The sequence below is a fragment of the Liquorilactobacillus capillatus DSM 19910 genome (assembly GCF_001434915.1).
Taxonomy (GTDB): domain Bacteria; phylum Bacillota; class Bacilli; order Lactobacillales; family Lactobacillaceae; genus Liquorilactobacillus; species Liquorilactobacillus capillatus.
On the sequence record NZ_AZEF01000006.1, the window covers coordinates 1 to 57671 of the forward strand.

General features: G+C 36.6%; 52 protein-coding genes, 2 tRNA genes, 1 riboswitch and 1 other annotated feature (1 of these 56 running past the window's edge). Of the genes, 44 read left to right on the forward strand and 10 right to left on the reverse strand.

The genetic code is table 11. The features are described from left to right. The first annotated feature begins 148 nt into the window (after positions 1-148). Positions 149-232: riboswitch (SMK box riboswitch) on the forward strand. The 5 genes from metK (at position 230) to FC81_RS00695 (ending at position 8480) form a co-directional block, all read left to right on the forward strand. Continuing rightward, the gene (metK, locus tag FC81_RS00675; RefSeq protein WP_057741953.1) at positions 230-1420 is read left to right on the forward strand and encodes a methionine adenosyltransferase; all 1191 of its coding nucleotides are present in this window, start codon (positions 230-232) and stop codon (positions 1418-1420) included. (Overlaps the previous riboswitch by 3 nt.) A gap of 65 nt (positions 1421-1485) precedes the next feature. Further along, positions 1486-1699: a binding site (T-box leader), on the forward strand. A gap of 68 nt (positions 1700-1767) precedes the next feature. After that, the gene (gene leuS, locus FC81_RS00680; RefSeq protein ID WP_057741956.1) at positions 1768-4182 is read left to right on the forward strand and encodes a leucine--tRNA ligase; all 2415 of its coding nucleotides are present in this window, start codon (positions 1768-1770) and stop codon (positions 4180-4182) included. Between the two features lie 175 nt (positions 4183-4357). Next, the gene (locus FC81_RS00685; RefSeq protein WP_057741960.1) at positions 4358-5716 is read left to right on the forward strand and encodes an amino acid permease; all 1359 of its coding nucleotides are present in this window, start codon (positions 4358-4360) and stop codon (positions 5714-5716) included. 426 nt (positions 5717-6142) lie between these two features. Further along, the gene (locus FC81_RS00690) at positions 6143-7729 is read left to right on the forward strand and encodes a putative polysaccharide biosynthesis protein (protein WP_235804609.1); all 1587 of its coding nucleotides are present in this window, start codon (positions 6143-6145) and stop codon (positions 7727-7729) included. Positions 7730-7739: 10 nt separating this feature from the next. Continuing rightward, positions 7740-8480, forward strand: a complete 741-nt coding sequence (locus tag FC81_RS00695) for a pseudouridine synthase (RefSeq protein WP_057741965.1) — start codon at positions 7740-7742, stop codon at positions 8478-8480. Between the two features lie 60 nt (positions 8481-8540). Here FC81_RS00695 and FC81_RS00700 read toward each other — a convergent pair whose 3' ends face one another. Further along, on the reverse strand, positions 8541-9398 hold the full coding sequence (locus FC81_RS00700; protein ID WP_057741968.1) for an NAD(P)H-hydrate dehydratase: 858 nt from the start codon (positions 9396-9398) through the stop codon (positions 8541-8543). Between the two features lie 137 nt (positions 9399-9535). Between FC81_RS00700 and pepV the strand changes: the two genes are divergently transcribed. Together pepV and FC81_RS00710 are read left to right on the forward strand one after the other, a co-directional pair. Further along, on the forward strand, positions 9536-10939 hold the full coding sequence (gene pepV, locus FC81_RS00705; RefSeq protein WP_057741971.1) for a dipeptidase PepV: 1404 nt from the start codon (positions 9536-9538) through the stop codon (positions 10937-10939). A 243-nt stretch (positions 10940-11182) separates the two neighbouring features. Next, the gene (locus FC81_RS00710; RefSeq protein ID WP_057741975.1) at positions 11183-11428 is read left to right on the forward strand and encodes a hypothetical protein; all 246 of its coding nucleotides are present in this window, start codon (positions 11183-11185) and stop codon (positions 11426-11428) included. A gap of 128 nt (positions 11429-11556) precedes the next feature. Here the strand turns inward: FC81_RS00710 and FC81_RS00715 are convergent, their stop codons facing one another. Continuing rightward, positions 11557-11847 (reverse strand): hypothetical protein, encoded by a 291-nt coding sequence (locus tag FC81_RS00715; RefSeq protein ID WP_057741979.1) that lies wholly within the window; start codon positions 11845-11847, stop codon positions 11557-11559. A gap of 180 nt (positions 11848-12027) precedes the next feature. Here FC81_RS00715 and FC81_RS00720 point away from each other — a divergent pair, with 180 nt between their 5' ends. Beyond that, entirely contained in the window at positions 12028-12309 is a 282-nt protein-coding gene (locus FC81_RS00720) for a hypothetical protein (RefSeq protein WP_057741982.1), read from the forward strand. Between the two features lie 124 nt (positions 12310-12433). Here FC81_RS00720 and FC81_RS00725 read toward each other — a convergent pair whose 3' ends face one another. After that, positions 12434-12712 (reverse strand): hypothetical protein, encoded by a 279-nt coding sequence (locus FC81_RS00725; protein WP_057741985.1) that lies wholly within the window; start codon positions 12710-12712, stop codon positions 12434-12436. Between the two features lie 238 nt (positions 12713-12950). Then, on the reverse strand, positions 12951-13682 hold the full coding sequence (locus FC81_RS00730) for a gamma-glutamyl-gamma-aminobutyrate hydrolase family protein (RefSeq protein WP_057741988.1): 732 nt from the start codon (positions 13680-13682) through the stop codon (positions 12951-12953). Positions 13683-14232: 550 nt separating this feature from the next. Between FC81_RS00730 and FC81_RS00735 the strand changes: the two genes are divergently transcribed. After that, the gene (locus FC81_RS00735) at positions 14233-14757 is read left to right on the forward strand and encodes a YagU family protein (protein ID WP_057741990.1); all 525 of its coding nucleotides are present in this window, start codon (positions 14233-14235) and stop codon (positions 14755-14757) included. 336 nt (positions 14758-15093) lie between these two features. On the opposite strand, the gene FC81_RS00740 is transcribed toward FC81_RS00735, so the two are convergent. Both FC81_RS00740 and FC81_RS00745 read right to left on the reverse strand, forming a co-directional pair. Next, positions 15094-15576, reverse strand: coding sequence for a TspO/MBR family protein (locus tag FC81_RS00740; protein ID WP_057741993.1), 483 nt, complete (start codon positions 15574-15576; stop codon positions 15094-15096). 702 nt (positions 15577-16278) lie between these two features. Further along, positions 16279-16362 (reverse strand) — tRNA-Leu (locus tag FC81_RS00745). Between the two features lie 175 nt (positions 16363-16537). On the opposite strand from FC81_RS00745, the gene FC81_RS00750 reads away from it, so the two are divergent. The 6 genes from FC81_RS00750 (at position 16538) to FC81_RS00775 (ending at position 21424) form a co-directional block, all read left to right on the forward strand. Beyond that, positions 16538-16834: a hypothetical protein gene (locus FC81_RS00750; RefSeq protein ID WP_057741996.1), complete on the forward strand. Its 297-nt coding sequence runs from the start codon at positions 16538-16540 to the stop codon at positions 16832-16834. 52 nt (positions 16835-16886) lie between these two features. Beyond that, complete coding sequence (locus FC81_RS00755) at positions 16887-17333, forward strand: universal stress protein (RefSeq protein WP_057741999.1); 447 nt, start codon at positions 16887-16889, stop codon at positions 17331-17333. Positions 17334-17382: 49 nt separating this feature from the next. Next, positions 17383-17715 (forward strand): hypothetical protein, encoded by a 333-nt coding sequence (locus FC81_RS00760; RefSeq protein ID WP_057742002.1) that lies wholly within the window; start codon positions 17383-17385, stop codon positions 17713-17715. A 152-nt stretch (positions 17716-17867) separates the two neighbouring features. Further along, positions 17868-18293 (forward strand): hypothetical protein, encoded by a 426-nt coding sequence (locus FC81_RS00765; protein ID WP_057742005.1) that lies wholly within the window; start codon positions 17868-17870, stop codon positions 18291-18293. 348 nt (positions 18294-18641) lie between these two features. Then, positions 18642-20090: an APC family permease gene (locus tag FC81_RS00770; RefSeq protein ID WP_057742008.1), complete on the forward strand. Its 1449-nt coding sequence runs from the start codon at positions 18642-18644 to the stop codon at positions 20088-20090. Continuing rightward, the gene (locus FC81_RS00775) at positions 20087-21424 is read left to right on the forward strand and encodes an aspartate aminotransferase family protein (protein ID WP_057742010.1); all 1338 of its coding nucleotides are present in this window, start codon (positions 20087-20089) and stop codon (positions 21422-21424) included. The genes FC81_RS00770 and FC81_RS00775 overlap by 4 nt, the downstream gene beginning before the upstream one ends. A 221-nt stretch (positions 21425-21645) precedes the next feature. Here FC81_RS00775 and FC81_RS00780 read toward each other — a convergent pair whose 3' ends face one another. Continuing rightward, entirely contained in the window at positions 21646-22203 is a 558-nt protein-coding gene (locus tag FC81_RS00780) for a nucleotidyltransferase family protein (protein ID WP_057742013.1), read from the reverse strand. A gap of 180 nt (positions 22204-22383) precedes the next feature. Here FC81_RS00780 and FC81_RS00785 point away from each other — a divergent pair, with 180 nt between their 5' ends. The 27 genes from FC81_RS00785 to FC81_RS00915 all read left to right on the forward strand — a co-directional run bounded on the left by FC81_RS00785 (position 22384) and on the right by FC81_RS00915 (position 53650). Continuing rightward, positions 22384-23610, forward strand: a complete 1227-nt coding sequence (locus FC81_RS00785) for an acetate/propionate family kinase (protein WP_057742015.1) — start codon at positions 22384-22386, stop codon at positions 23608-23610. Positions 23611-23773: 163 nt separating this feature from the next. After that, positions 23774-23977, forward strand: coding sequence for a hypothetical protein (locus tag FC81_RS00790; protein ID WP_057742017.1), 204 nt, complete (start codon positions 23774-23776; stop codon positions 23975-23977). 351 nt (positions 23978-24328) lie between these two features. Next, positions 24329-24817, forward strand: a complete 489-nt coding sequence (gene purE, locus FC81_RS00795) for a 5-(carboxyamino)imidazole ribonucleotide mutase (protein WP_157054666.1) — start codon at positions 24329-24331, stop codon at positions 24815-24817. After that, positions 24810-25931: a 5-(carboxyamino)imidazole ribonucleotide synthase gene (purK, locus tag FC81_RS00800; protein WP_057742020.1), complete on the forward strand. Its 1122-nt coding sequence runs from the start codon at positions 24810-24812 to the stop codon at positions 25929-25931. Before purE ends, purK begins: the two co-directional genes overlap by 8 nt. 14 nt (positions 25932-25945) lie before the next feature. Continuing rightward, positions 25946-27244: an adenylosuccinate lyase gene (purB, locus tag FC81_RS00805; RefSeq protein ID WP_057742023.1), complete on the forward strand. Its 1299-nt coding sequence runs from the start codon at positions 25946-25948 to the stop codon at positions 27242-27244. Positions 27245-27679: 435 nt separating this feature from the next. Continuing rightward, positions 27680-28405 (forward strand): phosphoribosylaminoimidazolesuccinocarboxamide synthase, encoded by a 726-nt coding sequence (gene purC, locus FC81_RS00810; RefSeq protein ID WP_057742026.1) that lies wholly within the window; start codon positions 27680-27682, stop codon positions 28403-28405. Next, entirely contained in the window at positions 28398-28646 is a 249-nt protein-coding gene (purS, locus tag FC81_RS00815) for a phosphoribosylformylglycinamidine synthase subunit PurS (RefSeq protein WP_057742028.1), read from the forward strand. The genes purC and purS overlap by 8 nt, the downstream gene beginning before the upstream one ends. Then, on the forward strand, positions 28646-29332 hold the full coding sequence (gene purQ, locus FC81_RS00820; protein WP_057742030.1) for a phosphoribosylformylglycinamidine synthase subunit PurQ: 687 nt from the start codon (positions 28646-28648) through the stop codon (positions 29330-29332). Before purS ends, purQ begins: the two co-directional genes overlap by 1 nt. Beyond that, a complete protein-coding gene (gene purL, locus FC81_RS00825) occupies positions 29332-31557 on the forward strand; it encodes a phosphoribosylformylglycinamidine synthase subunit PurL (RefSeq protein ID WP_162254804.1) in 2226 nt (741 codons plus the stop codon). The genes purQ and purL overlap by 1 nt, the downstream gene beginning before the upstream one ends. Continuing rightward, positions 31533-32987: an amidophosphoribosyltransferase gene (gene purF / locus FC81_RS00830; protein WP_057742033.1), complete on the forward strand. Its 1455-nt coding sequence runs from the start codon at positions 31533-31535 to the stop codon at positions 32985-32987. Before purL ends, purF begins: the two co-directional genes overlap by 25 nt. Then, a complete protein-coding gene (purM, locus tag FC81_RS00835; protein WP_057742036.1) occupies positions 32987-34024 on the forward strand; it encodes a phosphoribosylformylglycinamidine cyclo-ligase in 1038 nt (345 codons plus the stop codon). Before purF ends, purM begins: the two co-directional genes overlap by 1 nt. A gap of 11 nt (positions 34025-34035) precedes the next feature. Beyond that, positions 34036-34626: a phosphoribosylglycinamide formyltransferase gene (gene purN, locus FC81_RS00840; protein WP_057742039.1), complete on the forward strand. Its 591-nt coding sequence runs from the start codon at positions 34036-34038 to the stop codon at positions 34624-34626. Then, positions 34623-36161: a bifunctional phosphoribosylaminoimidazolecarboxamide formyltransferase/IMP cyclohydrolase gene (gene purH / locus FC81_RS00845; protein WP_057742041.1), complete on the forward strand. Its 1539-nt coding sequence runs from the start codon at positions 34623-34625 to the stop codon at positions 36159-36161. Before purN ends, purH begins: the two co-directional genes overlap by 4 nt. A 17-nt stretch (positions 36162-36178) precedes the next feature. Beyond that, positions 36179-37450 carry a phosphoribosylamine--glycine ligase gene (gene purD / locus FC81_RS00850; RefSeq protein WP_057742044.1) on the forward strand — a complete coding sequence of 424 codons (1272 nt, stop codon included), beginning with the start codon at positions 36179-36181 and terminating at the stop codon, positions 37448-37450. 111 nt (positions 37451-37561) lie between these two features. Beyond that, entirely contained in the window at positions 37562-39157 is a 1596-nt protein-coding gene (locus FC81_RS00855) for a putative polysaccharide biosynthesis protein (protein WP_057742046.1), read from the forward strand. 202 nt (positions 39158-39359) lie between these two features. After that, positions 39360-40268 carry a LysR family transcriptional regulator gene (locus FC81_RS00860; RefSeq protein ID WP_057742049.1) on the forward strand — a complete coding sequence of 303 codons (909 nt, stop codon included), beginning with the start codon at positions 39360-39362 and terminating at the stop codon, positions 40266-40268. A gap of 222 nt (positions 40269-40490) precedes the next feature. Continuing rightward, on the forward strand, positions 40491-41879 hold the full coding sequence (locus FC81_RS00865; RefSeq protein ID WP_057742051.1) for an MATE family efflux transporter: 1389 nt from the start codon (positions 40491-40493) through the stop codon (positions 41877-41879). Positions 41880-41975: 96 nt separating this feature from the next. After that, a complete protein-coding gene (locus FC81_RS00870) occupies positions 41976-42182 on the forward strand; it encodes a hypothetical protein (RefSeq protein ID WP_057742054.1) in 207 nt (68 codons plus the stop codon). Between the two features lie 49 nt (positions 42183-42231). Further along, a tRNA-Gly gene (locus FC81_RS00875) sits at positions 42232-42302 on the forward strand. A 293-nt stretch (positions 42303-42595) separates the two neighbouring features. Beyond that, the gene (argS, locus tag FC81_RS00880) at positions 42596-44296 is read left to right on the forward strand and encodes an arginine--tRNA ligase (RefSeq protein WP_057742056.1); all 1701 of its coding nucleotides are present in this window, start codon (positions 42596-42598) and stop codon (positions 44294-44296) included. 476 nt (positions 44297-44772) lie between these two features. Beyond that, positions 44773-45483, forward strand: a complete 711-nt coding sequence (locus tag FC81_RS00885; protein WP_057742059.1) for a Crp/Fnr family transcriptional regulator — start codon at positions 44773-44775, stop codon at positions 45481-45483. A 65-nt stretch (positions 45484-45548) separates the two neighbouring features. Further along, positions 45549-46019: an arginine repressor gene (locus FC81_RS00890; protein ID WP_057742062.1), complete on the forward strand. Its 471-nt coding sequence runs from the start codon at positions 45549-45551 to the stop codon at positions 46017-46019. A 98-nt stretch (positions 46020-46117) separates the two neighbouring features. Then, positions 46118-48247 (forward strand): PBP1A family penicillin-binding protein, encoded by a 2130-nt coding sequence (locus tag FC81_RS00895; protein WP_057742064.1) that lies wholly within the window; start codon positions 46118-46120, stop codon positions 48245-48247. A 76-nt stretch (positions 48248-48323) separates the two neighbouring features. Continuing rightward, complete coding sequence (locus FC81_RS00900; protein WP_057742067.1) at positions 48324-48662, forward strand: YlbF family regulator; 339 nt, start codon at positions 48324-48326, stop codon at positions 48660-48662. 193 nt (positions 48663-48855) lie between these two features. Next, positions 48856-50058 (forward strand): metallophosphoesterase family protein, encoded by a 1203-nt coding sequence (locus tag FC81_RS00905; protein ID WP_057742069.1) that lies wholly within the window; start codon positions 48856-48858, stop codon positions 50056-50058. Positions 50059-50061: 3 nt separating this feature from the next. Further along, positions 50062-52647, forward strand: coding sequence for an ATP-binding protein (locus FC81_RS00910; RefSeq protein ID WP_057742072.1), 2586 nt, complete (start codon positions 50062-50064; stop codon positions 52645-52647). A 22-nt stretch (positions 52648-52669) separates the two neighbouring features. Beyond that, positions 52670-53650, forward strand: a complete 981-nt coding sequence (locus FC81_RS00915; RefSeq protein WP_057742075.1) for a 3'-5' exoribonuclease YhaM family protein — start codon at positions 52670-52672, stop codon at positions 53648-53650. A 161-nt stretch (positions 53651-53811) separates the two neighbouring features. Here the strand turns inward: FC81_RS00915 and FC81_RS00920 are convergent, their stop codons facing one another. From FC81_RS00920 to FC81_RS00930, 3 genes are all read right to left on the reverse strand, one after another. Continuing rightward, positions 53812-54690, reverse strand: a complete 879-nt coding sequence (locus tag FC81_RS00920; protein WP_057742078.1) for a peptidylprolyl isomerase PrsA — start codon at positions 54688-54690, stop codon at positions 53812-53814. A gap of 177 nt (positions 54691-54867) precedes the next feature. Continuing rightward, positions 54868-55167, reverse strand: a complete 300-nt coding sequence (locus FC81_RS00925; protein WP_057742081.1) for a hypothetical protein — start codon at positions 55165-55167, stop codon at positions 54868-54870. Positions 55168-55174: 7 nt separating this feature from the next. Next, the gene (locus tag FC81_RS00930; RefSeq protein WP_057742084.1) at positions 55175-55603 is read right to left on the reverse strand and encodes an HIT family protein; all 429 of its coding nucleotides are present in this window, start codon (positions 55601-55603) and stop codon (positions 55175-55177) included. A gap of 137 nt (positions 55604-55740) precedes the next feature. Here FC81_RS00930 and FC81_RS00935 point away from each other — a divergent pair, with 137 nt between their 5' ends. Both FC81_RS00935 and FC81_RS00940 read left to right on the forward strand, forming a co-directional pair. After that, positions 55741-56481 carry an ABC transporter ATP-binding protein gene (locus FC81_RS00935; protein ID WP_057742087.1) on the forward strand — a complete coding sequence of 247 codons (741 nt, stop codon included), beginning with the start codon at positions 55741-55743 and terminating at the stop codon, positions 56479-56481. Then, on the forward strand, positions 56474-57671 hold the 5' portion of the coding sequence (locus FC81_RS00940) for an ABC transporter permease (protein ID WP_057742090.1). Its footprint extends 17 nt past the window's final position; the window shows 1198 of its 1215 coding nt (coding positions 1-1198); it begins with the start codon at positions 56474-56476; its stop codon lies off the right edge, out of view. Before FC81_RS00935 ends, FC81_RS00940 begins: the two co-directional genes overlap by 8 nt.

The window sequence follows — 57671 nt, forward strand, 5'->3', positions numbered from 1 at the left end:
TACAAAAAAATCTGGCATTGATGATTTCCATCAATACCAGAAAGTTTAGACCCATTTTTGTGAAACTGTCAGTTGATATGGGGCAGTTTTTTTGTTGGTCATACAAATAATCGCTGTTTTAACTGAAGATAAGATGTGATAGAATAAGTCATGTTACAGCACATTCCCGATAGGATTCATCTGTGTGAAGATGCCTTGTAACCAAATTATTGAATGGGGGAATTATATCGTGTCAGAAAGACATTTATTTACATCGGAATCTGTTTCCGAAGGGCATCCAGATAAAATTGCTGATCAAATTAGTGATGCTATTTTGGATGCGTTATTAGAGAAAGATCCTAATGCACGTGTGGCTTGTGAAACAACCGTTACGACTGGACTTGTAGTTGTAGTAGGAGAAGTCTCTACCAATGCATATATAGATATCCAAAAGGTTGTTAGAGATACAATTAAGGAAATTGGATATGTTAACAATAAATATGGTTTTGATGGTGATAATTGCGCCGTAATGACATCTATTGATGAACAATCGCCTGATATTGCTCAAGGAGTTGATCAATCGCTTGAACAGCGCGAAGGAGATGCTGATCCATTAGATCAGATCGGAGCTGGGGATCAAGGTATGATGTTTGGGTATGCAATTAATGAAACACCTGAGTTAATGCCGTTACCAATTTCGTTGAGCCATCAATTGATGCGTAAAATTGCTGAAATTAGGAAAACACATATCTTAGACTATCTAGGACCGGATGCCAAGGCACAGGTAACGGTTGAGTATGATGAAGTTAATAAACCAGCACGGGTAGATACAGTTGTTATTTCAACACAACACGATGCAGATGTTAGCTTAGAAAAAATTCGCAAAGATGTAATTGAAAAGGTTATAAAAGCAGTTATTCCAGCTAAGCTTTTGGATGAAAAGACAAAGTATTTCGTTAATCCAACTGGAAGATTCGTTGTCGGAGGACCACAAGGTGATGCTGGTTTAACAGGACGCAAAATCATTGTAGATACTTATGGCGGTTACGCGCATCATGGCGGTGGGGCTTTCTCAGGGAAAGATGCTACTAAAGTTGACCGATCTGCTAGTTATGCAGCTAGATACATAGCTAAAAATATTGTTGCAGCTAAAGTTGCTACTCAAGTGGAAGTTCAATTAGCTTATGCGATAGGAGTAGCACAGCCTGTTTCAATTTCAGTTAATTCATTTGGAACATCGAAGTTCTCTGAAAGTGATCTTCAAAAAGCAGTTCGTAAGATTTTTGATTTACGCCCAGCAGGAATTATTAAGATGCTTGACTTAAGAAGACCTATTTATAAGAAGACAGCAGCTTATGGTCATTTTGGAAGAACTGATATTGATTTACCGTGGGAAAAAACCGATAAGGTCGATGAATTGAGAAAGGCACTAGGTCTATAAAGCTTAGTAGATAAGTTTTTAGAGTACCTTGCTTTTCTTAACGCAATCTGCTACGATAATGTAAATAATTTACGTTGATGAGGATTAGTAAGAGAACTACTTATTGCAGAGAGTGTACAGATGGTGAAAGGTATACATAGTGAGTACTCTGAACTCGCCTTAGAGTTTCTTATTGAACTTTTGTAGATAAGAACGGGTATTTCCGTTAAAGAATGGAGTGTCAGCACCAGAATTGGGTGTTGGAAAATAGGTGGTACCGCGAGTCCTCTCGTCCTATAGGAAGTTTTAAAAGAGCTTCTATAGGGCTTTTTTATTTAGCTTTTACTACGAAGGGAATGAACAAAAAGATGGCTTATAACCATAAGTTAATTGAACAAAAATGGCAGCATTATTGGGAAACACATAAGACTTTTAAAACGACAGAAGATCCTAAGCGTAAAAACTTTTACTCATTAGATATGTTTCCATATCCATCAGGACAGGGGTTACATGTTGGACATCCAGAAGGTTATACGGCAACGGATATTATTGCACGGATGAAACGAATGCAAGGATTTAATGTCTTACATCCAATGGGCTGGGATGCATTTGGACTGCCAGCCGAGCAATATGCCTTAAACACAGGAAACTCTCCTCGTAAATTCACTAAGAAAAATATTAATAATTTTAGACGGCAGATTAAATCACTGGGATTATCGTATGATTGGGATCGTGAAATCAATACTACGGACCCATCTTATTATAAGTGGACCCAATGGATTTTTGAAAAACTGTACGAAAAGGGTCTAGCGTATGAGGATGAAGTAGCTGTTAACTGGAGTCCAGACCTAGGGACAGTTGTTGCTAATGAAGAAGTTATCGATGGTAAAACTGAACGCGGCGGTTTTCCTGTGATTCGAAAACCAATGCGGCAGTGGGTATTGAAAATAACAGCTTATGCTGATCGTTTAATCAAAGATTTAGATGATGTGGATTGGCCGGAAAACATCAAAGAACAACAACGTAATTGGATTGGGAAATCTGTTGGTGCAAGTATTAAATTTAAGGTTGCAGGACAAGAAGAAAAAGAAATAGAGGTCTTTTCTACTCGACCAGATACTATCTTTGGTGCAACAGCGCTTGTTTTGGCACCAGAACTAGAGATTGTTAAAGAATTAACAACTCCAGGGCAGAAGAAAGTCGTGGAGAGATATATTCAAGAAATCTCGCATAAGTCTGATCTAGAAAGAACAGATTTAGCTAAAGAAAAAACAGGGGTCTTTACAGGTAGTTATGTTCTAAATCCGGTTAACGGTGAAAAGATTCAATTATGGATAGCTGATTATGTTCTTGCAACATATGGTACTGGTGCAGTTATGGTCGTACCAGCACATGATAGCCGTGATTTTGAGTTTGCAACTAAATTTAATTTACCTATTATCCCAGTTATTGAAGGCGGCAACGTTACTAAAGAAGCATATACAGGTGATGGGCAGCATATCAATTCGGACTTTTTAAATGGAATGGATAAAGAAGAAGCAATTGCGACAATTATTGATTGGTTAAAGGAACACTGTGTTGGTAATGAGAAGGTGAATTATCGTTTGCGTGACTGGTTATTTTCACGTCAGCGTTATTGGGGTGAACCGATTCCAGTTATTCACTGGGAAGATGGGGAGACAACACTTGTACCTGAAGACCAGCTCCCATTACATCTTCCAATAACAGAAGATATCAAGCCTTCTGGAACTGGTGAAAGTCCTCTAGCTAATCTTGCTGATTGGGTAAATATAGTCGATCAAAATGGGCGTAAAGGTAAACGTGAGACCAACACAATGCCGCAATGGGCAGGAAGTTCTTGGTACTTCTTACGCTATGTTGATCCGCATAATCAAGGAGCGATTGCAGATTATAAGAAACTAGAAGAATGGTTGCCGGTCAATCTCTATGTTGGTGGAGCAGAACATGCGGTTCTCCATTTATTATATGCACGTTTTTGGCATAAATTTCTTTATGATATTGGTGTTGTTCCTACTAAAGAACCTTTCCAGAAATTAGTAAACCAAGGAATGATTTTAGGGGATAATCATGAAAAAATGTCGAAGTCAAAAGGAAATGTTGTCAATCCAGATGATATTGTAGAAAAGTATGGAGCAGACACATTACGTTTGTATGAAATGTTCATGGGTCCGTTAGATGCTTCAATTGCGTGGAGTGAAGATGGATTGAACGGGGCTAATCGTTTCGTTAAGCGGATATGGCGTCTGATCATTGATGATGATGACCAGTTACGTGATCGGATTACGACTTTAAATGATGGTAAAATTGACCGAATTTATAACCAAACAGTTAAGAAAGTTACAGAAGATTATACAGAGATGCATTTTAATACAGCTATTTCGCAATTAATGGTCTTTGTTAATGAAGCATATAAAGCAGCTGCTTTGCCGCTAGAGTATATTGAAGGATTTGTGAAAATGGTTGCCCCGATTATGCCGCATGTTGCTGAAGAACTATGGACTAAACTAGGACATTTAGGAACGATAACTTATGAAGAATGGCCATCTTTTGATGTAAGTAAGTTGGTTGAGGATAAAGTTGAGATCGTCGTGCAGGTAAATGGAAAGGTTAAACAGCATTTAGAAGTTTCTAAACAAGTTTCGAAAGAAGAGCTCGAACAAAGAGTACTAAGTGACGAAAAGGTTAAAAGTGATATCGGTGAAAAAGAGATTAAACGAGTTATTGCTGTTCCAGGTAAGTTAGTTAATATTGTTGTAAAGTAAGGTAAAGTTGAAATAAATAATGAAAAGACCAGTCTTTTTGATAGTGCTGGTCTTTTTTTGTTAATAAAAAGCCAACTTCTGTTTGCAACTGCTACATTAATTTTATACAATTAAAGGCATATATTATTAAGATAATAGTATTTTAATTTTTTTATTTAGGAGGAATGTTGGAGATATGAAAAATGAACTTTCGCGGGCTTTAACACATCGTCATGTGCAAATGATCGCTATCGGCGGCGCAATCGGAACTGGACTATTTCTTGGCTCAGGGACAGCAATTCAAAAAGCTGGTCCAGCAATCGTTTTAGCATATTTAATTGCTGGTATTATCTGCTTTTTTATGATGCGCGCAATCGGTGAACTTGTCTTATCTGATACAAAGTTAACATCTTTTATTGATTTTGTTCGTGTTTATCTAGGTGATAGGTGGGAGTTTGTTATTGGTTGGACATATTGGTTATGCTGGGAAAGTTTGGCAATGGCTGATCTAACAGCTAGCGGAATCTACATTGGATATTGGTTCCCTTTTATTCCTCAATGGGTGACACCCTTAGTTATTATTATTGTTCTATTAGGTTTTAATTTATTAAGTGTAGGTATTTATGGTGAACTTGAATCTTGGTTTGCAAGTATCAAGGTGTTGGCGATCATGGCCCTAATCGTAACAGGGATTGTTTTGATTATATTTCAAACCAATGTTAGCGGTCATCAAGTAAGTATCGGTAACCTCTTTAACTATGGCGGCTTTTTCCCTAAGGGCTGGTCTGGTTTCTTGGCGGCTTTTCCAATGGTAATTTTTGCCTTTACTGGTATTGAAATGGTAGGATTGACTTCCGGTGAAACTGAAGACCCTAAGAGAGATATTCCGCGGGCGATCAACAGTCTACCAATCAGAATAGGCCTGTTTTATTTGGGGTCAATGTTTGTTTTAATGTGTATTTATCCTTGGAATGAAATTGCCACAACTTCGAGTCCTTTTGTGCAGGTCTTCTCAGGTATTGGAATTAAAGTAGCTGCAGGTGTAATTAACTTTGTTGTTTTAACGGCAGCCTTGTCTGCATGTAATAGTGCAATTTTTAGTACGAGCCGAACATTATATGTTTTATCACATAGTAAAAAAGCACCGCAATTTTTTGGAAAAACAAGTAATCAAAGCGTCCCAGTGCAATCACTGATTTTTTCATCAGTTGTTTTATTTATAATTGTACTGCTGAATTACGTTGTTCCTAAAAGTGTTTTTGAAATTATCTCTGGTGTAGCTACTATTAGTTTTATTTTTGTCTGGGTCGTGCTCGTGGTCTGTCATTATAAATATAGGTTGCAAAATAAGAAGCAAAAATATCTTTTCCCAATGCCGTTATATCCATTTTCAAATATTGTTACAATTATCTTCTTCTTGGGGGTGCTGTGTCTATTGGCATTGAGCAGGAATACGCTACTCTCACTTGTCTTTTCAATCATCTGGTTTGCAGCCTTAGGTGTAGTCTATCAATTTATTTTTAAGAAGAATAAAAATGGCTTTAAAAAGAGGTAACTGAAAAAATAATAAAGTAACATAACCTCCAAATTTCTTTATAAAGAGAAGCTGATTTTCTTGAAACAGCTGGAGAAAAAAGAATGCAGAACAATAGATAGTCGTTTAAAATCAAATATTGACTTAAAATACGGATATGGTAGATTCTTTATATAGATAGCTAAAGATTAAGCAGAAAACATAATTTAGGCTTGTTGTTATATAAATGAGCAAAAAGACTAGTTCAAAAGTAATTTTTGAACTAGTCTTTTTGGGATGAATATGGGCTATGCGTTGCTTGTTATTATAAAACAGTTTAAACTTAACAAAGTTGAATAAGCAAAAAGGTAGGATAATAAAATGGGAAGATGGTCCATTAAAAAAAATAGTAAAGTTGATGAACTAGATAAAAGCAATATCGTAGTTAGTAAAACGGCAAAAGAAAAAATGCTACAGGGTTCTGCTTGGATGACGATCGGAAGTATTTTCTCGCGTATTTTAGGTGCAGTGTATATTATTCCCTGGTATGGCTGGTTCGGTGCAGATAAATTACAAGCTAATGCTCTTTATACGAAGGGCTATACAGTTTATAGTATGTTTTTAATGATTGCAATTTCAGGGATCCCATCAGCTGTTGCTAAACAGGTTGCACATTATAATGCACAAAATGAGTATGCTGTTGGGCGGAGATTATTTAAAAAGTCACTCTTATTAATGATAATCATAGGAATTCTTTGTGCTTTGTTAATGTGGATTAGTGCGCCGTTTATTTCGCAAGGGGATGCGAATCTAGTTCCAGTTTATCGCTCCTTGGCAGTTGCTTTGACGGTTATACCGGTTATGAGTTTGACACGGGGGTTTTTCCAAGGCTATCAGGATATGTTCCCGTCAGCAATGTCACAGCTACTTGAACAAATAGTACGTATTATATATATGCTAGCAGCAACTTTTTTTATAATGCGGGTATTAAAAGAAAACTATGTTATGGGTGTCGTTCATTCGACCTTTGCAGCGTTTATTGGAGCCTTAGGTGGATTGTTTATATTGGTAGCATACTATTTTCGCCAAAAGAGACAGATGGATCAGTTGGTACTTCAAAGTTCCAATCGTCTTCAGGTTTCTGATGGACATATTATTAAGGAGGTTTTATACGAGTCCATTCCGTTCATTATTATTGGTGTATCAACGACACTGTATAATTTAATCGATCAGTTTACATTTCAACCAGTGATGCAGCGCTTCTCGGTCTTAAATCTACGTCAGATAAATGACTGGTTTGCACTCTTTGCGGGGAACGCTAATAAGTTGATTATGATTACGATTTCATTGGCTTCAGCAATGGCAATAACAGTTATTCCTTTACTTTCTGAGGCGTATACAAAACGAGACAAAGAACAGATTGCAACACAGATCAACGATGCACTTGAATTATTTCTGATCGTTATGCTGCCGTGTTCGCTAGGGATGGCGGCTGTTGCTAAACCACTATATGTTATTTTTTATACATATGATCATACGGGAATCTTTATTCTAAGTTTCGCTTCTTATATTGCTTTGCCAATCGGCTTATTTATGGTTCTTTCATCATTATTACAAGGTGTCTACCAAAATAAAATAGCAATCAAGTATTTTGTTATTGGACTAATTGTAAAGATGATCGTACAGATTCCTTTAATTATCTTCCTGAAAGGATTTGGACCATTATTAGCTACCGGAATTGGAATGCTGGTCTCTAATTTACTAATGCTACGGTTTTTCTATTTGCATTTTGGAATAAACGCGGCTCGGATTATGCGTCGCTTCGACGGTTTACTGTTTTTTGCTTTGTTAATGTTTGGAGTGACTCTTGGAGTAGTCCAACTTAGTAATTTACTCTTCAATCCAAATAGTAGAATCCAATCTTTGATCGTTTTACTATTAGCGGCAGCAATTGGTGGATACGTGTATATTTACTTGTGTCTCAAGACTCGGATTGCAGATAAAATACTGGGAGCCAAAGTCGCGGGGCTGCGTCGTCGTTTAAGAATTAAATGAGGTGAAATAAATGCGGATCGATAAATATTTGGCTAAAGCAGGGCTCGGAACACGTTCACAAGTACGAAAATTGATAAAGGAAGGTAAGGTTACGCTAAATCAACAATACGTAAAAAGTGGTAAGGTTACGCTAGACGAGAAAAATGACAGAGTAGAAGTTGCAGGAAAAACAATTGTCTATCAGCCATTTTTTTATTATATGTTGAATAAACCACAGGGTGTAATCTGTGCAACAGTTGATGCCGAACAAAAAACAGTTCTTGATCTCTTAGATGAGGCTGCTCAAAATAGTTCACTCTTTCCAGTGGGACGACTTGATAAAGACACTACAGGGCTAGTTTTAATAACGAATGATGGAAAACTAGCACACCGACTCTTGTCGCCAGCACATCATATCAGTAAAGTTTATCAAGTTAAAGTCGCGGGACTTATTGATGAGGGTTCGAAAAGAAAGCTTAAAGAAGGAATGATTCTTAGAAATGGTGAACGGGTCAAAGGAGCGGAAGTTCAGATCCTACAAACTGATCAGAAGAATAGCTGGCTCAGGCTCACAATAACTGAAGGTAAATACCATCAAATCAAACGGATGATAGGATCACTTTCAATGCGAGTTTTAACTTTGAAGCGAATTAAGATGGGCTCATTAGTATTGGATAGTGGGCTTGATTTGGGGGAATACAGAGAGTTAACAGCAGCAGAGATAGCAAATCTGAAAGAGAAAAGAAGAGGTGAGACTAAAAAATACAGTTAACGTTATTTTGATACTGTTTGTTGGAGAGAACGTTAACTGTTTTATTAAAAAGTATGAATGTTATTTTTGAATAGTTGATTGGACATAATTGGACATGAAATGCTGAAGGTGATTAATAATATCTGTTGGTAAGACAACGTATTTTGAAGCAGCAAGCTCTTGCCCGAGCGCACTATGAGCGTAAACAGCAGCATCAACAACATGTTCGTAGTTTTTAAAATGAAATTGCCCAAGAAAAGCTGCGATGATACCAGTCAAGGTGTCTCCCATCCCGCCAGTACTCATATAAGGGCCACCTACTTCTAATTGTGAAGCAGAACCATCTGTGTGATAAATAGTTGTATGATACTTTTTTAGAACAACTGTTGCTTCTAGTTCTTGTTGCTTCAGTGCATTTTTAATATTATTTTGTTTAGAGATTTCAATACCGCTAAGTCGTTGCCACTCCATTTGATGGGGCGTGTAGATCGTCTTGCGTGTAGCCAATATTTCTAGAAGTGCTGGTTCCTGCGCAGCTAGGGTAATTGCTGATCCGTCAACGATAATGAATTGTTTTGTATTAGTATTTGAGATAACTTTTTGTAGAATCTTTAAGGCTGTAGCATCTGTACCTAGCCCGGGACCAATGACTAATACATTTGCAGCATCAACAGCGTTTACTAATTCGACATCGTTTTGGTAGTTAATGAACATTGCTTCAGGAACGATTGAATGTAATGCTGTTAGGTTCTTAGTATCTGTGGCGCAGCTTACCAAGCCAGCTCCAGCATGAACAGCTGCTGAAGAGGACATTAAGATAGCTCCACCGTAGTTCTCATTACCACCGATGGTTAGAACTCGTCCAAAATTCCCCTTATGGCTCTTAAACGGACGCGGTAGAATAACTTGTTTCAAGATACTTGCTTGTAATAGATGGATATGATCATCTCCTTAAAAGAATCAGCAACTGATTTACTATATTTTAACATAGTTGGATTTAAGGAGAGGTCCTTTTTAGTGGATAACGGCTGTATATGCTAAAATTAATGCATATGTGATATTGTGGAGGAAGAATAATGAAGATAGATTGGCAAAAAGAAATTAGAAAAAGAAAAGATAACTTATTGACGGATCTAGAGGAAATGCTGCGGATTGAGAGTGTACGTGATGAAAGTAGTGCAACAAAAGAAGCACCTTTTGGATCAGGACCTAGAAAAGCTTTAGATAAGTTTCTTCAAATCGCCTCAGAAGACGGCTTTACAACTTTAAATGTTGATGGTTTTGCTGGACATATTGAATATGGAACAGGTCAAGAGACTTTGGGCATCTTAGCACATGTAGATGTTATGCCGGCAGGAGCAGGCTGGGAGACCGCACCTTTTGAACCAGTCATTAAGAATGGACGGCTTTACGCACGGGGAGCTTCTGATGATAAAGGTCCTTCAATGGCAGCTTATTACGGGTTAAAATTACTTAAGGAGTTGGGGTTACCAGTCCATAAGAGAGTACGGTTTATTTTAGGGACGGACGAAGAAAGTCAGTGGCGCTGTGTGAAACATTATTTTACTAAAATGCCTAAACCGGATTTTGGTTTTTCACCGGATGCAGCTTTTCCATTAATCAATGGTGAAAAGGGAAATGTGACCTATAGTATACAATTTGATAACGAAAAACAGATAGGAAAAGTAGTTCTTCTTGATTTTAAAGCAGGGATGCGTGAAAATATGGTTCCACGTGAAGCAGTAGCACATGTGAGTGGTATTGCGTTTGAAAAACTAGAAAAGGTATTCACTCAATTTGTTGCACAAAATCCAATTCAAGGAAAAGTAATGCAAAAAGATGGAATAATTAAGCTCGTGGTAATTGGAAAAGCAGCTCATGCTCAAGAACCACGGAACGGGATAAATGCAGGAACCTACTTAGCACTCTTCTTGAGCGGTTTAAAACTAAGTGGAGTTGCTAAAAATTATGTTCTTTTTGCAGCTCAGTGTCTGCATCAGGATTCGCGGATGGATAATTTTGGAATACATTTTACTGATAATGTGATGGGTGATTTAACGATGAATGCAGGTATCTTTGAATATGACATTTTACAGGGTGGACAAATAATTTTGAATTTCCGTTTCCCCCGCGGGTTAAAAGCAGATTCGATCAAAGAAGCGCTTGATAAGAGAGCAGCTAATTTTAAAGCAGAGACAAAAATAGCTGGGAAACTGCAAGAACCGCATTATGTTTCCTTAGATGATCCATTAGTAAAAACGTTATTGGATGTATATGAAAAACAGACAGGCAAAGAAGGTTACGGGGTAGTTGTTGGTGGGGGAACTTATGCACGCTTAATGAGACGCGGAGTGGGCTTTGGAGCAATGTTCCCGGATGCCCCGGATACAATGCATCAAGCAAATGAATTTATACCAGTTGAAGATTTGTTAACAGCTGCAGCAATTTATGCTGAGTCGATCTATAGGTTAATTAAGTAATAATTATTGAAATAGTATTCTAACAAGGTTGTAAGAAAAGTAAAGATCAGGGGGTAAAAATGATCTTTGCTTTTTTATTTTCTAATGATAGTGTGAAGAAGGTATACTTTTCAATTAATAATAAGTTTTTTGTTTTGATACAATAATGAAAATATTGAAAAAAACAAGAAATAGCTCTTAACTTTTTGAAATGAGAAAAAATAAAGCGTACACTTAGGTTAGTGTGAATGAGGAGGCCGTGATATGCAAAAAGGATTTATGCACGAACTTGAGGCGAACATTTTATCAGAGGATGATAAGGCAACTGTATTCTTAGTCCCCAGCAAAAAAGAACATCTTGCTGTGAAAATAGATAAAGATATTCTAGGACATTTGAAAGATAATGAAAAATTGGAACGGATGCTGAAGAACTTATTGAAAATGAACTCTAAAAGAACTACAAAAGAGACCGTTAATATCAATAAAAGAAATTACCGGATTTTTTTGTAGTCAAAATAAGCCTTGATGGGAAAGAAAGCTTCTTAAAAAGCTTGGTTTTTTAGACTTCAATATATAAAAGACCTACGGTAAAGTTAACCTTACCGTAGGTCTTTTATATATTGTTGTGAGAAATTAATTTATAACTTGATGATGCTTTGGACACAGTTTGTGCTGAAAAGACTATGATTATCATCAACTGAACCAATTGAGAACCAGTCAATATGGGTTAGCATACAAGCTAAGTAACTCAACATCTCATCTTTATTCTGAGTGATGTGACCTTCTTCATGCCATTTGGCAAAAGATGTTGAAAAGACCTTCTTTAAATTTCCCTCACTAGGGGTTCCTGAAACACAGTAACCAGTTACTATTGTGTCAGGATCAATTTGGAGTTTAAGGTTATTTGTCAAATTGATATAAAAATGCATGTAACAACCGCCTTTCATTAACCATAATAGTATACCATATATAGTATTTAAGTGTGAATTATGATTTTAAATTATTATGATAGTTAAGTAAATGATCAGCGTTGATACTTGTCAATCCCAGCATCTTATTTTAGAATTGAAGAAAGTAGAGAGTAAATTTAAGGAAGAGTGGTGTAGGTTATGTTTTTAACAACACGAGACATCAATAGAACATATATGATTTTAGGGATTGTCAATGCAACGGTAAAACGAACATTAACAGCGGATAGGATTGATGAAGTAGACCAATATGATGAGATGTATAATCAAGTTAAGGAAAAATTAGTAGAACGTGCGGCTGCCAAAAATGGCGATGGAGTTATCGGAGTGAATTTCAATTCAGAGATTGTTCGCGTGGCTGTAGGTCCTAAATATATGTTGTTACATGGTTATGGCACAGTCGTTAGTTTCCCTAAGAAATAACTGATTAAAGAATTTCTTTAAAATTATTATTCCGTTTTCGAACAAAAAAAGAGCCTACTGTAATTAGCTAGGCAATCTTACTACTTAAATAATTCCTAAAGAATGAGAAGTCTGAGTATATGTACTAGTCAACTTCAAGTAATCTTTGGTTTAATAGTAAAGCGTTCTTACCCGCAGGAGTTAAAACACCTGGAGTTAAATTTACGAACCGGTTTTCAATACAAGATGGTTTATGTGTGATAAAAGCAGCTTCAAATAAAAGGACTTCAACATAACCGAGTTCGTGTTTACCGATACCGCAGCGAGTTGCAAAAATAAGTGTCTCCTTTTCAGTAGGCCCACTACTATTATGTGAATTATTTATAAAAAAGATGAATTCTCTAATAAAAGTATAATCAAGCATCCCGATCACTTCCCTTAGATAAATTATAACCTAAAAATGATAATAAAGTACACATTTATAAACTTTAAGCAAAAAAATGTTCCTATAATCATTGCTTGGTTTCATATAATACGCTTTTTTATTAAAAATTACTTTGTCTAAGGGAAATCTAATCAATACTTACTTAAATTAAGTTTACATAGTACTAGTATTCTCTAGTGTAATTAGGTGTTGAAAGAGATAATTACTTTTTATTACATCAATTTTTTCTAGCTGCGACAGCTTTTTGAATTAAATATGCAAAAATCTGACTAAATTCGGAATGTGCTTTAAATAAACATTCTGGATGGAATTGAACTGTAAAAATGTTACCATCGTTAGATTCAAGAGCTTCAATAATGTTGTCGTCACTTCGAGCAACAACTGAAAGACCACTCCCCAATTTATTTACTGCTTGGTGGTGAAATGAATTTACAAATAAACGTTGACCAAATAAATTACTTATCCAAGACTGCTGGTTAGTAGTAATATAATGAGTTTGAATATCAAAATCAGTTGGAAACTGATTATGCACAGTTGAGATTTGTTTTTGAGAAGAGAGATCCTGAAAGAGAGTACCTCCTAAGGCAACATTAACGAGTTGCTGACCACGGCATATTCCTAAAATAGGTTTTTGCTGTCTAATGGCTTCTTTAACTAAAGCAATTTCAAATTTATCACGAGCTAAATCAGTTTCACCTAATGCTTTAATTGGTTCAGTGCCGTATAACGCAGGTGAAACGTCTTGTCCTCCAGCGAGTAGTAAAGCATCTACCAGTTCAAGATAGCTTTTAGCTTCAGCAGAATAACCAAGCGGAAAGACAAGTGGAAGCCCGCCACTTTGGCGAACACCATCAACGTACGCTTTTTGGATATAGTCAACATAATTTGTTTTAAATCTTTCAGTAGGGTGAAGTAGATGATTACTTGCAATTCCAATTTTAGGGATCATTGTCGTTTCTCCTTTAGTAAATTAACTTACAAAAATTAAAAAGTAACTTTTGCTTCCTCTTGATAATGACTAATGAGAAGCTAAAAGCTACTTTTTTATTATCGTTATTTATGAGCAATAATATTAAAAGAAGCAGTGGGTAAAAACGATGAGAACTAAATTCAAATTAGATTTGAGTCTAAAACATGGTCACTTATTTTAGTATAGCAGCAAACCTAATTATTAGTTATAGTTATTAAGTTTAGACCCAGTTAAGGGTGGAGTCTAGGATAAATACTTAAAGATAAGCAGTTTTTATGATGAAGTCTTATTATTAATAAGGTTATTCTTTTATAATACTTTTAATATTGTTTTTAGACTACGCGATAATAAAATATTTGTCAATCTAATTAAAAAAATGATCGAGCTAATGGCTATTAGTGAGAAAAACTAATACTAAGTATAATATATCTAAGGGTTGAAGTAATAAGATTTTGATGTAAGATAGTCTTGTACAGTGTTGAATTATTAAAGCTAAAACACTGTAAATTTATAAGAGAGGTGTGTCACTATGCGAAGTGTCGCAAAAGAGTCTGCCGGAACTAAGTTTTGGCGTGCAGTATATTTAGGTTTAATTGGAGGGATTATTTCCGGTTTTGTAAAAATCGGTTGGGAAGGTTTGTTACCCCCACGGACAACTATTCGCAATCTAACTAATCCACCACAAGAACTGATGCAACAGATGGGAATTCCTTATAAAATTACACATGCTTACTTCACTTATTCTGGACAGCACGTTCCCTTTGTTAGCTTAATTTTACATTTTGGTTTTTCAATTGTTTTTGCTATTCTTTATTGCTGGATTGCAGAATACTGGCTCAAAGTTACCTTTCTTCAAGGTACCGTTTATGGTTTTGTAATTTGGATTGCTTTCCACATTATTATTTTGCCAGCATTAGGAACCGTCCCAGCACCATGGATGCAGCCTTTCGATGAACATTTTTCGGAGTTTTTAGGTCATTTGATTTGGGCGTGGACATTTGAGATCTGCCGTCATGACTTTAAGGCTAGAATGAAACATCTTGCTGTGGATTAGAGATAGTAAAGATAGAAATAGTATGAGTTAAAGCACGTAAAAGTTAATCTAAAGTAGTACATCGAAATAGCTTTTACGACAGGTAACATGAAGAGTGCGGGACAAAAGTCGCGCACTCTTTTTTCATGGTAATTTTTTCCAAACCTTTAGTGCTGAAACGTACGTTAAAAGATAGCTAACTACATGTTCGTAAATTAGTTGAAAGTCCGTCTTACGATGTTAATGCTTGGTGACTCGTTTGCTTCATGTTCAGACAAAACTCCGTAGGACTGGAGTAAGAGATAGGCTTTACACTAGTTCTTTTTAGATTGAAAAGACTTTCATCTGTCTGAAAAACTAGTTTAGCCAAGCAACGCCAAAAGTTAAATAAGTGGCAAACAAGAGCCAAATAAAGTATGGATACAATAAAAAACCAGCAACTTTATTTAACCTTGTGAATTGAATAATACAAATAAGCACCAATAAATCAAGTACAAGAATGAGCAGAAAACCAAGCCAGTAATATTCTAGATTGAAGAAAACAATGCTCCAGATAAAATTAATAAATAGCTGGACTCCATATATACTAAGAAGGCCAACTCTTCTGTGATCTGGAAAATGATGCCAAATAATAAAACCAGCAATACCGATTAGAAGGTAAAGAAAAGGCCAAACAATTCCAAAAAGAAAATCAGGTGGAGAAAATGGGGGAAGATGTAAATTGTTGTAAACATACTTAATATTGCCTGCAAAAAAGGCTGAAAATGAACCAATTAGTTCAACCGAGATAATAAACATTATTAATTTAAAAAAGTCTAATGGTTTTAACCGAGTACGCATAGAATCATCCCCTTTTAAGGAGTGTAACACAATTGTACTTTTTCATAATAAAGAAGGTTTTGTTTTCAGGCTGTAGATAGGGGATGTGTTTAATGTTTTTCGTTAAAACTCAGAATAAATCTAATTAAAAAGATCCAAGTAATGATTTGAAAAAAATCACTACTGGATCTAATAATTAAAAATATTATTTAGTTTTAGTACAGTTATAGTTTAGAGGTGCTTAAGTTTTATTTTAAGTCTTGTGTTGCTTTTTCTTGAGCTTCCGCTGGAGAAAAAGCCTGTACTAAAACATTAGTCATGTTTTTTCTGTCTTTAAGGTCAACTAAATACCATTTCAGCATAGTTTTTCCCCTCCTTTTTATTTAACTACAAGAGAGAATTATATACGTTTTCAATTTAAATTCAAGTAATATGTTCTGATAATAAAAATTTATTTAAAATATAGTTTTAAATGGATTTTTAATAAGTTTTATACACGTAGAGAAGTGTGCAGATATAAAACGCTAAAATCTAGGGATCAACGTAAAAACACTGATATATATAATAAGCAAAGTATAGACAATAGTAATTTGATTCGACATTTTATTTTAATAGATAAGCAAGAATAAAATTATATTAAATGTGATAATTTAGATAAGTTTACAAAAAAGCCTTGAAATCAACGTTTCAAGGCTTTCACATCTGACTAAATTGTATAAAAAATGCCCTCGGCAGGAGTCGAACCTGTACTTGGAAACCCAAACAGCGACCTGAACGCTGCGCGTCTGCCAATTCCGCCACGAGGGCAACTGAATAATACTTAAACAGTATACACCCTGGGTTAAAAAAATAAAAGAACTTATTTTGGTATGAGTTTGCTAAGTTTTTAAGAAATTTACTATTTTCTTGCATTAATAGTTTTGATAACTTAGAATAAATACTAATGTAAGCGAAAACATTATTGGCGAATGGAGTTTTAAGTATGCGTAAAGTAAATAAAAATTATTTAGTTGAAAGAGCTAGAATTTATCGAGAAGAATCACAAAGAGCGATTGAACTTTTTTTATCTGGTGATATCCATCGTGCAGAATTAGTAGAAAAGACGATTATTAAATCCTGCTGTTCGGAATTGGAAAATAAATCGCAAGATACCAGTAACTACTATGATTTATTAGAAAACATGGCTTTATTACTTGATAATGAAAAACCATTATTTGAAAATCTTGATTGGATACGAGTCAATTGTCGACTCTACCTTGATCGTGTAAACAGGTCTTAAGGACAATTTAACGTAATAATGTTATAATTAAAAAAAGAAAGAGGTGGGGGCCATGGTACAAAAATATCAAAGAATATTGATGCCAGTAGACGGTTCAGAAAATGCAGAGAAAGCCTTGGAACGAGCGATTACAATTGCTAAACGCAATGATGCGCATCTCGATATTTTAAACGTTATTGATGTAAAGTACTTTGCTAGCAATATTGGGGGAGTGATTGACCCAACCGGTGATATTATTTATTCGACCTTTGAAAATGTTCAATCCTATCTAAAGGAATTAGAGGATAAGGTCTTTAAGGCTGGACATAAAGATGTCTCTGTACATGCACGTTTTGGCTCGCCACGCATGATAATATCAAAGGAATTTCCAGATGAATATCATACTGATTTAATTATTATAAGTAAAACAGGAATGAGTCCAGTCGGGCGGATCTTAATGGGAGCAGTTACTGATTATGTTATCCGAATGGCACGTTGCGATGTAATGGTCGTTAGCTAGAGTAAAGAAGAAATTTGATTTGCCATCAGTACTGTAGGGGGATTGATTGATGACATGGCTTGAAATTATCGCTGTTGGCAGTCTTGTTTTTCTGATTGTCTACAATTTAAAAACAAGTTTAGCAGTCAAAAAATTGCGAAGTAAGGTTAATCTTGATAAGGCAGAGAAAGTAGAAGTAGCAGGAAGCCAAGAATTAATGAGAGTTGCAGCTGAGAAAAAACGTTGGACTCTTTTAGGACAGGTTCTTTTCTGGCTTTCTGTCGCAATGGCTTTTTTTGCTTCATTACTTGAAGTAGTTTATTTTTTAGATTTGTATACAATCACTTCAATCTACGTAAATTATTTAGATGAGAAAGTGATAAAAACGATTAATAAGGCATAACCAGCAGATAAGAGACCTCGCTGGATATAATATGTTTTAAAGTTACTTTTTTTTTAAACTAACAGAACTTGCTGAAAGCAGGTTTTTTTTTATGGTAAAATATTCCATGTGTCTGTTATGAATAATTATGTAAGAGAATTGGAGTTTTGCTAATGGATATTATGAAAGAATATGGGTTATCGCTTTTGAAAGGATTAGGGTCTTTCGTTATTTTAGTCGCGTTAGCTAACCTTGTTAAAAGCGCGGACTGGAGGCTACTTTTAAATTATTATCTACTCAGTAATTATATTATGCTTTACCCATTTAACCAACGTTCTTTTAAGGAAAAAAGGATCAAAGATAAGGAATTGACTGAATCTTTATCGCGGACACAGCGAAAGAAGGGGATGGTATCGGAAACCGGTACTATTGAGGAGGCAACCCCATTATCGCGTGTTGCAACAACGCGTATAAATAAAAATGATCCTCGGGAAGCCCTATTACGAATGGGTTTCAGCCTAATGAAGTATACTTTCTTGATTGTCTGTGCACCACTAATCTTTATGCAGGCTTACTTACTAGGAAAAAGTGAGATTTAAGTAAGCATTTCAGTCTTTTTGGGGCAAAGATAGTAGCTCTTTGTCAGGTGCGAATTTGATAATAATAGTTTCCTTATACATTACAATTTGAAATAAAAGTAGACACTCAAAATAAGTGTAATATGTCACTTATTTTAAGTGTCTTTTATAAGCCTCAATAAATAAAAATATTTTTTAATGAGACTCCTAAACTGCTTATCTAATCTTTAATTAATGTTGAAATGGTCAAGGGCTGTAAGTATACTGCTTATCTACTTTCTTAGTATTAGAAATGATTGACTTTTCTAATATATTTGTTATAATTTTTCTAACTTATTACAACTTTAATTACACCGTGGAGGAATTTATATGAAAAATCTTATGAGAAGGCTCTTTTTAAAAGAAGATCCCAATGTTTATCAAGATAAAGACTCACATTTAAAACGGGTTTTGACAGTCAAGGATTTTCTTGCTCTTGGAGTTGGGACAATCGTTTCGACGTCAATTTTTACTTTACCAGGAGTAGTTGCTGCATCATATGCAGGCCCTGCAGTGGCGTTATCATTCCTTGCGGCGGCTATTGTTGCCGGGTTAGTTGCGTTTGCGTATGCGGAGATGTCATCAGCAATGCCGTTTGCCGGTTCAGCTTACTCATGGATTAATGTTATTTTTGGTGAATTTTTTGGTTGGATTGCCGGTTGGGCTTTACTGGCGGAGTATTTTATCGCTGTTGCTTTTGTTGCTTCAGGATTATCAGCTAATTTTAGAGGGTTAATGGAGCCGCTGGGATTTGAGCTTCCCAAGTATTTAGCTAATGCATTCGGAACAGACGGTGGATTTGTCGACCTTGTTGCGGTTGTTGTTATTGCATTAATTGCTGTTTTGTTATCTAGAGGGGCATCAAGTGCAGCACGTGTTGAAAATGTTTTAGTTGTCTTAAAAGTTATTGCAATTCTAATTTTTATTTTTGTTGGTGCAACTGCCTTGCATAAGGCAAACTATATTCCTTTTGTTCCTGAACATCATGTTAATGCAGATGGCTCTTCATTTGGCGGTTGGCAAGGTATTTACGCAGGTGTTTCATCAATTTTCTTGTCGTATATTGGATTTGATTCAATTGCTGCAAATTCGGCCGAGGCGAAAAACCCACAAAAGACAATGCCACGTGGTATTCTGGGGTCACTTTTAATTGCCGTTATTCTCTTTGTCGCTGTTTCACTAGTTTTAGTCGGAATGTTTCACTATTCTAGCTACGCGAATAATGCTGAACCTGTTGGCTGGGCGTTACGTCAAAGCGGACACCCTGTCATCGCTTTAATTGTTCAAGCGGTTGCTGTTGTCGGTATGTTTACAGCTCTGATTGGAATGATGCTCGCCGGTTCACGTTTGTTATACTCATTTGGTCGTGATGGAATGTTACCAAAATGGCTGGGCGTTTTAAATGACAAAAAATTACCTAATCGTTCGTTATTAGTTTTAGGAGTAGTAGGTGTTTTGCTGGGAGCACTTTTCCCATTCGCGTTTCTAGCCCAATTAATTTCAGCGGGTACATTGATTGCTTTTATGTTCGTTTCATTAGGAATCTATGCTTTGCGTTCACGTGAAGGTAAGGATATTCCTGAACCAGCTTTCAAGATGCCGTTTTATCCAGTTTTACCAGCAGTAGCTTTCCTAGCTGCTTTAGGTGTTTTCTGGGGGTTGGATTATGATGCTAAAGTTTATGCTTTAATTTGGTTTATCTTAGGCCTGATTATTTACTTTGCATATGGGATGCGCCACTCTTACCTTAGCAAACGCGCAGATCGGTCAGAAAAATGATTAATAATAAAAGTTTACTTGACGATGAGAGCAATGTCCTTGCTGAAACAGCTAGAATTAAATACTTTAATATTGTGATTGATTCTGGGAAAGGTGCCATCATCAAAGATATCGAAGGAAACGAATATATTGATCTGTTAGCTAGTGCCTCTGCGGTGAATACAGGTCATGCGCACCCGCATGTTGTAGCTGCTATCCAAAAGCAAGCAGCTAAATTAATTCAGTATACACCCGCTTATTTTGCCAATACACCAGCAGCTAAGTTGGCTCAACGTTTATGCAAATTAGCACCTATAAGTGGGCCCAAAAAGATGTTCTGGGGTAATTCGGGGTCAGATGCTAATGATGGTATTATCAAGCTTGCGCGGGCATATACGAAACGCCCTTACCTTGTAAGCTTTATGGGTGCTTATCATGGAGCAACTTATGGTTCATTATCCTTATCAGCTGTGAGTCTGAATATGACACGGAAAATAGGACCCTTACTACCGGATGTAGTTAAGGTTCCTTACCCGGATCCGTGGCAACGTACAAAAAACGAGAGTGAAGAGGACTTTGTGGCGAGAATGTTTGCTGAATTTAAACGTCCTTTTGAAACTTTTCTCCCAGCTGAAGAGACAGCATTAATTATTATTGAACCAATTCAAGGTGACGGTGGAATCGTGAAAGCACCAGTTGAATTTATACGCAAGGTTGCTGACTTTGCGCATAAAAACGGTATTTTATTTGCAGTAGATGAAGTTAACCAAGGATTAGGTCGAACGGGTAAATGGTGGTCAATCCAACATTTTGGGGTCGAACCTGATTTGATGTCAGTCGGAAAATCACTTGCTTCCGGACTACCACTTAGTGCGGTAATAGGGCGTACTGAGATAATGGATTCTCTAGATGCACCAGCACATCTATTTACTACTTCAGGTAATCCTGTTACAACGGCGGCCGCGATGGCTACACTTGATGTTATTGAGAATGAAAAACTAGTTCAACGGTCAGCTTTACTAGGCACGGAGGTAGAAGCCTTTTTTAAAGCTGAACAGGCTAAGCATAGTTTTATCGGTCAGTGCCGTATCTATGGTCTTAATGGTGGAATAGATATCATTGATCCAGTAACGCACAAACCAGATGGATTGGCAGCAACTAAATTAATTTATCGTATTTTTAAGTTGGGAGCGATTATTATTAGTCTGAAGACTAATATTCTGAGATTTCAACCACCGTTAGTGATAACGGAAGAACAACTACATCAGGCTTTCAAAATAATCGCACAAGCCTTTTCAGAACTAGAAGAGGGAAGATTAGCGTTACCTGCTAATGCAGATGATATCGGCTGGTAGTTAGTAGTGTTGTAATTTGATGACAGTATAAGGATACTACCAATTATAGGAATCTTGTTTGGAGATATTATTGTTATAAGTGAACTAGTGTATAGCAGTACTAAAGTAAAACAACAAAGGACAGAACCAGTTCAAAAATTATTTTTTGAACTGGTTCTGTCCTTTTTACTAATAAAAACCAATTTATTTTTATTTCAGCTAGTACTACATGAGAAAGAATATTAATCATCAAAAATAAGGACTTCAGGCCATAGTGCTGGCCAGTTTTTTCTAAGCATCCGTCGACGATAAAATTGTAGCTTTTTAGGGTCCGCCATAAAAAGTGGTGAGGGATGAACTTCAAATTTAAAAAGGTCTTTAAGACCATAAGGTGCTATTATTTGCAGCTTGTTATTCTCAAGATAGACTCCAACTGCACTACAGTTTTCAGGGATTGTTGAAATAGCTGTTAGCAGATCTTTACCATGGGGTTCTCGTCCATTTGTAGAAGTTAAAGCTGTATTCTGTAGATTCCAAAGGTAGTTTGGGTATTTTTGAGTAATTAGTGCTCTAGTAGTTAGTAGATGTTCATAGGATTCCGATGAGTTGCTGTAAAGAATATCAATATTATTTTTGATAGCTGAATATGGGCGGTATGATAGCTGGCTCCAGATTAGGTTCCTAATTGTACCAGCACATAATGCCCAATTTGAGAGCTTAAAAGTACTGATAATCTCTAATAAGCTAGTTAGTTCGGGTGTTTCTTTAATTAAGCTGATTAAGTCCTGTTCGTATTCCATGAGGAGCCTCCAATAGTGTTATAACCATTATTGTAGGTTGTTTTTAGAGAAAATAAAAGTCTGTTTTTTGGTTAAAGTAATAAATAAAAACTTTGATTAGCTAGATATTAGTGAATTTTGTCTTGAAATTTGTTATATTGTATATGAAAACGTTTTAAGTAAGAGCTGGGAGGAATTGTTATGCAAAAGATTATTGCGATTAATGCTGGAAGTTCGAGTTTGAAATTTAAGTTATTTGAGATGCCGGAGGAAAAGGTTATTGCCAAAGGTCTTTTTGATCGAATCGGGTTGGATGAAGGAAAAATTAAAATTAAATATAATAAAACAAAGAGCTTTGAAAAAGCAGAACATATTGAAAATCATGCTACTGCTGTTAAGAAGTTACTCGATTTGTTGCTCGAACTTGATATTATCAAAGAATATGCTGAAATTACAGGAGTGGGTCACCGTGTGGTCGCGGGTGGTGAGTTTTTTAAAAAATCAGTTGTTATTAATACCAAAGTGATGCGGCAGATAAATGAACTGGCTGAATATGCGCCTATCCATAATCCCGCTAACTTAATGGGAATTAAGGCTTTTAAAAAAATCCTGCCTAAAGCAATTGCAGTTGCTGTTTTTGACACCTCATTTCATCAAACCATGCCTAAAACGAATTTTCTTTTCAGTGTCCCATATGAGTGGTATCACAACTATGGAGTAAGAAGGTATGGAGCGCATGGAACAAGTCATCGTTATGTTGCAAGGGTAGCTGCACGAATGATGGAACGACCACTTAAAGAGCTTAAGCTCATTACCTGTCATTTGGGTGCCGGGGCTTCGATCTGTGCCGTCAAAAACGGTAAATCTTTTGATACTTCGATGGGTTTCACTCCTCTTACTGGTATTACGATGGGGACACGTTCTGGTGATACTGATGTAGCGATGATATCGTTTATGATGCAAAAATTAAAAATGCACTCAATGCCAGAAATTATTTATGATCTAAATAAAAAGTCTGGTTTACTAGGTATCTCAGGCATTTCATCAGATATGCGCGATATAGAAGAAAAGAAAGCAACGAATGAAAGAGCACAGTTAGCAGAAGATATTTTTGTTAAAGATGTTGTTAAATATATCGGTGCTTATACAGCTGAGATGGGCGGCTTAGATGGAATTGTTTTTACCGCAGGAATCGGTGAAAATTCGGCTCGAGTTAGGGAACTAGTAATGAAACGTCTTGCCTATATGGGCATAACAATTGACCAAGAGAAGAATAAGCTGAGAGGACAAGCTGAATTTGTATCAAGTCTAGATTCAAAAGTAGCTGTGATGATGATCCCAACAGATGAGGAACTTATGATTGCACGAGATGTGCAGACGTTAGCGGATAAAAGTAAGGAAGTTTATTCTAAAATACATGCAGGCTAAAGATCTATGTAAGGGAACTCATAAGTCAGATTTAATTTTTTAATTAGTTATTTTTTTGATAATTAATTGTAAACTAATCGTAACATAAAAAGGTTCACAAACCTGCCAAAACATGTTAGATTATTCAAGTCAGATAATCAACTAATTTTTAGGGGGTTTTGTCATGGGCAATAAATTTGATATTTTAGCGGAGTATCAAGCTGCAGAAGCAAAAGTTGCTGAACTTAATGATGTTTGTGAAAAGATAAATCATAGCAGTCGTGGACGTCATCTTTTGAATGCTTACGATGAGAAACGACGCAATCTGCTAGCAGAGCGTGATCACCTAGAGATTATACTAGAAGCAATGTCTGCAGCTGAAGATTAGAAATTAAATACTTGATTTTAGGGAAATAGCACGATTTAATAGTTATTCGATTTTAAATAGTAACTTTAGTTTATTGTAAGAGTTGGTTTTAATAGTATCGATTTAGGTAAGATAAGACTTACTACTATAAACATGTTCTTCTTTTATATAAGCATAGAAGAGAGAGGTTGGATCATTTTTTGATCCAACCTCTTCGCTGTATATGTACTTTTTAATAACCTTAATACCTTTGAAAAATAAGTTCTTGAAAATAACACGTATGAATAATTGAATATACATAGAATAGTTCGATTTTTACTTTGACATTCATTTTTTGATTTGGTAAGCTAAATAAAAAGTGGAGGGATAGATGTGAGTAGCAAAATAAGTATAGTTATGGGCAGTATCTCAGATTGGGAAACAATGAAGGAAACAGCCTTAATCTTAGATCAATTTCAGGTTGAATATACTAAAGATGTTATTTCAGCACACCGCATGCCAGCCGAAATGTTCGCCTTTTCTGAGAATGCCGCTGCGGCAGGAGTTAAGGTTATTATTGCCGGTGCGGGAGGAGCAGCCCATTTACCTGGGATGATGGCTGCTAATACAATCTTACCAGTTGTTGGTGTACCTGTTCAAAGCCACGCGCTTAATGGGCTTGATTCGTTGTTATCAATTGTGCAGATGCCAGCAGGTGTACCAGTAGCAACAACCGCGATTGGTACAGCTGGGGCAAAGAATGCAGCCTTGTTAGCACTACAAATATTAGCTATAAATAATAAAGACTTACAGAATGAGTTACTTACTTTTCGCAAAAAACAACATGATGATTCAGTGAAAAGTGGTGAACAGCTTGACTAAGTTTATTGAACAAGGTAGGACGATCGGGATTATTGGCGGTGGACAATTAGGGCAAATGCTGGCCTTTTCAGCAAAAAAAGCCGGTTTTCGGGTACTTATTTTAGATCCTAATCCAGATTGTTCTGCTGGTCAGACGGCTGATGACCAGATTGTTGCGCCTTATGCTGACTTAAAAGCTATTGAAGAATTGGCTCGGCGTTCAGATGTTTTAACGTATGAATTCGAGAATGTCGATCTGCAAGCATTAGAAGATGCTAAAGAAATAGTTTCTATCCCTCAAGGCACAAAATTACTAGCGATTACGAAAGATCGGATACGAGAAAAAACATTTTTACAAGAACATGGTTTGGAAGTAGCCCCTTTTGCAGCAATCAATAATGTGGTAGATTTAGAAGAAGCTGTTAAAAAAATCGGGTACCCTGCTGTTTTAAAAACATGCCAGGGTGGCTATGATGGCAAGGCTCAGTTAGTATTGAAGAAAAAAGAAGATCTACCCGAAGCGGCAGAACTTCTTGAGAAGGGGCAATGTATTTTGGAAGGCTGGGTTCATTTTGATAAAGAATGCTCAGTCATGATTGGACGCAGCGCAAGTGGTGAAACCTCAGTTTTTCCTGTTAGTGAGAATATTCACCGTAATCAGATTCTGCATGAGAGTATTATTCCCGCACGTTTACCGTTAAACGTACAACAGAAAGCACAACAAATGGCTAAAAAAATTGCTGCAGGAATTAATTTATGTGGAATACTTGGAGTTGAAATGTTTGTTAATGCTGAAGGTAAGATCTTTATCAATGAACTGGCACCACGTCCACATAATTCTGGACATTATTCAATTGAAGCATGTAACTTTTCTCAATTTGATATTCATAACAGAGCGATTTGTGCTTGGCCAATGCCTAGAATCGAACTGCTCAAACCTGTTGTAATGGTAAATATTTTAGGACAGCATGTGGCTGGCTGTAGACAGCTGGTTAAGGAGAAGCCACAGTGGCAGTTCCATGATTATGGTAAAGGTGAGGTTCGACACGATCGTAAAATGGGACATGTAACAATTCTAACTGATCAGCTTACAGACACTTTAGACGAAATTGCTAGTACAAAAGTCTGGGATTAAAAGGAGAAAAAAGAATGATCACAAGATATTCACGGCCAGAGATGGCAGCAAATTGGACTGATGAGAAAAAATATGACTGTTGGCTTCAGGTTGAAATTGCAGCTGATGAAGCTTGGGCTAAACTAGGACATATTCCAACAGAAGATGTTGCTAAAATTCGTGAAAAAGCACGTTTTAAGGTTGATAGAATCCTTGAAATCGAACAAACAACACACCATGATGTAATCGCGTTTACACGGTGTGTCTCTGAATCTCTAGGTGATGAAAAAAAGTGGGTTCATTATGGTTTAACTAGTACAGATGTTGTTGATACTGCTTATGGTTATCAATTAAAGCAGGTCAACAAATTACTTCGTCAAGATTTAAAACAGTTTAAGGCAATTGTTGCAAAGAAAGCACAAGAATATAAATATACTGTGATGATGGGACGGACACATGGGGTTCATGCCGAACCAACAACTTTTGGATTAAAACTTGCACGATGGTATTCAGAGATAAACAGAGATATTGAACGTTTTGAACATGCGGCTGCAGGAGTTGAGGCTGGGAAAATCAGTGGTGCGGTCGGTACTTTCGCTAATATTGACCCATATGTTGAACAGTATGTTTGTCAAAAATTAGGAATCCGTGCACAAGAAATCTCAAGTCAAGTACTTCCACGTGACCTACACGCTGAATATATCTCAGTTTTAGCATTAATTGCAACAAGCTTGGAGAAGTTTGCGACTGAGGTTCGTGGGTTGCAAAAATCTGAAACACGAGAAGTTGAAGAACACTTTGCCAAAGGGCAAAAGGGTTCTTCAGCAATGCCACATAAGCGAAATCCGATTGGTTCAGAAAACATTTGCGGTTTAGCACGGGTAGTTCGTGGACATATGGTTACAGCTTATGAAGATGTTTCGTTATGGCATGAACGAGATATCTCACATTCGTCAGCGGAACGCATTATTTTACCAGATACAACAATTTTAGTTGACTATATGCTGCATCGCTTTGGAAAAATACTAGAAGAGCTAACGGTCTTTCCGGATAACATGAAGCGCAACATGAAACGGACTTTTGGATTGATTTACAGTGGTCGTGTTTTACTTAAGTTAATTGATAAAGGAATGAGTCGAGAAGATGCTTATGATTTGATCCAACCTAAGACAGCAGAATCATGGGACAAACAAGTTCAGTTTAGACCGTTATTAGAGGCTGACAAACAAATTATGTTACATCTAACTAAGGCTGATCTTGATGATGCGTTTGATTACCATTGGCATTTACGCCATGTTGATGATCTTTTTGAGCGTGTCGGTTTAGGTAAGTAAAACTAGCTTAGATAACTGTCCCTTAAATAATTAAGCATCAGAATTAAGCTTACACATAACTCTGACTAAAAGATCTTATAATTAAAAAAACTGGCTTAAATGAGGATTGCCTCGTTTAAGCCAGTTTTTTTGGCTTTAATTATTAGAACGGAGAAGTTATAACGTTCACTATCTTAAATTCAATTTTTGATAGCTGGTATAAGTTATTCTTGTTAAGATGTTCGGCTTTGATGCGCTTAAATGTTTATAAATAGATTGTATTGAACTCTTATTTACTTAATAATAACTTTTCTTAATAATTTTTGTTCAAAGTTCGGGTTTTTACTATTGACTATTAATCAAAAAATTGTTAATCTTTAACATAAATAGCGACTGTTTAAGTCTATCTACGCACTTATAATTCGTGTTTTATATTAAAGGAGACGATTTGAAATTATGGACGAGCTTATTTATTCTGGAAAAGCCAAACAAATGTGGACGACGACTGATAATGATGTAATTCGTGTTGTTTATATGGATCAAGCGACAGCATTAAATGGTAAAAAGAAAGATCAAATCGCTGGTAAAGGACAGTTGAATAATCAGATTTCAAGTCTGATCTTTAAGTTCTTAAAAGAGAATGGGATAGCAACACATTTTATTCGTAAGGTTTCAGCAACAGAAGAGCTAGTTAAAAAGGTCAAGATTATTCCGCTTGAAGTAGTAACACGGAATATTGCTGCTGGACATTTTTCATCTCGTTTTGGAATCGAAGAAGGTTTGGTTTTCAAAGCACCAGTTGAAGAAACTTATTTTAAGAGTGATGAATTAGATGATCCATTTATAAATGAATCACAGATTAGTGCACTAGAGATAGCATCGGTAACGGACCTTCAAACGATGTGGCAGATTTCACGAAAAGTAAACAAGTTGCTGACAGCATTGTTTAAGGAAATTGATCTTCAATTAGTGGACTTTAAACTTGAATTTGGGAAGACTAACCAAAATGAAATTATTTTAGCAGATGAATTTTCGCCCGATAATTGCCGTTTATGGGATTTGAAAAGTAAGAAACATATGGACAAAGATGTCTACCGGCGTGATTTAGGTGATTTAACTTCCGTCTATGAAGAAGTACTGACACGTTTAGAGAAAAAACTGGGAGGAACCTCTAATGACTAATGTCCGAATATTTGTGACTTATAAGGAATCAGTTTTTGATCCACAGGGTGAGACGATTACTGAAGCAATTCATAGTTTAGGATATCATGAAGTAAAGCAAGTCCATGTTGGTAAATTCTTTGACGTTGAAGTAGAAGGAAATATAGAAAAAGTTAAAGAAACAGTTGCTCAAATTTCAGAACAATTACTAGTTAACTTTAATCTAGAAACTTATCGTTATGAAATTATGGAGGAAGCTTAATGAAAATTGCTGTAGTCGTTTTTCCTGGCTCAAATTGTGATATTGACCTTTATGAAGCTCTGCATACCGTTTGCCATGCAGATGTTGCATACGTTTCACATACACAGAAAAGCTTGGCGGGATTTGACGCAGTTATGCTTCCCGGAGGTTTTTCATATGGTGATTACTTACGAAGTGGCGCAATTGCACGCTTTAGTAATATAATGCCTGCGATTATTGAGTTTGCGCAAGCTGGTAAATTTGTTTTTGGAACATGCAATGGCTTTCAGATCCTTACCGAAGCTGGGCTACTTCCAGGAGCATTAAAACGAAATAATGGACTAAAATTTATTTGTAAAACAGTTGAGCTTGAAGTTAGTAATAATCAAACTGCATTTACAACACAATATCAGGCTGGAGAACACATAAGTTTGCCAATTGCACATGCAGATGGCAGTTATTATGCAGATAAGGCGACTTTGGAGAAACTTGAACGAAATGGCCAGGTTGTTTTCCGGTATGCAGGTGAGAACCCCAATGGCAGTTTAAATAATATTGCGGGTATTACCAATGAGCAAGGAAATGTTTTAGGAATGATGCCTCATCCTGAAAGAGCGGTGGAAGCTTTACTTGGAAATGAAGATGGCTTACGTCTTTTTAAATCTATTCTTGAAAATGGCAAAATAAAAGAGGAGGCTGCACTTTGATTGCAACTGAAATGAGCCCGCAAGAAATAAAAAGTAATAAACCGTATCTCGACTGGGGATTGAGTGAAAAGGAATATAATTATATTTGTGAAAAATTGCTTAAACGTTTGCCTAATTATACTGAGACAGGGCTTTTTGCGGTTATGTGGAGCGAGCATTGTTCATACAAAAAATCTAAACCTGTCTTACGTGAATTTCCAAGCCAAAACGAGCGTGTATTACAAGGTCCCGGTGAAGGTGCTGGAATTGTTGATATTGGAGATAAACAAGCAGTTGTTTTTAAAGCTGAAAGTCATAATCATCCCTCAGCAATTGAACCTTATGAAGGAGCTGCCACGGGTGTTGGCGGTATTATTCGGGATATCTTCAGTATGGGTGCTCGTCCTATTGCAATGCTTGACTCACTCCATTTTGGTGAAATTAAGCAAGCTCGAACAAAATATTTAATAAATGAAGTTGTTGCCGGAATCGGTGGTTATGGTAATTGCATGGGAATTCCAACGGTTGGCGGAGAGATGACCTTTGATGACTGTTATACAGGGAATCCATTGGTTAATGCAATGTGTGTCGGATTGATGGAACAAAAGGATATGCAAGTTGGACGTGCACAAGGTATAGGTAACGCTGTGATGTACGTTGGGGCTAAAACTGGCCGCGATGGTATTCATGGAGCAACATTTGCCTCAGCTGATTTTAGTGATGAAAAAGAAACACAGCGTTCGGCTGTACAAGTAGGTGATCCTTTTATGGAAAAACTACTGATGGAAGCCTGCCTTGAATTAACTAATAAGCATGCTGATTGGTTAGTAGGTATTCAAGACATGGGTGCTGCTGGATTGGTTTCTTCAAGTTGTGAAATGGCGTCTAAAGCTGGGAGCGGACTTGAGCTGGTGCTAGATGATGTTCCACAACGTGAGCCAGAAATGTCTGCTTATGAGATTATGTTGAGTGAATCACAGGAAAGAATGCTACTCTGTATCCGGGCCGGATTTGAACAAAAAGTTAAAAAGCTATTTGAGGATTACGGGCTTGAAGCAGTTGTGATCGGACGAGTAGTTGCAGGAAAACAGTACCTATTGAAACACAATGGTCAGACTGTGGCTGACATCCCTGTTAGTAGTTTGACTGACGATGTCCTGGAAGAGGCTAGTCAAGAACAGGTCCCACAGCGGATTTTGCAAGCACAAAAAAAGCAGCAGTGGATACCGCAAATTAATAACGCGGCTGAAGTGCTGACGAAGCTTTTGCAACAGCCGACAATTGCCTCAAAAAAAATGTTTACACAAACCTACGATTCACAGGTACGAACAAATACAGTTGTCGGACCGGGGAGCGATGCGGCTGTTCTGAGGGTTCGAGGAACAAAAAAAGCTTTGGCAATGACAACGGATGGCAACGGTCGATTTGTTTATCTTGATCCAAAAATTGGTGGGAAAATGGCTGTTATAGAAGCAGCCGCAAATTTAATTGCCAGTGGAGCTTTACCATTAGCTGTAACTGATTGTTTGAATTATGGTGATCCCAATGATCCAGCGATCTACTGGGAATTACATCAATCAGTTTTAGGGATGGCAGAAGCTTGCCGGACGTTAGATACACCAGTTATTTCAGGAAATGTTTCTCTATATAATGAAAGTAATGGTAAAGCTATTTACCCAACTCCAATGATTGGGATGGTCGGCCTGATCAGAGATCTTAAGCATATTATTCCATCATTTGTTCAGCATCAAGGTGACCTCGTTTACCTCGTAGGTCAGACGAAGCAAGACTTTGCTGGATCAGAACTACAAAAAATGCAGTTAGGTGAAATTAGTGGTTCTTTGAATGAAGTAAATACTACTAAAATAACATTAAGAATGAAGCGACTGCTAACTGCGATGGAAAAGGGGCTAGTTGCAAGTGCACATGATTTAAGCGAGGGTGGTCTGGCTGTTGCATTAGCAGAAACGACTTTTGGAACAAAGTATGGTATTAAAGGAGAGCTTTCCTTGAGTGGTGCCGAGCTTTTCAGTGAGACGGCTGGACGTTTTATTGTGACAGTTGCTCCAGCAAAGCAAAAACAATTTTTAGCCGAAATGAAGGATAAAGTAGCACTTATTGGAAAGGTCTCTGGTGAATCACAGTTGCATCTTACCTATCAAGATGGTCAATTTAATTTAGATTTGGAAGTAGTCAAAGGATTGTGGGAGGACGCAATACCATGCCTTATGAAATCAAAGGACTAAATGAAGAATGCGGTATTTTTGGTGCTTGGGGGACAACAGAAGCAAGTCACTTGACCTATTTTGGATTACACAGTCTTCAGCACCGTGGGCAAGAAGGCGCAGGGATCGTCGTAAGTGATGGACAGAGCTTACAACAGTTTAGAGGGCGTGGGTTACTTGCCGAAGTCTTTTCTAATGAGTCAGATTTAGAGAATTTGAAAGGCACTGCTGCAATTGGACATGTTCGTTACGGAACAAGCGGAAATAATATTTTAGCAAATGTTCAACCATTCTTATTTCATTTTCATGATGGTGATGTTGCGTTGGCACATAATGGTAATCTTACCAATGCTGCATCGTTAAAGCGAGAACTGGAAGACCAAGGAGCTATTTTTCAATCAACGTCCGATACGGAAATTTTAATCCATCTTATTCGTCAGAAAAAAGACTTAGATTTTATTACTGCTTTAAAACAGAGTTTAAACCAAATTCATGGCGGTTTTGCCTTTGTTCTTTTACGTAAAGACAGTCTGATTGCTGCACTTGATCCTAATGGGTTCCGTCCGCTTTCAGTGGGTCAGCTAGATAGTGGTGAATACGTAATCGCAAGTGAAACCTGTGCTTTTGATATGATCGGAGCCAAGTTTGTCCGTGATGTTCAACCAGGTGAGTTGATTATGATCAATAAAACGGGTCTGCATATCGATCATTATACTCAGAAAACCAAACTCTCGATTTGTTCGATGGAATATATTTATTTTGCACGACCAGATTCTATTATTCACGGAGTAACTGTCCATAATGCACGCAAAAAAATGGGGAGATTGCTAGCGCAGCAGGCACCAGTGGACGCCGATATGGTAATTGGCGTTCCGAACTCTTCTCTATCAGCAGCGAGTGGGTTTGCTGAGGAGAGCGGCTTACCATATGAAATGGGGTTAATTAAGAGTCAATATATTGCTCGAACATTTATTCAACCAACACAAGAACTACGTGAACGTGGTGTTAAGATGAAACTTTCAGCTGTTAGAGGTGTTGTTGAAGGTAAACGGGTCGTTATTGTAGATGATTCAATCGTTCGGGGAACAACCAGTAAGCAATTAGTGCACTTACTCAAAGAAGCCGGTGCAAAAGAGGTTCATATGCGAATAGCATCACCTCCATTGCGTTTCCCTTGTTTTTATGGAATTGACATCTCGACTCGTTCAGAATTGATGGCGGCAAATTATACGGTTGCGCAGATGCGCCAAATTATAGATGCAGATTCATTATCGTTTTTGAGTATTGAGAATCTAATAGCAGCAATAGCATTGAAGGATGCACAAAAAGCTCCTAACGGCGGACTGTGTGTAGCTTATTTTGATGGGAAGTATCCAACCCCACTCTATGATTACGAAGCGGGTTATTTAAAATCGTTAAAACGGCAGCAAACACGGGAGGTTATTGGTTAATGAGTCGTTATCAAGAAGCAGGCGTAGATGTTAATGCGGGTTATGAACTTGTTCAAAAAATCAAAAAGGACGTTGCCTTGACAGCAAGACCAGGTGTGATGGGAGCAATTGGCGGATTTGGCGGTTTATTTGATTTGAGTGTTATGAAAATTAAAGAACCAGTGCTAGTTTCTGGAACTGATGGTGTAGGAACAAAGCTGATGATAGCCCAAAAAATGAAGCAGCATGATTCGATTGGAATTGATTGTGTTGCGATGTGTGTTAATGATGTCTTAGCACAAGGAGCACAACCACTCTTCTTTCTGGATTATATTGCAACTGGACATAACGATCCTGTCAAAATTGCTGAGATCGTTCATGGTGTGGCCCAAGGATGCCAACAAGCTGGAGCCTCACTAATTGGTGGAGAAACAGCTGAGATGCCGGATATGTATGCACCAGATGAGTATGACTTGGCAGGTTTTACAGTTGGAGCAGCCGAGAAAAAAAGTCTATTAACACCGCGGTTACCACAAGCAGAAGATCTTTTGCTTGGATTACCTTCAAGTGGCTTACATTCAAATGGCTTTTCACTAGTAAGAAAAATTTGTTTTAAAGATAATAAACTTGCACTTGATGCTGAACTTGAACAATTAGATGGTAAAAAGCTTGGGGATGTTTTATTAGAACCAACGCGAATCTACGTTAAAGCTCTGCTGCCTTTGATTGAGAAAGGGCTTATCCATGGTATCAGCCATATTACGGGTGGTGGGTTAGTTGAAAATCTACCAAGAATGTTTGATGATAACCTGCAAGCAGTTGTTGATAGTACTAGCTGGCCTAAGGCACCTATCTTCAAATATTTGACAGAATTAGGAAAATTAAGTAAAAATGACTGCTTTGAAACATTTAATATGGGATTAGGAATGGTCTTAGCAATTGAACCCTCTAAGCTCCAAGCTGTTGAATCTTTATTAAAAGCTGAGAATGAACAATTCTATCAAATTGGAAAACTAGTTGAACGGCCCCAAAATGAGGCTAAAATAGAGATCAAGTGAGGACTGAGACAATGAAAGTTGCTATTTTTGCATCAGGTAACGGAACAAATTTTGAAATACTTGCAAAGAAGTTCGCAAATAATGAAATAATGGGTCAGATTGGTTTGTTATTCTGTGACCATCCAGATGCACATGTAATTGCTCGTGCGCAGAAATATCATATTCCCGTTAAAACTTTTACAGTTAAAGAGTGTGGCGGGAAACGTCTGTATGAAGAAAAAATAATGAAACTTTTGCAAAAATTTCAGATTGATTTTATTATTTTAGCAGGCTATCTGCGTGTTATTGGACCAACTATTTTGGCAAACTATGATGGCAGAATTGTTAATTTACATCCAGCCTTCTTGCCTGAGTATCCTGGGCTGCATTCCATCGAACGAGCTTTTGCTGATAAGAGGCAGCAGACAGGAGTAACAGTCCATTTTGTTGATGCTGGGCTTGATTCAGGACCTATAATTGCCCAAGAGCATGTTCCAATTCTAGCAACAGATAGTTTAGAAACGTTAGAACAACGTGTCCATGAATGTGAACATCGACTTTACCCGCAGGTTATCAAAGAGCTTTTACCTCAATTCAATCAGAAGGAGCACAATAATCAATGAAAAGAGCATTAGTAAGTGTTTCAGATAAACAGAACCTTATACCTTTTGTTAGTAAACTTGTAGATTTAGGTTTTGAAATTATTTCGACAGGCGGAACAAAACACGTTTTAGAGGAAGCTGGACTTAAAACTATTTCAGTCGAAGAAGTTACAGGTTTTCCTGAAATTTTGGATGGGCGGGTTAAAACACTGAATCCTTATATTCATGGTGGACTTTTGGGTAGACGTGATGTTCCTGAACATGTTAAAACGATGGAAAAGCTTCATATTAAACCAATTGATTTAGTCTGTGTTAATCTCTATCCCTTTAAAGAGACAATCGAGAAACCAGATGTTGGTTTAACAACGGCAATTGAAAAGATTGATATTGGTGGTCCAAGTATGCTGCGGAGTGCAGCCAAAAACTTTCATGATGTCACGGTCGTCGTTGATAGTGCTGACTATGCTGTGGTAGCTAATGAACTGGATGAACAAGGGACTACTAGTCTTGAAACACGTGCTAGATTAGCCGCTAAAGTTTTCAGACATACGGCAGCTTATGATACCTTAATAGCTGCATATCTTTCTGAACAAGCTGGGGTAGAGGCACCTGAAAAATTATCCTTGACTTACGAACTTGAAGATACAATGCGTTATGGTGAAAATAACCATCAGCGAGCTTGGTTTTACCGGGATGCGTTACCTAAAAAATATGCAATTACCAATGCAGAACAACTGCATGGTAAGAAACTCTCATACAATAATATTAAGGATGCAGATGCAGCAATTAGGATTGCACGTGAATTTAACCAACCGACTGTTGTTGCTTTGAAACATATGAATCCATGTGGTATTGGACAAGCAGATAAGATCGAACAGGCTTGGGATCGGGCTTACGAAGCAGACTCTATTTCAATTTTTGGCGGCGTTATTGTTTTGAATCGGCACGTAGATTTAGCAACAGCTAAAAAAATGCATCAGTTATTTTTAGAAATTATTATCGCACCAGCTTTTGATGACGATGCTTATGCTATTTTAGCTAAGAAAAAGAATTTGCGGCTGTTAAAACTAAATTTTGCTGAAAAAGATGAATCAACTGAAAAAGAAGTAGTTTCTGTTATGGGAGGATTATTAGTTCAGGAACAGGATACTCTACAAGAAAATCCACAGGAATGGCAAGTGGTTACACAAAATGCGCCTACAAAAGAACAGCTTCAGACACTATTTTTTGCTTGGAAAACAGTTAAACATACTAAGAGTAACGCAATCGTAATTGCTAACACCGAAAGAACGTTGGGTATCGGAGCTGGACAGCCTAATCGGATTGATTCAACTAAAATTGCTGTTAAACATGCACTTAATGCAATTGATGATACTGCTGTAATGGCAAGTGATGCATTCTTCCCAATGGACGATTGCGTCCAATATGCAGCTGAGCATGGGATCAAAGCCATCGTACAGCCTGGCGGAAGTATCCGTGACAAAGACTCGATCGCAATGGCTGATAGGTATGGAATCGCAATGGTTACAACGGGAATCCGTCATTTCAGACACTAATCTGGAGGAAAAAACTGATGAAAGAAAAGCTTAAAGTATTAGTTGTCGGATCGGGAGGACGTGAACACGCCATATGTAGAGCGCTTCTTCAAAGCCCATGGATTGAAAAAGTCTACTGTGCTCCCGGTAATAGTGGCATGGAAACTGATGAGATTGAAACAGTTCCTCTTTCAGAATTAGCTTTTGATAAGCTGAAGCAATTTGTTAAAGAAAAAAAGCTTGCATGGACTTTTGTAGGACCTGAGGATGCACTCGTCGCAGGAATTGTTGATTCATTTAAACAAGATGGTTTAAAAATTTTTGGGCCAAATGCTAAAGCTGCACAACTAGAGGGGTCAAAAGAAATTGCCCTTCACTTTATGCAAACCTATGGTATACCTACAGCTAAGTTTGCGGCGTATGATAATGTGGCAGAAGCCTTACAAGGTTTAAAATATTTTGAACTACCAGTAGTTATTAAAGCTGATGGTTTAGCCGCTGGTAAAGGTGTGACAATTGCAAAAAATACAGTTCAAGCTCAAAAGCAGATTAAAGAGCAGTTTGCTGGTAAACAGACTAAGGTAGTCTTAGAAGAATTTTTAGAAGGCCCTGAGTACTCGCTCTTTGTAGTAGTTAATAATAAAGATTATCGAATACTTCCCGTAGCACAAGACCATAAACGAGCTTATGATGGTGATAAGGGGCCTAACACCGGAGGGATGGGTGCATATAGTCCGGTACCGCAATTAAATAAAAAGGATTATCAAGCGATGCTGACAGAAGTGGTTGAACCTTCTGTTGCGGGCTTGCGCAAAGCAGAACTCGATTATTGTGGTATTTTATATATTGGTCTCATCTTAACGACAAGTGGTCCTAAAGTAATTGAGTATAATGTCCGTTTGGGGGATCCTGAAACACAAGTAGTTTTACCACGGCTTGCAAGCGATTTTGCTGAATTGATCGATACTTGTTTAAATGATAAGAAACTTCCTAAAGTAGAAACTTCCCCCAAAGCATGTTTAGGAGTTGTTGTAGCAGCTGCTGGTTATCCACAAAAGCCGCTTAAAAGTCAACTACTACCAGATCTTTCTAGTGATAAGGATGCTAAAATTACGGTTGACTATGCTAATGTCAAGGGAAAATTACCAGCTTTACATGGGGATGGAGGTCGTCTTTTAACTGTCCTGAGTGAAGGAAAGTCCATTACAGAAGCACAGAGCAATGTCTATCGTTTTCTTGAAACACAAGTCTTTGAAGATTGCTTTTACCGTAAAGATATTGGAGCTAAGGCAACCGGTAAGACATATTAAGGGCAGAATTAATTTTTTTACAAAATATTTGCAAAATTTTTAACATTTTACTAGAAAGAACGGTTCAAAATGTTAAAATAAAGCTTGATTTGTAAATAGGAGTTATGTTAAATGAAAAATAAATTAATCTCTGGTGCTTTTTGGATGTCATTCGGCAGTATTTTCTCACGGGTTTTAGGAATTATTTATCTTATTCCATGGCTTATGATGTTTGGTAAAGATCAAAATCAAGCACAGGCAGTCTTTAACTCTGCTTATACACCTTATTCATTGTTTCTAGCTTTAGGGACAGCGGGTTTCCCAACTGCGATTGCACGACAAGTTGCTTCTTATAACTCACAAAATAAATTTCGGAATAGTTTGCATGTTTTTAAATACGGTTTTCTTTTTATGGTATTAACCGGGGCAATATGTGGACTACTGTTATATCTTACCGCACCACTGATTGCTGCCCATAGTTCGGTTGTTTCTAAAGATGCTGCGACAACAGCTATTTATTATCTAGTACCCACAATGGTTATTTTACCGCCAATGAGTTTCATTCGAGGCTTTTTTCAAGGTAATCAAGATATGAAACCCTTTGGAGTCTCACAGTTGTGGGAGCAGTTTGTACGGGTACTCTTTATACTTGGTGCAACTTTTATCGTGCTGAAGGTTTTTCACGGAGATTACACAGAGGCCGTTAATTACAGTACACTTGCAACTCTTGTTGGAACAATTGCAAGTTATCTCTATTTATTAAATTATAGTCGGTCTAAATTACCGGAGTATCGGTTGCTCTATCAGGAAAGTGCTCCGCTCGAAAAGCAAAATATTCGTAAATTATTTCAAAGCATCATCGCAGATGCATTACCGTTTGTTTTTGTAGGCGCAGGGATCACAATCGCACAGTTCTTTGATCAGATTACATTTAAGAGTGTTGTGACTACGATTCTCGGTGCAACAGTGCAACAGGCTGAATTAATGTATACATATTTTGCTGCTAATCCTAATAAGATAACAACGGTGGTCGTCTCACTGACAATTGCTATCTCAGAAACGACGTTGCCACTACTCGCAAGGTATTATGACCGGAAAGACAAACACAAGATTAGTGAAGTTATCGGTCAAAATATTGATTTAATGTTGTTAGTACTTGCTCCGACAGTTACTCTGCTAGTGGCATTGTCATGGGAAGTAAATGGAATCTTTTTTCAGTTTGATAGTTATGGAGCTAAGCTGTTGGCAGCAGCTTTGGTTTCAAGTATTAGTCTGGCACTTTTTACCGATTTTTTTACGATTATTCAGGCAATGCGTAAACATCGAGCAGCTGTCCGTTACTTGATTGTAGGATTGATTTTGAAACTTGTATTGCAGATTCCCTGTGTTTCTTTATGGGGAGCATTCGGAGCCATTATCAGTACTTTTGTGGCTTTCCTAGCAGCCAGTTTACTTGCCTTTAAAAAAATAAGTGCAGATAGTCTTTTACCAGGACAATTGCAGAACTCAGCTAGAATTATCATTGCTAATTTATTATTGTGTGCAGGGACATTGGTAGTGCAGTATTTACTAAGTTTGATATATCTGCCGCACACAAAAATAACTGCTTTTCTATACGCAGGTATTTTTACAATTTTATTTGGCTTTACGTATCTTCTGGTACTTGATCAAACCCAGATATCACAGTGTGTTTTAAACAAGACTTTTATTTTAAAAAAGAAACCTTAACAACCAGTTGTTGATTTTTTGAAAGAGACTACCGCAAAACTATTTTGCCGTGGTCTCTTTAAGTTATCTCCGTTGTGGTCCCCAGGTTTTTTAAAAGCTTGTTTTTTGGAATAATTACGTGTACCTTTATCCTTATAATAAAAATAATTCATTAATAATAATATTAAAGTGAAAGCAACTCATTGATAGAGGAGGGTTTACGATGTCAACATTTGCATATGAAGTATTTAGTGAGGTCGCCAAGCAAAAAACTTTTTTTGCGGCAGCTACCCAGCTTAATGTAACGCCTTCAGCGATTAGTCATTCAATTGCGGGCTTAGAAAAGGATCTTGGTTTTGCATTATTTATCCGAAGTAGGACTGGAGTGCGCTTAACGCCAGATGGTCAAAAAATTTTACCAATTATTCAAGGTATCTTGAATGCACAAATCAAGCTTACCGAAGAGGCCGCACGGATTAACGGGCTTAATGAGGGACGAATTCGAATCGGTGCGTTCAGTAGCGTATGTATCAATTGGTTACCAGATATTATTCGTCATTTCAAAAAAAGATACCCCAAGATCGAATTGTCAGTTACACAGGGAAACTTTAATGAGGTAGCTGAACAAGTCCGTGTAGGGACGTTAGATATTGGTTTTAGTGCACTTCCAATTAAAGAAAAACTTGAAGTTCTGCCACTGCATCGTGATCCGATTTATTGTATAGCGCCAGAAAGCTTTAAACCGCAGGAGGAAAAAATAGTTACGCGCAACGATATTAAGTCCAAAAGCTTTATCCTACAGCAAATTGACTATGATCGGGATACAAAGCGTGCCCTTGACGCATACAATGTTTCAGTTAATTCAATTCACTATAGTATTGATGATGCCTCAATTATTGCAATGGTTGAGAGTGGATTAGGGCTAGGAATCTTACCAGAACTGGCCTTACAGAAACTATCAGGGAATGTTAAACAATATCCCTTTAAAGAAAGGTTTTACCGGACGATTTGTCTTGTTTCACATTCAGAAGCACAGCAGACTCCCTCAACGCAGGCTTTTGTTAAAGTTATTCAAAAATACTTGCTTGAACGTTACGGTGCGGAAAGTCTGACTTTTGCAAAAGAATACTAAGAAAATATAAATAAAAAGATATCGCTAATTTAAGAGTGGAAAATTTAGTTTTGATAGTATTTGTAGACTATATTACATTTTCTTTTCAATCAGGAAAACTAACTATATTTGCTATCGTTTAGTAGGTAATTGTGCTATCATGTGAAATTGTAATTTTCAAGAATTTGTGTTTATGATATTTGTTTTGTAGAAGATATGTTGGAGTCAACAAGGAGGTAAAAGGTGAAAGAATTAACTAAAGGTAGTCCGGTGAAACTTATTTTAATGTTTACTATGCCGCTGTTAGTAGGAAATTTGTTTCAACAGTTGTATAGTATCTCGGACACTTTAATTGTGGGACAGACTCTTGGAGTTAATGAACTTGCAGCAGTTGGCGCAACCGGAAGTATCCAGTTTCTAATTATTGGTTTTGCGCAAGGACTTACGGCTGGTTTGTCAATTATGACAGCACAATATTTTGGGGCGCATGATTATCGCAAGGTCAGAGTGAGTTTTGCGGCAAGTATTGTTATCTGTATAGGGGCAACTTTAATTTTAACCTTTTTGAGTTTATTTTTTATCAATGATATTTTGAATTTAATGCAAACACCAGCAGCAATCAAACAAGATGCACAACTATTTATTTCGATCATATTTGCTGGGATCTTTGCTTCAATGGCTTTTAACTTATTAGCGAATATTATCCGTGCTCTTGGTGATAGTCGAACACCACTTTATTTTTTGATCGTTGCGGCGGTTTTTAATGTTATCCTGGAATTGATTTTTATCCTTGTTTTTCATATGGGTGTCGAAGGGGCAGGCTTTGCAACGGTGATAGCACAAATCTTCTCAGTAGTACTTTGTATATTGTATATTATTAAGAAGATGCCGCTTTTACAAGTGAGAAGAAGTGATTTTAAAAAAATAACGGCTCAAGAATTACGGCGCCACTTATACGTAGGTTTGCCAATGGCTTTTCAAACATCCATTATCGCAATCGGTTCAATCATGATTCAAGCAGCGTTAAATGGTTTGGGGACGACAGCAGTTGCTGCAACAACTGCTGCAAGTAAAATTGATCAAGTAGCAATTCAACCAATGATGTCCTTTGGGATAGCGATGGCAACTTTTACAGCACAAAATTTCGGTGCCCATAAGTATGATCGTATACTGAAGGGAGTAAAGCAAAGTTTGTTGGTTTCAGGTACTTTTAGTATCGTTGCCGGTTTGTTGATCATTCTTTTTGGTAGAAACTTAGTTGTTTTATTTGTGGGTAAGTCAGAAGAGAAAGTCCTAAATCTATCGCAAATCTATTTCAATGTTAATGGGTCTTTTTATCTGATGCTTGCAACACTATTTATTTTACGGTACACCCTGCAAGGATTAGGTGAAAGTGTTATTCCAACTCTTGCTGGAATTGTGGAACTTTTAATGCGCTGTATAGCGGCATTACTTTTAGCAACCTCTGTGGGTTATGTAGGAACATGTTTTGCAAATCCATTAGCATGGTTAGGTTCCTGTCTTGTTTTGATTATTTCTTATCTGAAAGCAATGAAGATGTTAAAACAAAAACAAGGAGATATCCAACTTGATGAAACTGTTGCAGCACAACAGATTGAATTGAGACAGTAGAGGATTTTACCACAGTGTATTTTTCTAAACTAAAAAGTTGCATCATTTTTTTATATTTGCTATTATGCTTAGGACATAAGAAATGAAGGTGAATTAATGGAAACAAAGTTCGGAATTGGTGAAAAAGTCAAGTGTAAAAAGTTCGGTGCTTTAAACCATGATTTTGTTGGACAGATTGAGAAAGTCTACGAGAATTCTGCAATGGTTTCAATCATTGAACATGATGATTCTGATGAGCTAGCAGTTAGTGATTTTCATAAAAGAGCGATCGTCCGTTTAAAAAGTATGAAAAAGATTTCTTAAAAATGAAGCTGACACATTTGTAGTTTTGTGATATACTACTCTGTGTTGTGCGGGTGTAGTTTAGTGGTAAAATTCCAGCTTCCCAAGCTGATGTCGCGAGTTCGATTCTCGTCACCCGCTTTGTTTTAGAGATAGGTAGCGTCCTATAATGCGGGACGCTTTTATTTTATCTTAACAAGAGTATTTAGTGATTAAAAAGGAAAAATAGTAAGCTGTCGATGTTTAAAGCAAGCCTAGGTTGATGTGAGCTAGGTAACGGATATAACTGAAGCGCGTTTCCTTAAAAGAACTGATTAATTAAATAATTGAGTGGATCGCTGATCAATTAGAGTGGTACCGCGGGAATTATCTCGTCTCTTACATTTTATTTAGTGTAGGGGTTTTTTTGTCGTTAAAATCAAGGAGGAAATTTCATGAATTATAAGGAACTCATTGCAACAGCGTTAGATAATGCGTTAGAAGGACAATTAAAAAAGGAAACAATTATCCAGACGATTGAAAAGCCTAAAAGCCTAGCATTAGGAGATTTTGCTTTCCCAACATTTCCTTTAGCTAAGATTCTGAGAAAAGCACCACAAGTAATTGCGCAGGAGATTGCGGCTAAAATAAGCATTAAAGAGTTTGAAGAAGTTCAAGCAGTGGGACCGTATGTTAACTTCTTTTTAGATAAAAGAAGTTATAGCGACACTATTTTACACCAAATTCTTGCTGAGAGAGCAGCTTATGGTAACCAGGATCTAGGACAGCAAGGAAAAGTTCCAATTGATATGTCCTCACCGAATATTGCTAAGCCAATTTCAATGGGACATCTGCGTTCAACAGTGATTGGGAATTCAATCGCTAAGATCTTAGCTAAAACTAATTATCAGCCTGTAAAAATAAATCATTTGGGTGACTGGGGAACTCAATTTGGAAAACTGATTGAGGCGTATAAGTTATGGGGAAGTGAAGAAGAAGTTAAAGCAGATCCAATTAATAAATTGCTTGAATATTATGTTCGTTTCCATAAAGAAGATGTTGCACACCCAGAACTAGATGATGAAGCTCGTGCATGGTTTAAACGTCTTGAAGATGGAGATGCAGAAGCTATTACTTTATGGAAATGGTTCCGTTCTGAGTCATTAAAATCATTTATGCGTATTTACAATAAGCTTGGAGTTGAATTTGATTCATTCAATGGCGAAGCTTTTTATAACGATAAAATGGACGAAGTGGTTACATTGCTTGAGAAAAAAGGATTACTCCAAGAGAGTCGTGGCGCTCAGATTGTTGATTTAAGCAAATACAATTTAAACCCAGCCTTAATTAAGAAGACTGATGGTGCGACGTTATATATTACGCGTGATTTAGCAGCGGCGATTTATCGGAAAAGAACATATGATTTTAGTCAATCACTTTATGTAGTTGGAAATGAGCAAACCAATCATTTCAAACAACTCAAAGCTGTTTTGAAAGAATTAGGGGAAGATTGGTCAGATGATATTCATCATATTCCATTCGGTTTAATTACCCAAGGAGGAAAGAAACTTTCCACACGTGCTGGCCGGGTGATCTTGCTAGATGAAGTTTTAGATGATGCCGTTGCACTAGCTAAAAAGCAGATTGAAGAGAAGAACCCACAACTTGCTGATAAGGAGTTAGTAGCTAAGCAAGTGGGTGTAGGTGCTGTTATTTTCCATGATCTTAAGAATGAACGAATGAATAATTTTGATTTTGATTTAGAAGAAGTTGTTCGTTTTGAGGGTGAAACGGGACCATATGTCCAGTATGCGCATGCACGTGCAATGAGCATACTGCGTAAGGCTGCTAAACAGGATTTAAATGAGACCAAGTCGGCGGCCTATCAGCTAAATGATGAAGATGCCTGGGAAGTTTTACGTTTGTTAGGCTCATTTTCTGCAATCATCAAGCGTGCGGTGACGGAATATGAACCATCAGTAGTTGCTAAATATTCATTGCACTTAGCTAAATCATTTAATAAGTATTATGCTCATACCAAGGTCTTGACGAGTGATGATCAATTAATTGCTAGAGTAGCACTTGTAAAAAGTGTTGCGGTTGTTTTAAAAGAATCTTTGCGTTTACTGGGGGTTCAAGCTCCGGTTGAAATGTAATCTTTATAATATATGACGGATATTTTTGATAGAAAAATCTGTTATTTTAATGTAAATAGTAAGTGAATAATTAAAATGAAAAGTGTACAGCTGGACTTGAGAACCACTTTAATAAGTTATAAATTTTGTTTAGATTAAGCAGTGACAAAAATTTGTGACTAAGTAAAGTAGGAAGTCCCAACAGCGGTGCACTTTTTTGGTTGACCTAGGATCTGGGAAAGACAATGAAGTTAAAAGGATGAGTTGAATTTATTGTACTCCGGTTACTGAGCGGCAGAGTTACTTATTAGGTAAGTTGCGTAGTTTAGATTAGTATAAAATGAAAACACTTTTAAAACAAAAGAATTTTTATTAAAATTAACTAAATTATTATCGAAAACGGTTTCTTAACTATAATTGTAGTGTAAAATATCAATATAATAAAATTTATTTTTATTCATTTTAATAAATTAATATGAATTATGGAGAATGAGTGAATGATAAGACGACAACAAGCTTTGATAAGTGAAAAACTCGCACAGTTGAGAGTGGGCACTTTGCTGGATGAGCATTCAATTAATGAACTTTTAGCTTTTTGTACTTACAGAGAGTTTGAACATAGAGATAATATGGGTTATCGGCCTGGGGACTTCTCTAAAGTTTATTTGATAGTCCATGGTATTGTTAGTGTAAAAATCAGTAATGAGAAAGGAAAAAATATTCGTTGTTTTTTATTAGGGAAAAATGATTTTTTCCCAATTATTATGTTTGCGGGTAATAATAAGAATAGTATTTTATTCGAGGTTAATACCTGTTCACGTGTTGAGGTATTAATTATGCCATTTGATAAAATAAAAAGTCTGACCAAAAGAAATATAAGAATTCATGAATTACACATTCAAATGAAAGATGAACTGATCGAAGAACGAACTAATCATGCAATCGATCTATCTGCCCCGCAAATGCGGGAACGAGTAGTAGCAGAGCTATTATTTATAGGTGAAAAATTCGGTGAAACGTGTCCAGAAGGACTTAAGGTCAAGGATCACTGGATTACGCGAGAAATGTTGGGGTATCTGGTGGGAACAACTTCTAAGACCGTCAACACGACACTAGCTATATTAGAGCAGAGAGCCTTAATAACATTGTCACGTCATGTCTGGATCTTAAGACCAAAATTTCTTGAAAAATATAGACATATACAGTAATAATTCGTTTAAAGCGACAAGTTTTGCTATAATAACCCTAAAACGGTGCTGAAGAAGGGAATATTATGAAAAAAGAACAAAGGCAAGCTAAGATTGAACAGCTAATTACACAAAATGAGATTGCAACTCAGGACGAATTGATGCAGGCTTTAGCAAGTATGGGTATCAGAGCTACGCAAGCAACTATTTCCCGTGATATTCGGGAAATGAGGATTATTAAGGAGCAGGATACAAATGGTCGTGTCCACTATGTTGTCTTTAAGGGGGATCACCAGTCTGAAGAAGAAAAGCTCTTCGAAAACATTCATGAAATGGTAACAGATATAACCCAAGTCGAGTTTATAAATATAATTCATACTTTACCACGCAATGCCAACGTGTTGACGGCCATTATTGATAATTTGAAACTTAAAGAAGTAGCTGGGACGATGGCAGGATACGATACAATTTTAATTATCAGTAAGTCAAGCGAAGATGCTAAAAATATTAGTGCTTTATTCAAGAAATATATTGATAAAACGATTACTACTGATTGATCTCTTAATTATATGTTAAACTTATTTTTTTTAATTTGATATTTAAGACGATATGCTAAAATGTAGTAAATTATCTACAAAGAGGTTAAACATAAATTATGAAGTATGATTCGTGGATTGATCTTATTAAGAGAAAAATTGGAAGTTTTCTAAAGAAATTAAAAAACTGGCTAAAGCGAAAAATATGGCGGTATCATCTTTGGCGCTGGTTAACAGTTGTTGTTTTGAGTATTTTTTTATGTGTTAGTATATACCTTATTTTTGTTGCTAAAACGGCTAAAGTCGGTGACCTAAAAGCGGAATTAGAGCAATCAACTGAAATTTATGATCATCAAGGTCAAAAGGCTGGATATTTATATTCGCAAAAGGGAACTTGGAAATCGTTGGATGATATTTCACCAAATATACAAAATGCAGTTCTTTCGACAGAAGATCGTAATTTCTATCATGAATACGGCTTTTCCGTTAAGGGCATGGGGCGTGCCGGTGTACTTTACATTAAGAATAAACTATTAGGTCGGGATTATATTAGCGGTGGTGGGAGTACACTAACACAACAGCTTGTAAAGAATGCCTTCTTGTCACAGGAACAGACCTTCTCACGTAAGGCAAAGGAAATCTTTATTTCGATGCAGGTAGAAAATGAATATTCTAAAAAAGAAATACTAACGATGTATCTTAATAATGCATATTTCGGTAATGGTGTCTGGGGTGTGGAAGATGCCGCCCAAAAATATTTTGGTGTTAGTGCTCGACAACTAAGTGTAGCACAAGCTGCAACTTTGGCTGGAATGCTGACTAACCCGAGTGTCTTTAACCCGCTTGATCATCCGCGAAATGCTAAATTACGTCGTAATGTCGTTATTGATCTGATGGCTGACAATAATAAGCTCTCCACAGCACAAGCTGAGGCTTATAAACAGCAAACAATGGTTGTAAATGATGAATATCATTATGAATCAGGATACAAGTATCCTTATTACTTTGATGCTGTAATCAATGAAGCAATAAGCAGGTATGGTCTAACAGAGTCACAGGTGATGAATCGCGGTTATAAAATTTATACATCGCTTAATCAAAATTATCAGACCAGTCTGCAAGAGAGTTTTGCAGATACGAGCTTATTTCCATATGACGCAGAAGATGGGACAAAGGCTCAGGGGGCGTCAGTTGCAATGAATCCACAAACTGGTGGGGTAGCAGCTGTAGTTGGTGGGCGCTCAGGTTCGCATGTTTTTAGAGGTTATAACCGTGGAACTCAATTGGTTAGATCGCCTGGATCAACGATAAAGCCGATTGCTGTGTATGCCCCCGCACTTGAGGCAGGGTATCATTATGATTCACTTTTACAAGATAGGTTTAAGAGCTATGGCACAAATAAGTATACTCCACATAATTGGAATAACGTTTATGCAGGCAAGATTTCAATGTATAAAGCCCTAGCTGAGAGTAAAAATGCAGCGGCTGTATGGCTGTTGAACAAAATTGGTGTTCAAGCAGGCTATGAAATGGTTAAGAAGTTCGGTTTGGAAGTGTCAAAAAACGATAATAATTTAAGTTTAGGGTTAGGTGGATTAACTAAGGGTGAATCTCCTTACGAAATGGCGAGTGCGTATACGGCCTTTGCTAACAAGGGTGTTAAAACAAATGCTCATTTTATTACTAAAATTGTAGATGCCTCGGGAAGGGTAATCGTCGACAATACGGATCCTTCATCTAAACGAATTATTAGTTCAAAAAATGCCAAAGAAATGACTAGCATGATGATGGATGTTTATAATATTGGAACTGGGGTTGATGCAAAGCCGAGCGGTTATACGATTGCAGGTAAAACAGGAAGTACGCAAAGTGCAGATGGAACAACGACTAGTGATAAAGATCACTGGTATGTGGGGTATACTCCAGATGTTGTAGTTGCAACCTGGGTCGGTTTCGATTCAACTAAGCATTCATTGGCTGAAGAGGGAGCACGAGGTGGTTCCGGTTTATTTAAAAATGAGATGGAGGCTATTATCCCAGCAACAAAACAAACATCGTTTGGGGTCAAAAGTGCTTCAAGTAGAGTAGCAGCCGCTGAAAAGAAGAATAGTAATGTCTGGGATAATCTAAAGGATGCTAGTCAGAATATTGGGGACGACGTTTCCAAGTCAACGTCAAATATCAAAAAGAAAGCAACCAATTTATTCGATGCCGGCAAACAAAAAGTTGAGCGTTGGTTTGGCCGATAATTAACTATGGTAGAGTAAAATATAATGTTACAATCAGGGTAGAGCTAATAATGAAATATGAAATGGGGAAAAATCAATGATTAATATTTATGATTCTGCTAATGAATTAGAACAAAATATACGTAAAACTGAGGAATATAAGGAACTGAAAGAGGCTTTTGCAGCAGTGAAAGCTGATGAGGCTTCATACCAAGAGTTTAAAAAGTTTCAAAAAGCTCAGATGGACTTTCAGACTAAACAAATGAAAGGTGAACTAGCTGACAGTGATGTTGACCAAATCAAGAGTTTAGGTGAGAAGATTGAAAAGAAGAAAGTTATTATGACATTGATGGAGAAAGAACGCCAGCTTGCACAAGTTATGGATGAAATTAATAAGATAATGTTTAAACCAGTGAATGAATTATATCAAGACTAGATAGGGCAAAATAAAAGCATATAATAACGTGCAGAATTGAATAATGTGCACTGGGCTTGGACCGCTATCTGACGTTATAATTCCAAATTTTGCTTAAAAAGCACGAATTATTTTTGATGATATAATTCGTGCTTTTTGTGTTCGATGATAAGGTAGAAGACAGTACAAATTATATTGAGAGAGGGCAATAGTAGTGAAGTTCATTCATACGGCAGATTTGCATTTAGATAGTCCCTTTGAGGGCTTAAAAAATATTCCGAATACTTTTTTTAAGCAATTATACACTGCTTCGATGACAGCTTTTACTGAAATCGTAGATGAAGCAATTAAGCAGACAGTTGACTTTGTGCTTATTGCAGGTGATGTCTATGACAATCCGCACCCAGGAGTTGCAGCACAGCTTTTCTTGCAAAAAGAATTTACAAAACTGCAAGAAGCAGGGGTACCTGTTTACATTTGTTTGGGGAATCATGATTATTTAAATCTAGATGAAGGGACGTTTGTTTATCCAGATAATGTTTATGTTTTTCCAAATCAGGTAACCACAAAAAGTTTTTTTGTTGAGAGCCAATCTGTCAGTATAACTAGTTTTAGTTATGGTCGGCAATGGGTTAAAAACCAAACCGAGTCTTTTCCACACAAGGATTTTGAAAAGTGGCATATTGGAATGATTCATGGTGAATGTAGTAATGAATACGAAAAAGTTAGGTATGCTCCTTTTTCAATTTCAGAGTTAAAGAGTAAAAACTATGATTATTGGGCATTAGGGCATATTCATAAAAGAGAAGTCTTGAGTAAAGAACCACCTATTATTTATCCTGGTAATATTCAAGGTAAAAATATTAAGGAGTCTGGGGTTAAGGGATATTATCTTGTTGAAGAAAAAGAAGGGAAGCTTACTCCGCATTTTTGTCCGGTAAATACGATACAATGGTCTGAAATACATTTAAAAATTACTAAAGAAGATACTTTTACAACATTACAAAATAAAGTTGTAGCTGAATTAATGGCAGTAGAAGAGCAAAAGACCTTTGCACGTGCATTAATTATAAGGGTCGTTTTAAAGGTATCTTTTACAATTGAAGCAGGGTTGAAGGAAAGAATTATCAACGGGATGTTTTTACAACAGCTGCAAAATGGTTTTCAAAGTAATAAAAATTTATTTTTATACGAAATTATTTTGAAAAATCTTAAGGTTCAACAAAATAATATTTGGGATATGGAAACAGAGAAAAGGGCTGATAGTCTAGTCTTTCAAGCAAACAATCTCTATCAACTGGCAGATAATCTGGTACAGTACCAATTTATTGAGAAGCACTTTTTACAGTCTGCAACAATAGAAAACATTAAGAATAAGTCAAAAGCTTATCTAGAAACAGAAATGGATGGAGATTAGCTAATGAAAATCATAGCTGTTAAAATTTATGGCTTTGGTAAGTGGAGTAACGTGTCCTTTGATTTACAGCAGAATCTAAAATTTATTTATGGTGATAATGAAGCGGGAAAAACAACCTTACGTACTTTTATAACAAGTATTTTATTTGGATTTGCTACAAAACGGACACCGGTTGAGCAATATTATCCTAAAGATGGTTCAAAATATGGTGGAGCCCTTACAATTGAGAATGATGATGGTCAATTTGTTATCGAACGAGTTAAGGGTAGTCACGGAGGGAAGGTCACATTAACAGAAGTCAAAACAGGGAAACAGTGGCCGGCAAGTTTTCTCGAAAAATGGCTTGGACCAGTAACACTTAAAATTTATAATGAAATTTATTGTTTTGATCAGGATTCATTACATTTAATTGGGTTATTACAACCAGAGGAGCTTGAAAAGAGTCTTTTAAGTGTTGGAACTAGTGGAAGTCAAAAGATTTTTGAAATACAAGCAATAATTCAAAAAAAAGCAGATGAACTGTATAAACCTAGTGGACGAGTGCCACTTTTAAATAAATTATTAAAGCAATATAAGCAAAAGAAGCAAGTGATTAATGAAATTAGAACTAAAACAAGTATCTTTAGTGAAATTAGTCGGGAAATCTTTCAAAAACTAAAGGAAAAGGAGGAACTTGAAGCTCAGATTGCGGATTGTAACACCAAAACTGTCCAGCTACAAAAGGCTAAAAGTCTTTGGCCAACATATGTTCAATATCAAGAACTTAATAATAAAAGAACCGAGCAGTCGGATGCTGTTGAAATAACAGCAGCGAATTATCGTGAAGTTGAGGAAGAGGAATTAACTCTAAATACCGAGAAAAAGATGCTGCAATTAGCAGAAGCTAAGATTGAGACGCTTATTGAGGAAAAACAACGGTTTGAGTCGGCTGACTTAAAATATTATAATCTGCATGAGGAAGAATTTGAGAACCTTTTTCAACTTCTTAATACCGCGAATGGAACTATTCAGCGGTTTAGCCAACTTAAACAGCAACTTGATTATTTACAGCAAGAGCAAGATCAGCTGGCTGAGAAGATGAATTGGCACGCAGAAACTTTGCAGGCTTTTTCTAAATTGAATATGCAACGTTTACTTTTACTTTTAGAACAAGATAAATCTGCTGAAAAGCGAGAAAATATAGGTGCTCAACCACTGACACGAAGAAAGACTACAGATAAAGCAGTAACGATACCGCGAGAAGGGCCTGCATTTTTTCTAGAAGGAGGCTTAGCAATAATTTTCTTGCTAGGATTAATGTTGTTGTCAAACGGGAGCTTAAAACTTATAATGGCAGCGGGGCTAATGATAACGGGGCTGTTGTTGTATATACAGTTAGTGCATAAAACACCAGAGCGTAAGAAAGAAATTCCAAGAGCAGATAATATTAATACCGCGGAAATAACTTCAATGTTAACAGTTGCTGGTAGTAAGTTGCCGCTAACAAGTCTGCGAACTGAACAAGCTGAATTACGTCAGTGGTTAGAGTTAACAGCTAAGATCAGATCAAATAAAAATGATTTACAAGAAACTAAAAAGCAACTGGCTATGATTATGCATCAAACGATTTTTGGTGAAGAAGAATTGAAACTTTCAGCTGATACTTTACAACGAATAGAACAAGTGCAAGCATTTCGGAGGAAGGTAGCACCTTTAGCTCGTAAACAGCGGGAACACGCACATTTGATAGATTACTATGAGCAAGAAAAGAGAAAGAGACTTGCTCAAGTTACCCAGATAACTGAGCAAATAAAAAAGACGATAGCATTGACAGGCTGTCGAGATATAACCATCTTTAAAAAAAGGTATGCAATGCAGCAGGAGCAGCTAAGTGATAAAATTAAATTTACTAGTTTAGAAGGTCAATTGGATAAATCAATGTTAGCAATTTTAGAAGCTATACCCAATCAGACTGATTTAGAACTTAAGTGCCAGCAACAAGAGCAGAAACAAATAACTCTTCAAGAACAGCTAAGAAAGATCATTACCACTGTAACTGAACAGCGGGTACGGTTAGAACAACTAGGACAGTATGATCAACTACCGCTTTTAGAGCAGGAATTAACTAATCTTCAAACGGAGATTATCGAACAAGCTGAAGATTGGGTTGCATTTAACGCGGCAAAACAATGGCTTAAGCGTATTTTAGAATTATCCACTCAAAGTAGTTTACCGGATGTAATTCAACTGGCACAACAATACTTTTCATATTTAACTGGAAAGCATTTCGAAAAAATAATACTTTCAAAAGGGCGTCTTAAGCTGATTAACAGAGAACAAGTTGCTTATGAAGTGGGTGAACTATCACGAGCGACTACTGAACAACTGTATATAGCGCTACGCTTTGCTTTTATTGTTAAGTTAAATAAGAAATATCGCTTACCGTTGATGATAGACGATGCCCTGGTGAACTTTGATAAATATCGAAAAGAAGCTATGATAGCTTTACTGCGGAAAATTAGTAAAGAAACACAAGTTTTATGTTTTACAATCGATATTGAGACAATTTATGATAAGGTTAGTGAAGAAGAAATTTTAATGATCGGTTAGGAATGGAGAGGCAGGAGTAGGAATGAAGGAAAAAAAGATCTATGATTATATTATTGATGAAAACATGGAATTGTTCGTTCTCATTAAATCAGCTGATGTGAGACTGGCTAAAAATGGTAAGAAGTTTATTGCGTTTAATTTTTCTGATAGTTCAGGAGAAATCAGTGCTAAGTTTTGGGATGCGTCAGAAGAAGATATAGCCAACTTTAAACCAGGTAAAATTATTCTCTTAAAAGGGAAAAGAGAGGTCTATCAGAATAATCCACAAATAAAAATTTATCATATCCGACTGGTTTCTGCAGAAGAAGGACTGAAGCCAGAAGACTTTGTTAAAAAAGCACCTCTTTCAAAAGATGATATGGAGAAGGAGTTTAATCAAGCACTTTTTGAGATCACAAATCCAAGTTGGAACCGAGTCGTAAGGTTCTTATTGCATAAATATCATGATCAGTTTTTTAGTTTCCCAGCTGCTAAAAAAAACCATCATGCTTTTGATGGTGGGCTGGCTTTCCACACATTATCAATGTTGCGTTTAGCACATACGATTGCTAAACAGTATGCGGATATAATTAACGCACCTTTACTATATGCTGGTGCAATTCTTCATGATCTTGGGAAAACGATTGAACTTTCAGGTCCAATCGCGACGAAGTATACACTTGAAGGTAATTTGATTGGTCACATTGTTTTAGTTGACGAGGAGATTGTTAAGGCTTGTCAGCAGTTAAAGATTGATCTGGCTAGTGAAGATATGATTTTATTGCGGCATATGATTCTTGCACATCATGGTTTATTAGAATATGGTTCTCCAGTTCGACCACACTTGCTTGAAGCAGAAGTTTTACATCAAATTGATGAGCTTGATGCTTCAATACAAATGCTCCGCGGAACATTAGCACACACAGAGCCAGGAAATTTCTCAGAACGTATTTTTGGTATGGATGGGCGTAATTTTTATCGCCCACAAGAAAAGGTCCAATCTGATGAAATAATAAAAGATTAAGATGAACAGGGGGCACGTGGTCTCGTCTTTTTAGTAAGTAAGCATAGCTAACACTTACTAGGAGAAATAGGAAAGTATAAACCACGAAATTATTACAAACTTAAAAGGCTAGGTCAAAATGAAGTATTTCATTTTGACCTAGCCTTTTAAATTATCTATTTTTAATTACTTGAACTTGATGTTGAAAGGTAATTAGAGAGAACATCTTTCAAGTCTTTATCCTTGATTGAAACGTTGCCTTTCTTCAAGACTTTAGAAACAATACTCTGAAGTGAAGAAGAATTATTCATCTTATTATCAATGATTTGTGTTTTCAATTCAGCAGTATGATCAGACATCTTGCCTTTAGCAGGTTTTTTAACGGATTTGATAACATGGTAACCATAACTTGTTTTAACAGGTTCTTTTGTATACTCACCTTGTTTCAATGCAAAAGCAGCTTTTTTGAAAGTTGAATCTAAAGAAGTATCTGTATTGTCGAAAGCTGAGAGCTGACCGCCCTTGGATTTAGATGCAGTATCTGTTGAATACTGTTTAGCAAGCTTAGTGAAATCTCCACCGCTTTGTAATTTTTTAATAATTTCTTGAGCAGTAGCCTTTTTAGCTACGAGAATGTGAGCAACAGTCGTTTTAGGCTCATATGATTTCCATTGCTTTTCAAGTTGTTTATTAGTGATTTTAGTGTTTGCTTTAACGGCTTCACGTAATAGCAAACTTGAACGAATTTGTTTTTTTAAACTAGATTTCGTCATACCATTTTGTGAAAGAACAGAACTAAATGATGAACCATACTGATCTTTATAATCATCGAACTGTTTAGTAACCTTCTTATCAGAAACTTTATCACCATACTGTTTTTCAAGAACTTTATCTAAAATCATCTGCTGTAGAATTTGTTTACCAGATGAGGTTTTTTTCATACTATTATAATACTCACTTTCAGTAATCTTACCACCCGAAGTTGTCGCAACAGTTTTTGAACATGCTGCGAGACTCATTGTCATAAGTACTCCTGCAATACCAAGAACCCATTTTTTCATTATCTAAAACACATCCTATTCATAATTTTTCTTCGTATACCTATAGAAAAAAAGTATACAAACTAACGTTAATAACTATAACACAAACGCAATAAAAGATTGGATAAAATGAAAAAGTTTAACGAAACTTCAGCTTTTATCCAATCTCAAATAAAAATAAGCGCTCTAACAGCTTGGCTATGAATGTTCTTTCTCTAACTTATCGAGATGAGGCTTGATTAGAAATTGAAATTCAGAAATCTCATCTGCTAGTTCATCTAAAATAGGGGAGTACTTGTCAACATCGTGCATGAGGCGTTTTAGATTAGCAGAAACATCCTCGGTTTTTTCAATAACTGCTGTAAGATTGTCCTTTAGCTCAGTTGAACGTTCCTTTGTTTGTTGCAGTTTATACAGCAGTTGATGCCGTGAATAGTATGCTGCAACACCAGTACTGATAACTAAGCCGAGTAGCTTTACTTTTGTACTTGTTTTCAAGACACTGTCACTCCTTAAGTTGTTCTTTTATTTGAGCAGCAATTTCAGTTAATTGTTCCTGACTGTATTTATTTGAATTATCTGCAAAGACCATTTTGAAATCATCCCTTTTAGAATAACGTGGAATGAGATGGAAATGGGAGTGAAAAACAGATTGATATGCGACAGCGCCATTATTATTAACGACATTCATTCCCACGATTGAGTCATCGCTAGCTTTTATAGCTCGTGCAATTTTAGGGATACGTGTAAAAACATCTGCAGCTAAACTTGTGTCATATTCAAAAAGATCAGCAACGTGTTTTTTAGGGATAACCAGAGTGTGTCCCGGCGTAGTCTGTGAAATATCTAGGAAAGCTTTAACACATTCATCTTCGTAGACTGTAGTGCTGGGGATTTCACCAGTAATAATTTTACAAAAAATACAATTTTCCATACTTATGACCTTCTTTCAAACATCTTCACAGTAAGTATACACTATCTCAGGCTGCTGAGGCTTCCTTTTAAACTAGTGGATTAAAAAAATATGCTATAATATCTCTAAGAAAAAAGCTGAAAGGAACAGAGAGCATAATGACATTAAAAGTTAGTAATTTAGTTGGAGGTTATTCCCAAATACCGGTTTTAAAAAATGTCTCTTTTGAAGTACACACAGGCCAGGTTGTGGGGTTGATAGGGTTAAACGGTGCAGGAAAGTCAACAACGATTAATCATGTTATTGGCTTATTAACACCACAAAGTGGAAAAATTACGATTGATGGGATAACTCTTCAAGAAAATCCGGAAAGTTATAAAAGTAAAATCGCTTATATTCCTGAAATACCTGTTTTATATCAGGAGTTAACTTTGAAAGAACATATCGATTTGACGATTATGGCTTATAATTTAGAAAGAGAAAAAGCTTGGGTACGAGCACAAAGACTACTTAAAACATTTAGATTAGCTAACAAATTAGAATGGTTCCCAGCTAATTTCTCCAAGGGTATGAAGCAAAAGGTAATGATCGTTTGTGCTTTTTTAACAGAGGCGAAACTATATGTCATTGATGAACCATTCTTGGGGTTGGATCCATTGGCAACTAGAGATTTGTTAAATCTAATTGAAAGTGAACGGCAACGAGGGGCGGCAGTATTAATGTCAACTCATGTTTTAAGTACAGCGCAAGAATATTGTAACTACTTTGTCCTTTTACACCAAGGAAAAGTGAGAATACAGGGAACATTTGCGGAATTAAGAGAGGCCTATCAAAATCAGCAAGCTGATTTAACTGAAATTTATTTGGGATTAACACAGGAAGTGACTGAACATGAATGATTTATGGAGCGTACGTTTAAAGAAATACCAGCAGATACTGCTGCGTTACTCAAAGTTTGTCTTAAATGACCATTTTGTACTTGCATTGTTGTTTTTTACTGGTGGGTTGGGGCTAGGCTATTCCAATTTTCTTAAGTCATTGCCTAGTACGATAGTTTGGTGGAGCAGACCTTTAATAGTCATTATTCTGGTTCTTGTGCTCCAGCTTGGAAGTCTAGTTTCTCTTTTAGAGAAGCCCGATACAGTTTTTTTACTACCTCTTGAAAATAAAATGTTTTTCTTCCTTAAATATGCTTTCAGATATTCCTTCTCAGCCGGAGTTATAATACAGTCACTTTGTTTTTTGGTGGCAGTACCCTTTTTAGGACGAGGAATCCATCTAACCATCATAGAAATTTTCTTACTTTGGCTAACACAGCTATTGTTAAAGGCACTTTACCTTGAGCGGCTGCTTCTTAGTGGTTATAACGATTATTTTGATCGTTGGTGGATCAAATTACTTTTTGAATTTATTGGGCCGCTGGTAGTTCTTTTAGTGGCAGTTTATCTCAGCGGATGGGTGGCATTGTTAGTTGTATTTAGCACATTAATAGTAGTGCATTGGCAGCTTAGAAAAGCAGTGGTTCACTATGTCTTCCGTTGGAATAGAATGTTGCAACTTGAGGATCACCGGTTGCGCAGCCTTTATCGCTTTATCAATCTTTTTACAGATGTGCCCCAGATTAAGGGAAAGGTTTATCGTTTTAAATTACTTGATACTTATTTACCGCAAATAAAAACACCAAAAAATATTTTCAAGTTTTTATACTGGCGATCATTAGTTAGAAAAGGTGAATATAGCAGTTTATATTTAAGGTTGACCTTACTTGGATGCACTATCCTAATGTTTATATCAAATAGTATTTTAGCCCTTCTTTTGACAGCTTTATTTCTCTATTTAATCGGTTTCCAATTATTCCCCCTTTATCATGATTATGATGATATTGTTTTTATGCATATCTACCCTCTGCAAGAGGGTAAACAACTTATTAATTTTAGACAAGTTCTGCGGACCTTACTGGTCATAACAAGTATTTTCTTATTTGGAGCTAGCATAATTGCTGGTCATTCTATCGTGGAGCTGTTAGAAATAGCAGGAATAATAATTTTAATGATAGTCTTCCTAACGGGTAACTTCTTGACAAAACGTG

What these genes read in the sequence shown, in the direction of transcription:
- leuS (WP_057741956.1), top strand. Translation starts at nt 1,768, where the DNA reads ATGGCTTATAACCATAAGTTAATTGAACAAAAATGGCAGCATTATTGG.
- FC81_RS00685 (WP_057741960.1), top strand. Translation starts at nt 4,358, where the DNA reads ATGAAAAATGAACTTTCGCGGGCTTTAACACATCGTCATGTGCAAATG.
- FC81_RS00690 (WP_235804609.1), top strand. Translation starts at nt 6,143, where the DNA reads ATGCTACAGGGTTCTGCTTGGATGACGATCGGAAGTATTTTCTCGCGT.
- FC81_RS00695 (WP_057741965.1), top strand. Translation starts at nt 7,740, where the DNA reads ATGCGGATCGATAAATATTTGGCTAAAGCAGGGCTCGGAACACGTTCA.
- pepV (WP_057741971.1), top strand. Translation starts at nt 9,536, where the DNA reads ATGAAGATAGATTGGCAAAAAGAAATTAGAAAAAGAAAAGATAACTTA.
- FC81_RS00710 (WP_057741975.1), top strand. Translation starts at nt 11,183, where the DNA reads ATGCAAAAAGGATTTATGCACGAACTTGAGGCGAACATTTTATCAGAG.
- FC81_RS00715 (WP_057741979.1), bottom strand. Translation starts at nt 11,847, where the DNA reads ATGCATTTTTATATCAATTTGACAAATAACCTTAAACTCCAAATTGAT.
- FC81_RS00720 (WP_057741982.1), top strand. Translation starts at nt 12,028, where the DNA reads ATGTTTTTAACAACACGAGACATCAATAGAACATATATGATTTTAGGG.
- FC81_RS00725 (WP_057741985.1), bottom strand. Translation starts at nt 12,712, where the DNA reads ATGCTTGATTATACTTTTATTAGAGAATTCATCTTTTTTATAAATAAT.
- FC81_RS00730 (WP_057741988.1), bottom strand. Translation starts at nt 13,682, where the DNA reads ATGATCCCTAAAATTGGAATTGCAAGTAATCATCTACTTCACCCTACT.
- FC81_RS00735 (WP_057741990.1), top strand. Translation starts at nt 14,233, where the DNA reads ATGCGAAGTGTCGCAAAAGAGTCTGCCGGAACTAAGTTTTGGCGTGCA.
- FC81_RS00740 (WP_057741993.1), bottom strand. Translation starts at nt 15,576, where the DNA reads ATGCGTACTCGGTTAAAACCATTAGACTTTTTTAAATTAATAATGTTT.
- FC81_RS00750 (WP_057741996.1), top strand. Translation starts at nt 16,538, where the DNA reads ATGCGTAAAGTAAATAAAAATTATTTAGTTGAAAGAGCTAGAATTTAT.
- FC81_RS00755 (WP_057741999.1), top strand. Translation starts at nt 16,887, where the DNA reads ATGGTACAAAAATATCAAAGAATATTGATGCCAGTAGACGGTTCAGAA.
- FC81_RS00760 (WP_057742002.1), top strand. Translation starts at nt 17,383, where the DNA reads ATGACATGGCTTGAAATTATCGCTGTTGGCAGTCTTGTTTTTCTGATT.
- FC81_RS00765 (WP_057742005.1), top strand. Translation starts at nt 17,868, where the DNA reads ATGGATATTATGAAAGAATATGGGTTATCGCTTTTGAAAGGATTAGGG.
- FC81_RS00770 (WP_057742008.1), top strand. Translation starts at nt 18,642, where the DNA reads ATGAAAAATCTTATGAGAAGGCTCTTTTTAAAAGAAGATCCCAATGTT.
- FC81_RS00775 (WP_057742010.1), top strand. Translation starts at nt 20,087, where the DNA reads ATGATTAATAATAAAAGTTTACTTGACGATGAGAGCAATGTCCTTGCT.
- FC81_RS00780 (WP_057742013.1), bottom strand. Translation starts at nt 22,203, where the DNA reads ATGGAATACGAACAGGACTTAATCAGCTTAATTAAAGAAACACCCGAA.
- FC81_RS00785 (WP_057742015.1), top strand. Translation starts at nt 22,384, where the DNA reads ATGCAAAAGATTATTGCGATTAATGCTGGAAGTTCGAGTTTGAAATTT.
- FC81_RS00790 (WP_057742017.1), top strand. Translation starts at nt 23,774, where the DNA reads ATGGGCAATAAATTTGATATTTTAGCGGAGTATCAAGCTGCAGAAGCA.
- purB (WP_057742023.1), top strand. Translation starts at nt 25,946, where the DNA reads ATGATCACAAGATATTCACGGCCAGAGATGGCAGCAAATTGGACTGAT.
- purC (WP_057742026.1), top strand. Translation starts at nt 27,680, where the DNA reads ATGGACGAGCTTATTTATTCTGGAAAAGCCAAACAAATGTGGACGACG.
- purS (WP_057742028.1), top strand. Translation starts at nt 28,398, where the DNA reads ATGACTAATGTCCGAATATTTGTGACTTATAAGGAATCAGTTTTTGAT.
- purQ (WP_057742030.1), top strand. Translation starts at nt 28,646, where the DNA reads ATGAAAATTGCTGTAGTCGTTTTTCCTGGCTCAAATTGTGATATTGAC.
- purF (WP_057742033.1), top strand. Translation starts at nt 31,533, where the DNA reads ATGCCTTATGAAATCAAAGGACTAAATGAAGAATGCGGTATTTTTGGT.
- purM (WP_057742036.1), top strand. Translation starts at nt 32,987, where the DNA reads ATGAGTCGTTATCAAGAAGCAGGCGTAGATGTTAATGCGGGTTATGAA.
- purN (WP_057742039.1), top strand. Translation starts at nt 34,036, where the DNA reads ATGAAAGTTGCTATTTTTGCATCAGGTAACGGAACAAATTTTGAAATA.
- purH (WP_057742041.1), top strand. Translation starts at nt 34,623, where the DNA reads ATGAAAAGAGCATTAGTAAGTGTTTCAGATAAACAGAACCTTATACCT.
- purD (WP_057742044.1), top strand. Translation starts at nt 36,179, where the DNA reads ATGAAAGAAAAGCTTAAAGTATTAGTTGTCGGATCGGGAGGACGTGAA.
- FC81_RS00855 (WP_057742046.1), top strand. Translation starts at nt 37,562, where the DNA reads ATGAAAAATAAATTAATCTCTGGTGCTTTTTGGATGTCATTCGGCAGT.
- FC81_RS00860 (WP_057742049.1), top strand. Translation starts at nt 39,360, where the DNA reads ATGTCAACATTTGCATATGAAGTATTTAGTGAGGTCGCCAAGCAAAAA.
- FC81_RS00870 (WP_057742054.1), top strand. Translation starts at nt 41,976, where the DNA reads ATGGAAACAAAGTTCGGAATTGGTGAAAAAGTCAAGTGTAAAAAGTTC.
- argS (WP_057742056.1), top strand. Translation starts at nt 42,596, where the DNA reads ATGAATTATAAGGAACTCATTGCAACAGCGTTAGATAATGCGTTAGAA.
- FC81_RS00885 (WP_057742059.1), top strand. Translation starts at nt 44,773, where the DNA reads ATGATAAGACGACAACAAGCTTTGATAAGTGAAAAACTCGCACAGTTG.
- FC81_RS00890 (WP_057742062.1), top strand. Translation starts at nt 45,549, where the DNA reads ATGAAAAAAGAACAAAGGCAAGCTAAGATTGAACAGCTAATTACACAA.
- FC81_RS00895 (WP_057742064.1), top strand. Translation starts at nt 46,118, where the DNA reads ATGAAGTATGATTCGTGGATTGATCTTATTAAGAGAAAAATTGGAAGT.
- FC81_RS00900 (WP_057742067.1), top strand. Translation starts at nt 48,324, where the DNA reads ATGATTAATATTTATGATTCTGCTAATGAATTAGAACAAAATATACGT.
- FC81_RS00910 (WP_057742072.1), top strand. Translation starts at nt 50,062, where the DNA reads ATGAAAATCATAGCTGTTAAAATTTATGGCTTTGGTAAGTGGAGTAAC.
- FC81_RS00915 (WP_057742075.1), top strand. Translation starts at nt 52,670, where the DNA reads ATGAAGGAAAAAAAGATCTATGATTATATTATTGATGAAAACATGGAA.
- FC81_RS00920 (WP_057742078.1), bottom strand. Translation starts at nt 54,690, where the DNA reads ATGAAAAAATGGGTTCTTGGTATTGCAGGAGTACTTATGACAATGAGT.
- FC81_RS00930 (WP_057742084.1), bottom strand. Translation starts at nt 55,603, where the DNA reads ATGGAAAATTGTATTTTTTGTAAAATTATTACTGGTGAAATCCCCAGC.
- FC81_RS00935 (WP_057742087.1), top strand. Translation starts at nt 55,741, where the DNA reads ATGACATTAAAAGTTAGTAATTTAGTTGGAGGTTATTCCCAAATACCG.